We start from the raw sequence: 57,354 nt of genomic DNA, 5'->3' as shown, positions 1-57,354 counted from the left end.
GGGCCGATCTCGGCGGTGTCGCCGGAGAGTGTGGTGGCGACGGAGGCGGCTGCTCCGGTGGTGTCGGTGTCGGATCGTGGTGTGCTGGCTGCGGGGGCGACGGGTCGGGCCGGGGATGTGGTGACGTGGACGTATGTGCTGACGAACCAGGGCAATGTGACCCTGACCGGCGCCGCTCTCTCGGATGCTCTTGCCGGGGCGTCGGCTCCTGCGTATGTGTGGCAGGGTGAGGCGGGTGTGCTGGTTCCGGGGCAGTCCGTGACGGCGACCGCGACGTACGTGCTGACCCAGGCCGACGTCGATGCCGGCAGCGTCACCAGCCTCGTCACCGGAACAGGCACCCCGCCCGCGGGCGCGCCCGCGAGCCGCACAGCGCCCGCCACGGTCTCGCTCGCTCCCGCTCCCGGCCTCGTGTTCGAGAAGACCGGGTCGCTCGACGTGCCCGGCGCGTCCGCCGCCGGCGACGGCGTCACGTTCGACTTCCGCATCGAGAACACCGGAACCGTCAGTCTGACCGACGTGGCCATCGCCGACGAGCTCGTGGGGATCGGCCCCATCACGGTGGACTGGCCCGGTGCGGCCGGCGTCCTCGCACCCGGACAGATCGCCACGGGCACGGCGCCGTACGCGATCAGCCAGGAGGACGTCGATCGCGGCTCCGTGCAGAACACGGCCACCGTGCGCGCCACGACACCGAGCGGTCAGGAGCTGGCGACCAGCTCGACCATCGCTCCGCTGCCGACAGCCGATCACGCTCCCTCGATCCGGACGGTCAAGGGCGGGTCCTACGTCAGCGGCACGGGCGGTGTCGGCAGCATCATCGAGTACAGCTTCGACATCACGAACACCGGGAACGTGACGCTGCGGCTCGTCCGCCTGCAGGACGACCTGGAGGGGCTGGGCACGCCGCAGATCGAGTTCCCCGCGACCACCGGCATCCTGCCCCCGGGCGGCTCGGCGAAGGGCGTCGCCCGATACACCGTCACGCAGGCCGACGTCGACGCCGGGTCGATCACGAACGTCGCCACCTCGTTCGGCACCTCTCCCCGCGGGGTCGTCGTGTCGGACAGCTCGGATCCGTTCACGATCGACACCGACGCCCCGACGAACCCCACGCAGACCATCCGCACGACGCAGACGGCGCAGCTGGCTCCCGGAGACGCGGGAGTCGTGGGCGACGCGATCGACTACACGTTCACGATCCAGAACATCGGGAACACGACCCTCACGGGCGTCAGGCTCACCAACACCGTGGACGGCCTGACGGATCTGGTCTTCGTGTGGCCGGATGCCGCGAACCCCGGCCGTCTGCTGCCGGGCCAGACCGTCACGATCACCGGCTCGCGGCCGGTGAGCCAGGCGGATGTCGACGCCGGCACGGTGCGCAACATCGCCACCGGCACCGGGACACCGCCGACCGGAGCCGATGTGAGCCACCGCACACCGGTCACGGTCGTGCCCCTCGTCGGGGGCACCGGCGCGCTCCAGGTGTCGAAGACCGGCACCGCGCAGGGCGACGGCGGTCTCGGCACCGAGGTCTCCTACGACTTCGTCGTCACGAACACCGGCACCCTGACCCTGTCGTCCGTCGCGCTCTCCGACGCGCTCGACGGTCTGTCGGACATCGCCTACGGGCCGTGGCCCGAGAACGAGGGCGTGCTGGCGCCCGGGCAGTCGGTCGCCGCATCCGCGACCTATTCGGTGCGGCAGGCGGACATCGACGCCGGCGCCGTGCGGAACACCGCGAGCGCGGGCGCGCTGACGCCGGGCGGCGACGCGGTGACCGCCGAGTCGCCCGAGTCCGTCGTGCCCACGATCGGCGCTGCTCCGTCGATCGACGTCGAGAAGACACAGTCCCTCGCGGGCGGCGCGACCGGGCGCCCCGGCGACCGCGTGGAGTACGTCTTCACGATCAGCAACACCGGCAACGTCACCCTCCGCGGCGTCTCCCTCGCCGACGGGCAGCTCGGCCTCGCCGGCCTGCAGATCACGTGGCCGGGCGAGCCTGGTGTGCTCGCGCCGGGTCAGGTGGCCTCCGCGACCGCGTGGTACGAGCTCACGCAGGCGGATGTCGACGCGGGACGCATCGCCTCCGCGGTCGTCGCGACCGGCACCGGCTCCGGAGTCGTCGTGAGCGACGAGGACCCCGGTGAGAACCTGCTCGCCTCGGCCCCTGCGCTCGAGGTCGTGAAGACGGCGGCTCTCACCGGTGCGGCCCAGCAGGGCGGCGGAGTCCGCTACACCGTCGCGGTCACCAACACCGGGAACGTCACGCTCTCGGACGTCGCGGTCGTCGACGAGCTCGCAGGACTCGGGTCGCCGACCGTGGTGTGGCCGGGCACCCCGGGGATCCTGGCCTCGGGCGAGACGGTCACGGTCGCCGCAGACTACGTGATCACCACGGCGGACGTCGCTCGAGGACACATCGACAACGTCGCGAGCGCCACCGGGACGGCCCCGGACGGCACGGTCGTCGGCGCCGAGGACGCGGCGCGCGTCGACGTGCCGAACGAGCCGAGGATCCACCTCGGCATGAGCATCTCGCTCCAGGACGGTCAGCAGGGCTATGCGGGCGACCGCCTCGTCTTCCGGTACACGGCGACCAACATGGGGACGACGACGCTGACCGGCGTCCGGATCGACGACCCGTTCCCCGGACTCTCGGGGCTGACGTACACGTGGCCCGGCGAACCGGGAGTGCTGCTCCCCGGCCAGAGCGTGACGGCCGTCGCCACGGTCGTCATCACGGCGGCGATGGAGGGGACGGTGGTCACCTCGAGGGCCGTGGTGACGAGCGTCGAAGCGGGATCCGGCGTCCCGGTGCTCGATGCGGCCTCCGATGCGCTGACCCTGCCGGACCCGGGGCCGACCGGAATCCTGCCCTTCACGGGAGGCGGCGACGCGCTTCCGCTGGTCGGCGGTTCGACAGTCTTCCTCCTCGCAGGCCTCGTGCTGCTCCTCACCGGACGTCGCCGCCGGTCGACGCGGCCTCAAAACCTCTCCTCCTAGCACTCCGCACTGAAAGGCGACACGATGCAGATCATCCGCACCTCCCGCTCGACCACCGCAGGGCGCCGTCCGGCCGCCACGGGGGTGGTCGCGGCGGGCATCGCCGTGGCCCTCGGGCTCGCCCTCGCCGGCTGCACGGACGGCGGTCCCGAGCCTTCCCCCACTCCCACCGCCACCGAGACGGAGGCGGCCGAGGCGGGCGTCACCGACATCGTGGACACCCCGGGCTCGGGGGAGGGACTCGTCGGCGCACTCGCCGACGCCGAGGTGACCACCTGCGAGCTCAGCGACGATCACTGGGAGGTGGCGGGCACGGTCACGAACTCGAGCGATGCGGCCGCCTCGTACCGCATCTACGTCTCCCTTCTGACAGAGGGCGGCGACACACGCTCGCTGACCCAGGTGAACGTCGACCCGACGGATCCCGGTGCGAGCGCCGAGTGGGCGACGACGGTCGCCGTCCAGGACGAGGCGCTCGACTGCGTGCTCCGGGTCGAGCGCTACGCCTCGTGACTAGCCGCCCGCTCAGCGGGATCCGAGGAAGCGGTCATCACGCGTCGCGCGGTGACCGCTTCACCACGTCGTAGGCGGCGAGCGCGGCGCGCCGGGTCTCGCCGAGGTCGACGATCGGCTCTGTGTGCGCCGTGCTCGCCCACTCGGAGATGTAGAGCCCGTGCGGGTCGAACTTCTTCGCCTGCAGCTCCGGATTGAAGATCCTGAAGTACGGCGCGGCATCGGCTCCGGACCCGGCGACCCACTGCCAGTTGAACGGGTTGTTGGCGCCGTCGGCGTCGACGAGCGTGTCCCAGAACCACTCCTCGCCGCGCCGCCAGTCGATGAGCAGGTTCTTGATGAGGAACGACGCGGTGACCATCCGCACGCGGTTGTGCATGTATCCCGTGTGCCACAGCTCGCGCATCCCGGCGTCCACGAGCGGGATGCCGGTGTTCCCGTGCTGCCAGGCTTCCAGCCGGGACGGATGCAGCCGCGGCCAGGGGAAGGCGTCGAACTCGCGGCGCAGGTTGCGGGTGGCGAGGTCGGGGAAGTGGAAGAGCGTGTGCCAGGCGAATTCGCGCCAGCCGAGCTCCGAGAGGAATCCCGCCGCGCCGTCGGCCTCGACGGCTTCGTGCCACACGGTGAACGGACTCAGCTCGCCCCAGCGCAGCCGCGGCGAGAGCAGGGAGGTCGCGCCCGCCGACGGCTCGTCGCGCGCCCGGTCGTAGGTGGGCAGGTCGTCGCGGAGGAAGTCCCGAAGACGCGCTCGGGCCGCCGGCTCGCCGGGCTCCCAGGTGTCGCGGAGCCCTCCTGCCCAGTCCGGCGTCGTGGGCAGGAGATCCCAGTCGTCGAGATCGTCGGATGCCGGCGGGCGGGAGAGGCCGTCGAGGCTGCGCGGGCTCGGCAGTGGTGCGCGCGGTGCGGGGAGCGCGAGGCAGGCGCGCCAGAACGGCGTGAAGACGGAGAAATGGGTGCCGCTGCCCGTCGTGACCGTCCAGGGCTCGTGCAGGAGGGAGCCGTCGAAGGACGCGACCTCCCGCCCCTCCTCGCGCAGCGCGGTCTTGAGGGCCGCATCGATCTCGCGTTCGGGGCCGCCGTAGCGGCGGTTCCAGAAGACAGCGGCCGCGTCGATCCCGTCCGCCGTCTCGCGCACCACCCGCTCGGCGGGGCCGCGGCGTAGGACGAGGGTGGCGCCGAGCTCGTGGACCCTGTCGCGCAGCGAGGCGAGAGAGTGGTGCAGCCACCAGCGGGCCGCGCCGCCGAGGGGGCGGATGCCGGGGGACTCCTCGTCGAGGACGTAGAGGAGGACGAGCGGCTCGTCCCGGTCGATCGCCGCTCTCAGCGCCGGATTGTCAGCGAGGCGCAGATCGTCGCGGAGCCAGACGAGCGAGGGGGATGCCATGCCCCCATTGTGACCCACCGGACGTTTCCCGCCACGGGGGTTGCGAGAGGGCGGGTCTCTGCGCTCATCGGCGGGGGGAGCCGCGGAAGCGGCGGATGCTCCCGTTCGTCGCCCACAGCGCCCATGCCACGAGCACGGGCTGCAGGAACAGCCGCCCGAAGCGCCGCGCATCCGTGTCGAGTCCCGGGGTCGATCGCTGCGTGCGCCACTGATGCACGTTGCCGGGGAACACCGCGACGAAGAAGGCCGCGGTGGCCCATCCGATCCGCCGGCGCTCGGCGGGAAGGGCGACCAGCCCCGCGGCGAGGGCGATCTCCGCGGCACCGGAGGCGAGGACGATCGCATCCTTGTCGAGATGCGAGAGGCGCGTCGCCCACTCGGGCACCACGACGCGGAAGCCGCGCGTTCCGGTGAAGTGCAGCACGCCGATCGCGCCGAGGGCTGCGGCCAGGATCCACCGTGCGACTGCTCTGCTCATCCGCTCACGCTACCTCGGCGACGACCGCGCCGAGTCCGTTTGGGAGGATGGGCGCATGACCGTGCTCCGCATCAGCATCCTGTTCGTGCTCGCCGCCGTCGCCGAGATCGGCGGCGCGTGGCTGATCTGGCAGGCGGTCAAGGAGAACAGGGGATGGGTGTTCGCCGTGCTGGGGATCATGGCGCTCGGCGCCTACGGGTTCCTCGCGGCGCTGCAGCCCGACGCGAACTTCGGCCGCGTCCTCGCGTCGTACGGCGGTGTCTTCATCGCCGGGTCCCTGGCCTGGGGCATCATCGTGGACGGCTTCAGGCCGACCGTCTGGGACTGGGTCGGGTCGGCGGTCGCCCTCGTCGGGGCGGCGATCATCATCCTCGCGCCGGCGGCCGCGAGCGCCGCGGCCGAGGACGGGGCGTGACGGTCGGTGCGTGCCGCGCATACGAGTAGCCTGGATGCAGACCCAGATGGAGTGTTCCGTGCCTGAAAATGCCCAGCCGAAAGACGGCTTCGCCCTGTTCTCCGACCGAAACGTCGTCGCGATGCGCGTCAACGGCGACCTCAAGGATCTCGCCGCGACCGTCACGGACGCCGACGAGGTCGAGCCGGTCACGATCGACAGCCCCGACGGCCTGAACATCCTCCGCCACTCGGCGGCGCACGTTCTGGCGCAGGCCGTGCAGCGGATCAACCCGCAGGCGAACCTCGGCATCGGCCCGCCCATCACCGACGGCTTCTACTACGACTTCGGCGTCGACACCCCGTTCACGCCCGAGGACATCAAGGCCATCACCAAGGAGATGCAGCGCATCGTCCGCGAGGGTCAGCGCTTCGTCCGTCGCGTGGTCACGGACGACGAGGCGCGCGCCGAACTCGCCGACGAGCCGTTCAAGCTCGAGCTCATCGGCCTCAAGGGCGGCAAGGAGGCGGCCGAGGGAGCCTCGGTCGAGGTCGGTGAGGGCGAGCTCACGATCTACGACAACACCACCCGCGACGGCGAGGTGGTCTGGAAGGACCTCTGCCGCGGCCCGCACCTGCCGAACACCCGCATGATCGGCAACGGCTGGGACCTCACCCGCATCGCCGCGGCCTACTGGCGCGGCAGCGAGAAGAACCCGCAGCTGCAGCGCATCTACGGCACCGCGTGGCCGTCGAAGGACGAGCTGCGCGAGTACCAGCACCGGCTCGAGGAGGCCGCGAAGCGCGATCACCGTCGGCTCGGCAAGGAGCTCGACCTGTTCTCGTTCCCCGAGGAGATCGGCTCCGGGCTCTCGGTATGGCACCCGCGCGGCGGCGTGGTCCGCGGGGAGATGGAGCAGCACGCGCGCAGGCGCCACATCGAGGGCGGCTACACCTACGTGTACACGCCGCACATCTCGAAGGAGGACCTCTTCCTGACCTCGAACCACCTCGTCACGTACAAAGAGGGCATGTACCCGCCGATCGTCATGGACGAGGAGCGCGACGACGAGGGCAACATCACCAAGCAGGGCCAGGACTACTACCTGAAGCCGATGAACTGCCCGATGCACATCCTCATCTACAAGGAGCGCGCGCGCAGCTATCGAGACCTGCCGCTGCGCTTCGCCGAGAACGGCACGGTCTACCGCAACGAGCTCTCCGGCGCGCTGCACGGTCTGACCCGCGTGCGCGGATTCACCCAGGACGACTCGCACCTCTTCGTCACCCCCGACCAGCTCGAGGGCGAGGTCGCGAAGGTGCTGGAGTTCATCCTCTCGATGCTCCGCGATTTCGGCCTCACCGACTTCGAGCTCGAGCTCTCGATGAAGGACGACGAGAAGTCGAAGTGGATCGGCTCGGACGAGTTCTGGGAGTCCTCGACGGATGCCCTGCGGCGCGTCGCCGTGGCATCCGGTCTGAAGCTCACCGAGGTGCCCGGAGAGGCCGCGTTCTACGGCCCGAAGATCGACCTCAAGACCCGTGATGCGATCGGACGCACCTGGCAGCTCTCGACCGTGCAGGTCGATCCGAATCTGCCCGAGCGCTTCGACCTCGAGTTCATGGACAAGGACGGGCAGAAGAAGCGTCCGATCATGATCCACCGCGCGCTGTTCGGCTCGATCGAGCGGTTCTTCGCGATCCTGCTCGAGCACTACGCCGGCGACTTCCCCGTGTGGCTGTCCCCGGTGCAGGTCGTGGGCATTCCGGTCGCCGACGACTTCGCCGACTACCTCGGCGAGGTCGTCGACACGCTGCGTTCACAGGGCGTGCGGGCCGAGCTCGACACATCCGACGACCGGATGCAGAAGAAGATCCGCACGCACACGACGGGCAAGGTCCCGCTGCTGCTCATCGCGGGGGAGAAGGACCGCGATGCGGGCACCGTCTCGTTCCGGTATCGCGACGGCACCCAGGAGAACGGCGTGCCGATCGCCGACGCCGTGGCTCGCATCCGCGCGGCCATCGACTCCCACGCGCTCGTGCAGACGGCGGGGGACCTGGCGTGACCGACGAGCACTCCTCCGTCGAGGACGCCGGCCTCCTGGTCGGCGTCCCCGACGAGTTCCAGCGGCTGTGGACCCCGCATCGGATGGCGTACATCCAGGCCGGTCCCGAGCCGCTGCGGGAGGAGTGCCCGTTCTGCGAGGCGCCGAAGTACCCGGATGCCGAGCGGCTCATCGTCGCTCGCGGCGAGACGGCGTTCGTCGTGCTGAACCTCTTCCCGTACAACTCGGGCCACCTGCTCGTCTGCCCGTACCGCCACATCGCGACCTACGACCAGGCGACGCCGGAGGAGGTGGCCGAGATCGGCGCGCTCACCCAGATCGGCATGCGGGTGCTGCGCGAGGTCTCGCGGTGCGACGGCTTCAACCTCGGCATGAATCAGGGCGCCGTCGCCGGAGCCGGCGTCGATGCGCACCTGCACCAGCACATCGTTCCGCGATGGAAGTCGGACGCCAACTTCTTCCCGATCATCGCCAAGACCAAGGCGCTGCCGCAGCTCCTCGGCGAAGTCCGCGAGGCCGTCGCCGAGGCGTGGCCCCGCTCCGAGGACTGATCGCCCCGCTCAGCGCACCTGTCGCGCGGTGAACTGCATCCGAGGGTTCGCGTAGAACTCCTGCGCCTCGATGAGCTGCAGCTCGCGCTCGCCCGATTCCAGCGTCAGCGACAGCAGGTCGAAGACGCTCGACGCGGTGCGCTCGAGCGCCGTGCGGGCGTCGCCCGTCGCGACGTAGTGCGCCGTGAAGAGCGCCGCGGTGACGTCGCCCGATCCGTTGGCCTTCATCGGAAGCCGCGGGGTCTGCACGATCCACGCCCCGGACGGGTCGGCGACGAGCATCTCGATCGTGCCCTCCTCGCGGTCCGGCCGCTCGACGCTGGTGACCAGCACGGTGCGGGGACCCATCGCCATGGCGAGGTCGACGGAAGCCAGCGTCGTCTCGAGCGTGTCGGGCTCGGTGTCGGTGAGGAAGCCCAGCTCGAACTGGTTCGGCGTGATGATGTCGGCGACGGGCACCACGCGCTCGCGGAGCAGCACGGGGATCGCCGGGGCGACGAAGCATCCCGACTTGGCGTTGCCCATGACCGGGTCGCACGCGTAGACCGCATCGGGGTTGGCCGCCTTCACGCGCGCGACGGCGTCGATGATGACGTCGCCGATGCCCTCGCCGCCCTGATAGCCGCTCAGCACGGCATCGATCTCCCCGAAGACCCCGCGTTCCTCGATGCCCGTGATGACCTCGCGCACGTCGTCCGGCGCGATGAGCGGCCCGCGCCACGACCCGTATCCGGTGTGGTTCGAGAAGGTCACCGTGTAGACCGGGAGGACCTCGACGCCGATGCGCTGCAGCGGGAAGACGGCGGCGGAGTTGCCGACGTGTCCGTAGGCGACGGCGGACTGGATGGAGAGGACCTTCATTCCCCGATCCTTTCGTTCGGAGCGGGCGTGGTCCCGCTGTGGGTGGTCATCGCACGGCCGCGACGAGGTCGGCGATCAGCGTGTCCGCATCCTCGTCGGTGAGGTCGTGCACGGTGAGGCGCAGATGGTGGGAGGGGTCGGCTCGTTCGTCGAGGGCGAAGTCGTCGCCGGTCCGCGCCAGCCAGCCCCGACGCATGAGCCTCTCCGCGACGTGGCGCGCAGGACGGGGCAGTTCGAGCCAGAGGCTGAGGCCGTCGGGGGTGGGGGAGTCGAGACCGTGAGCGCGCAGTCGATCGGCGAACGCGGCGTTCCGGCGGGCGTAGTGCGCGCGGGCGTCGTCGATCTGCGACAGCACGACGGGGTCGGTCAGCTGCGTCAGCGTGAGCCGCTGGAGCAGGTGGCTGACCCACGTCGTGCCCGGGCTCAGCCGCATCGCGAGACGCTCGGCGGTCGTGGCGTCGGTGGCGGCGATCGCGAGGCACATGTCGGGGCCGAGGAACTTGGACACCGAGCGCACGAGCGCGAAACGGCGATGAGCGGGCCCGATGAGCGACTCGTACGACCTCTGCGAGAGCATCGAGAAGTGGTCGTCCTCGATGATGAGCACGTAGGGGTGATCCGCGAGGACCGCACGCAGCTCCGCGGCCCGCGTCGCGGTGAGACTGGCGCCCGTCGGGTTCTGGGCTCTCGGCGTGCAGATCACGGCGCGGACGCCGGCGTCCAGTGCGGCGCGCAGACCCGCCACCGTCATGCCCTCGGCGTCGACGGGAACCGGCACGGCACGGTAACCGCCGAGACGGACGGTGTGGATGCTGGCCAGGAAACAGGGGTCCTCGAGCGCGACGGCGTCGTCGCGCATGAGCGCCTGGGCCAGCAGGCGCTCGACGGCGTCGACCGCGCCGCTGGTCACCGTGATGCGGAAGTCGGCGTCCGCGAGGTCTGCGGCGACCCATTCGCGGGCCCAGCGATCGAGACCGCGGTCGATCACCGGCTCGCCGTAGAGCACCGGGCGACCCGCGACGGTCGCGAGCGCTGCCGACGGGTCGGGGATCAGACGGGGGTCGGGGTTGCCGGTGCCGACGTCGCGCAGCACGGTGTCGGCCGCGTACCCCTCCTGTGCCACGGACTCGAGGCCGGCGACGACGGTGCCGGCGCGGCCGCGCGAGACGACGAGTCCTGCCTGCGCGAGCTGGCGGTACGCCGCGACCGCGGTGTTGCGATTCACCCCGAGCGTCGCCGCGAGCTCCCGTACGGGCGGAAGCGCGCTGCCCGCCTGGAGGACGCCGCGGTCGCGGAGGTCGCGGACGCTGTCGGCGATGTCCGCTGCGGTGGTTCCGGTGATCTGGTCGGTCATGGTCCTCTGCACCGATTCTAGGTCGTCGCGGACAGTGCTACTGTTTGGCATAGATCAAAGAGATCGTTGTCCGATCTCGCACACGCTCACCCGACAGGAGCCCGCATGTCCGCACAGCCCATCACCGGATCCCCCCGCGTCAAGCGCGGTCTCGCGGAGATGCTCAAGGGAGGCGTCATCATGGACGTCGTCACCGCCGAGCAGGCGCGGATCGCCGAGGACGCGGGCGCCGTCGCCGTGATGGCTCTCGAGCGGGTGCCCGCCGACATCCGCGCGCAGGGAGGCGTGTCGCGGATGAGCGACCCCGACATGATCGACAGCATCATCGACGCGGTGTCGATCCCCGTGATGGCCAAGGCGCGCATCGGCCACTTCGTCGAGGCTCAGGTGCTGCAGGAGCTGGGCGTCGACTACATCGACGAGTCCGAGGTCCTCTCGCCGGCCGACTACGTCAACCACATCGACAAGTACGGGTTCACAGTCCCCTTCGTGTGCGGGGCGACCAACCTCGGCGAGGCGCTCCGACGCATCAACGAGGGGGCGGCGATGATCCGCTCCAAGGGCGAGGCCGGCACCGGCGACGTCTCGGAGGCGATGAAGCACATCCGGAAGATCCGCGGCGAGATCGCGGCGCTCACGGCGCTGCCCAAGGACGAGCTGTTCGTCGCCGCGAAGGAGCTGCAGGCGCCCTACGAGCTCGTGGCCGAGATCGCCGAGACCGGGAAGCTCCCGGTCGTGCTGTTCGTCGCGGGCGGGGTCGCGACCCCTGCGGATGCCGCGATGATGATGCAGCTCGGCGCCGACGGCGTCTTCGTCGGGTCGGGCATCTTCAAGTCCGGCAACCCGGCCGAGCGGGCGAAGGCGATCGTCAAGGCGACCACGTTCTTCGACGACGCCGCCGTCATCGCCGAGGTCTCGCGCGGGCTCGGCGAGGCGATGGTCGGGATCAACGTCTCCGACCTGCCCGCTCCGCACCGCCTCGCCGAGCGTGGCTGGTAGCCCCCGGGTCGGCGTCCTCGCGCTGCAGGGCGACGTGCGCGAGCATGTCGCCCTGCTCTCGGGACTCGGCGCCGAGGTCGCGCTGGTCCGACGGCCCGAGGAGCTCGCCGCGGTGCACGGCCTCGTGCTGCCCGGGGGAGAGTCGAGCGTGATCGACAAGCTCTCGCGCTCCTTCGGCATGCAGACGCCGGTCCGCGAGGCGATCGCCGGCGGCCTCCCCGTCTACGGCACGTGCGCGGGGCTCATCCTCCTCGCGGACGAGGTGCTCGACGGCATCCGCGGCCAGGAGTCGTTCGGCGGCCTCGACGTCGCCGTGCGACGGAACGCGTTCGGACGTCAGACCGAGTCCTTCGAGACCGAGCTCGCGATCGCCGCCCTCGGGGAGCCGCCCGTGCGGGCGACCTTCATCCGCGCACCGATCGTCGAACGCGCGGGGGAGCGCGTCGAGGTGCTCGCAACCCTGGCGGACGGCGGCATCGTCGCGGTCGAGCAGGGCCGCCTGCTCGGGACGAGCTTCCATCCCGAGGTCGACGGCGAGACCCGCTTCCACCAGCGGTTCCTCGCCCACGTCCGTGCCTTCGCCGCCGAGGCGGCCTAACCCGCGGATGACACCAGCGAGCGGATCGCGGCGACGGTGCGCTCGACGTCATCCGGGGTCGTCGCCCAGGACGACATCGAGCATCGCAGGGTCGCGCGGCCTCGCCATTCGGCGCCCGTGACGGCGGCCGTCCCCTCGGTCAGGATCGCCTCGCCGAGCGCTCGGGTCGCGTCGTCGGAGGCCAGCCGGAACATGACCTGGGTGTAGTCGACGTCGTTCACGACCTCGACCCCCGGCACGGACGACAATCCGGATGCCATGGCGACGGCGTTCGCGTGCAGTCGGTCCAGGAGTGCGGCGACGCCCGAGCGGCCCAGACCGCGCAGGGCCGCCCACGCCGGCACCCCCCGGGCGCGTCGGGACAGCTCGGGGGTGACGTCCCAGGGATCGAGGCCCGTGTACATGAGGTAGTCGCCGCCGGTGCGGAACGCGGCGATCGAGTCGGCCGGGTCGCGCACGATCGCCATGCCGCAGTCGTAGGGCACGTTGAGGGTCTTGTGCGCATCGGTCGCCCACGAGTCGGCGTCGGCCATCCCGGCGCAGAGCCGGGCGAGGCGCGGAGACGCCGCGGCCCAGAGCCCGAACGCGCCGTCCACGTGCACCCAGGCGCCGTGCTCCCTGGCTATCGGAAGGAGAGCGGCGAAGTCGTCGAACGCTCCGGTGTGCACCTCGCCGGCCTGCAGGCACACGATGAGCGGTCCCGATCCCGCGTCGAGTTCCGCGCTCAGGGTGTCCGGCCGCATCCGACCGTGATCGTCGGACTCTACGACGGTCATCTCCGCGCGTCCGATCCCGAGGAATCGGGCGGCGCGGTCGATCGAGCCGTGGCGGTCAGCGCCGACGACGAACCGCACGGCGGGGGAGCCGCGCAGCCCGCGGTCCGTCAGGTCCCATCCGGCCCGCGCGAGCACGGCGTTGCGGCCGGCCGCGAGGCACGTGAAGTTCGCCATCTGACCGCCGGTGACGAACCCGACGCTCGCGGTCGCCGGCAGACCGAGCAGCTCCAGCATCCATCGTCCTGCGATCCTCTCCAGCGCGACGGTGGCGGGTGTGAGCCGCGACGAGCCGGAGTTCTGATCCCACGCCGACACCAGCCAGTCGGCGGCGAGGGCGGCGGGATGGGTCGCGCCGATGACGAAGCCGAAGAAGCGTCCGCCGGGGATCGCGACGAGTCCCGGGTCGGCTCTCGTCCCCATCTCGTCGATCACGGACGCCGCGTCGGTCCCGTCGTCCGGGAGGGCGTCGCCGAAGGCGTCCAGCATGTCGTCGAGGCTCGCGCGCGGCCACACGGGCCGGTCGTCGATCGAGGCCAGGAATCCGGTCGCCGCCCGGTGAGCGGCCGCGAGCCCGCGGGCTCTGTCGTCCAGCGCACTGTCATCCATGCGTCCAGGCCTACACCCGCGTCGACGACGGCACCAGAGGCGGTGCCGGCGCTCGGCACCGGGCGCGAGCGCGGGGATTCGATAGAATGGACGACGCGCTGGGCGCGAGCCCCGAGCAGATCGACGAGCGGAGACTTATGTCCGGGCATTCCAAGTGGGCCACGACCAAGCACAAGAAGGCCGTCATCGACGCGCGCCGTGCCAAGTCCTGGGCCAAGCTCATCAAGAACATCGAGGTCGCGGCGAAGCTCGGCGGCGCCGACCTGGCGGGCAACCCGACGCTGTTCGACGCCGTGCAGAAGGCGAAGAAGACCTCCGTCCCGAAGGACAACATCGACCGCGCGGTGAAGCGCGGGGCGGGCATCGGCGGCGAGGCCGTCGAGTACACCTCGATCATGTACGAGGGGTACGGCCCGAACGGCGTGGCCCTCATGATCGAGTGTCTGACCGACAACAAGAACCGTGCCGCCGCCGAGGTGCGCACGGCGCTCAGCCGCAACGGCGGCACCCTCGCCGACCCCGGCAGCGTGGCCTACAACTTCAGCCGCAAGGGCGTCATCGTCGTCGGATCCGAGGGCACGACCGAGGACGACGTGATGATGGCCGCGCTCGAGGCGGGGGCCGAGGAGATCGAGCCGCACGCCGAGGGCTTCGAGATCGTGACCGAGGCGTCGGATCTCGTCGCCGTCCGCAGCGCGCTGCAGGATGCCGGGATCGACTACGAGTCGGCGGACGTCGAGTTCGTCCCGAACCTCAAGGTCGAGATCGACGCCGACACGGCTCGCAAGATCTTCCGCCTGATCGACGCCCTCGAGGACAGCGAGGACGTGCAGAACGTCTTCACGAACTTCGACCTCACTGCCGAGGTGCAGGCGGAGCTCGAGAACGACGACGCGTAGGCGCGCCGGACGACCGACGGTCGACGACGCCCATAGCCTGGAGGAGTGACCTCCTCCTCGCTCCGCGTGCTCGGAATCGACCCCGGCCTCACGCGCTGCGGCGTCGGCATCGTCGACGTCGACAGGTCCCGTCGCGGCACGCTCGTGCACGTCGGCGTGATCCGGTCGGCGCCCGACCTGCCCATCGGAGAGCGCCTCGCGATCGTGGCCGCGGGGATCCGCGAGGTGATCGGGACGCATCGGCCGGACGCGGTCGCGGTCGAGCGCGTGTTCGCCCAGCAGAACAGCCACACCGTCATGGGCACGGCGCAGGCCAGCGGCGTCGCCCTCCTCCTGGCCGCGGAGTCCGGACTGCCCGCCGCCACGCACACCCCGAGCGAGGTCAAGGCGGCGGTCACCGGGTACGGATCGGCGGACAAGAAGCAGGTGCAGTCGATGATCGCCCGGATCCTGCGCCTCGAGGCGCCGCCGCAGCCGGCGGACGCCGCCGACGCGCTCGCGATCGCGCTCTGCCACGCCTGGCGGCGCGGTGCGGCGAGCCCGACCGGTCAGGATGCGCTGACTCCCGCGCAACGGGCGTGGGCCGATGCGGAGCGTGTCGCTCGAACATACCTACGACCCGGCGCGTAGGCTCGGAGGATGATCTCCTCGCTGCACGGCACGGTCCTGCACTCGTCGTCCGATCAGGTCGTCGTCGATGTGGGCGGGGTCGGGTTCGCCGTCGCCGTGCCCGGCGACGTCGCGCACACCGCCACGGTCGGCGAGCGGCTGATGCTCCACACGAGCCTCATCGTGCGGGAGGACGCCCTCTCGCTCTACGGCTTCGCGGACCGCAGCGAGCTCGAGATCTTCGGCCTGCTGATCAGTGTGACCGGCGTCGGCCCGAAGTCGGCCCTCGGAGTGCTGTCGCACCTCACGGTCGATCAGATCGCCGAGGCGGTCACGGCGGAGGACGACGCACCCTTCCGTCGGGTCTCCGGCATCGGACCGAAGACCGCGAAGCTCATCGTCGTGCAGCTCGCGGGCAAGGTGCATCCCGTCGCGGTCGCCGCGAAGCCCTCGGCGGGCGCGGCGTCCAGCGTCGTCGATCAGGTGACGGCCGCGCTGGTGGGCCTCGGCTGGTCCGAGAAGGTCGCCGCGGAGGCGGCCGCTCAGACGGCGGCCGACGCCTCCGAGGCGGAGCGCTCCGCCGTGGCGCCTCTGCTGCGTCGCACACTGGCGATGCTGGGGCCGGCGCGTGTCTGACGCCCGCGACGCGACGGAGCCGGCGGACGAGACCGAGCTCGCGATCGAGGGCGCCCTGCGTCCCACGAGCCTCGGCGAGTTCGTGGGCCAGCAGAAGGTCCGCGGCCAGCTGCAGCTGCTGCTCGACGCGGCACGCATCCAGAACCGCTCTCCCGACCACATCCTCCTCGCGGGCCCTCCGGGACTCGGCAAGACCACGCTCGCGATGATCGTCGCGCACGAGAGCGAGCGTCCGCTGCGGATGTCGAGCGGACCCGCGATCCAGCACGCGGGCGACCTCGCCGCGCTGCTGTCGAGTCTGCTGCCCGGCGAGGTGCTGTTCATCGACGAGATCCACCGCATGGCGCGGTCGGCGGAGGAGATGCTCTATCTCGCGATGGAGGATTTCCGCATCGACATCATGGTGGGCAAGGGCGCAGGAGCCACCAGCATCCCGCTGGAGCTGGCGCCGTTCACCCTCGTCGGCGCCACGACCCGCTCCGGTCTGCTCCCGAACCCGCTCCGCGACCGCTTCGGATTCACCGGGCACCTCGAGTTCTACGAGGAGTCCGAGCTCGAGCGCGTCATCGCGCGGTCTGCTCTGGTGCTCGGCGTGGGCCTGCCGGACGACTCGCTGTCGGAGATCGCCCGGCGCTCCCGCGGCACGCCTCGCATCGCGAACCGTCTGCTGCGTCGAGTGCGGGATTACGCGCTCGTGCACGGCGGCGGCTCCGCATCGCTGCACGACGTGAACGCCGCCCTCGACCTCTACGACGTCGACCCCATCGGTCTCGACCGTCTCGACCGAGCGGTGCTGGAGGCCCTCGTGCGCCGCTTCCGCGGGGGACCCGTCGGTCTCAGCACGCTCGCCGTCGCCGTCGGCGAGGAGGCGGAGACCGTCGAGAGCGTCGTGGAGCCGTATCTCGTGCGCATCGGGTTCCTCGGACGCACGCCGCGAGGGCGGATCGCGATGCCGGAGGCGTACGCCCATCTGGGCATGGCGCACCCGGACGGGGTGCTTCGCCTCGATGACCTATAATCGCTGAAGACTTCCCCCGATAGAACTGTGCGCCCGGTCCCTGGTGCGCGCACCTGAGAAAGGCCCACTGCCACCATGCCCATGGAAATCCTGCTCTTCGGCCTTCTCGCCGTCCTCGTCGTCTTCATGTTCGTCAACGGACGCAAGCGCCAGAAGCAGATGAAGGCGGAGCAGGAGGAGAAGGCGACGAAGACCGTCCCCGGAGTGAAGGTCCTCCTGCAGGGCGGCATCTACGGAACCATCGTGGCCTACGACCACGACGACCTCGACTCGCCCGCGCTCGTCGAGATCGCGCCCGGCACCGTCATCGAGGTGCACAGCCAGGCGATCCTGCGCATCGTGGAGCCGAAGGACGTCGTGGACGACGAGGTCGTCGCGGCCGACGTCGTCGCAGAGGACGCGCCCGTCGTCGACGAGGCGCCCGCCGCGCTCGAGACCCCCGAGGAGACGCGTCGCCGCCTCGAGCGCGACGCCGACGACAAGTAAACCCGTCCGGCAGCACGGCGCTGCCCTCGGACATCCGGCATCTCAGAAAGCTGATCTCACGTGGCTTCATCCTCTCCGGTCCGTCACGCCTGGCGGGTCCTCCTCGGCCTCCTCCTGGTGACGGGCGTCCTGTTCGGAATCAACGCCGCGGGCGTCTACGTCTTCACGCAGAGCTCGTGGACGCCTGAGCTCGCCCTCGACCTCCAGGGCGGCACGCAGATCGTGCTCAGCGCGGAGACCGAGGACGGCGCGGCGCCGACCCAGGAGCAGATGGATCAGGCCGCGGCGATCATCCGTCAGCGTGTCGACGCGTCGGGTGTCGCGGAAGCCGACATCACGACCGAGGGCGGCTCGAACATCGTCGTGCAGATCCCCGGCAAGGCGGACGAGCAGACGCGTGAGCGCATCCAGTCGAGCGCGCAGCTGGAGTTCCGACCGGTGCTGGCGACCACGGCGGCGGCGACGTCCTTCGTCGGCGAGGACGGCAACGAGACGCCGTTCCCGACGCCGGACGACTCCCTGAGCGACACGCCGACGGCCGAGCCCACCGATGCGAGCGACCTCGCGTGGGTGACCGACCGGCTCGCGGCGGAGTTCCAGGCGTACGACTGCGCGAATCCCGACAACGATCCGGCCCGCGCGCCCGAGGACCAGCCCCTCATCGCGTGCGACCCGCTCAACCAGGCCAAGTACCTGCTCGGTCCGACCGAGCTCACGGGTGAGGCCATCACGGATGCCACCAGCGGTCGCGACCCCCGGTCGGGCGCCTGGCTCGTGCAGCTGACGATGAACGCCGACGGCACGGACGCGTTCGGCAAGGTCAGCACGCGCCTGAACCAGAACCGTCTGGACAATCTCTCGCCGCGCGACCAGTTCGCGTTCGTCCTCGACGGCTCCGTGATCAGCGCTCCGCGCATGAACGGTCAGATCCTCGACGGGCGCCCGAGCATCTCGGGAGACTTCACGCAGGAGAGCGCGACGACCCTGGCCGACCAGCTCAAGTTCGGTGCTCTGCCGCTCAGCTTCACCGTGCAGAGCGACGACACGGTCTCTGCGACGCTCGGAACCCAGCAGCTGCAGATCGGCCTCATCGCCGGTCTCATCGGACTCGTGCTCGTCGCCGTCTACTCGCTGATCGTGTACCGGGCTCTCGGGTCGGTGATCATCGCGTCGATCGCGGTGATGGCGGTCCTGACCTACATCGTCATCTGCATCCTGGCCTGGCGCCTGGGCTTCCGCCTCTCACTCGCGGGTGTCGCCGGACTCATCGTGTCCATCGGCTTCACGGCCGACTCGTTCATCGTGTACTTCGAGCGCATCAGGGACGAGCTGAGAGACGGCAAGTCGATCACGTCCGCGGTCGAGGACGGCTGGGGGCGCGCGAAGCGCACGATCTACATCTCCAAGTCGATCAACATCCTGGCCGCCGTGGTGCTCTACATCCTCGCCGACTCGACCGTGAAGGGCTTCGCGTTCACGCTGGGCCTCACCACCGTCATCGACGTCTTCATCTTCGTGATCTTCACCCACCCCGTGATGCAGCTGCTCGCCAGGACGAAGTTCTTCGGCGGCGGACACAAACTGTCGGGGCTCGATCCCGAGTCCCTCGGAGCCGTCTACCGCAGCCGCTCGCAGTTCCGCGAGGTCGTCACGGCGTCCGCGGGCCGGGGCGCGAAGAACGCCCGTTCGCGCGGCGAAGCGGATCGCCGCCAGACCATCGCAGAGCGCAAGCGCGCCGAAGCACTCGCCGGTGACAGATCCACCAGCACCGGAAGTGAGGGGGACGCGTGATGGCTTCCATGAACGAGTTCGGAAACAACCTCTACTCGGGCAAGACGTCCTTCCCGTTCGTCGGCAAGCGTCGCCTGTGGTTCATCATCGCGATCGCCCTCGTGGTGGCATCGGCCCTGGTGCCGCTCATCCGGCCGATCCAGTTCTCCATCGAGTTCACGGGCGGATCGCAGTTCACGGTGCAGGCGCCGGACAGCCTCGACCAGGAGACGGCGTCGAACGCCGTGCAGTCGGTCGTCGACGGCGCCGCCACGAAGGTCGTCGTCGTGAACGGCACGGACATCCGCGTCCAGACCGATCAGATGAGCTCCGAGGAGACACAGCAGGTCGCGAACGCCCTCGCCGACGCATACGGCGTGGAGCCGGACAGCGTCGCATCGTCCTTCATCGGTCCGCAGTGGGGCGAGAGCGTCACCCGGCAGTCCCTGTGGGGACTCGCGATCTTCCTCGCGCTCACCTTCCTGATCCTCGCGATCTACTTCCGCACCTGGAAGATGTCGGCCGCGGCGATCCTCGGTCTGCTCGACGTGCTCGTCATCACGGTGGGCGTGTACGCCCTCGCCGGCTTCGAGATCTCGCCGGCCGCGGTGATCGGCTTCCTCACGATCCTCGCGTACTCGCTGTACGACACCACGGTCGTGTTCGACAAGATCAGGGAGAACACCACGGAGGACGGGGAGCAATCCGCCCGGACCTTCGGCGAATCCGTCAACCTCGCGGTCAACCAGACCCTCGTGCGGTCGATCAACACGTCGGTCGTCGCCGCCCTGCCGGTCGGTGCCGTGCTCTTCATCGGCGCGTTCTGGCTCGGCGCCGAGTCGCTCACCGACATCTCGCTCTCGATCTTCGTCGGCATCCTCGTCGCGACGTACTCGACGCTGTTCGTGGCCGCGCCGCTGTATTCGCTGTTCCGCGAGAACGAGCCGCAGATCGCGGCCCGCGACGCGCGGATCCGCGAGGCGCGCAGCCGCGCCTCCGTCGAGGCCTGATCGTCCCGCTCAGCGGGGCCGCCCCCCGCTGAGCACGCGTAAGCTGTTGTGATTCGGGAGGTGAGCGGATGGCGGAACCGCAGACGACGTCGCAGGGATCGAGCCTGAGGCGCCTGGTTCCCCGCATCTTCTCCCGTGCGCCCAGGGTCAACGACCTCGACAACCTGACTCGCACCGTGCGCGCCAATCACCCGCGCGGTGACCTCGCCGTGATCGAGCGTGCGTACGCGGTCGCCAAGGTCAAGCACGAAGGGCAGAAGCGTCAGAGCGGCGAGCCGTACATCACCCACCCGCTCGCGGTCGCCCAGATCCTCGCCGAGATGGGCCTGGGTCCGCGCGCCATCGCGGCCGCGCTGCTGCACGACACCGTCGAGGACACCGGCTACGCGCTGGCGGACCTGACCGCGGAGTTCGGCGACGAGGTCGCGATGCTCGTCGACGGCGTGACCAAGCTCGACAAGGTCAAGTACGGCGAGAGCGCCCAGGCCGAGACCGTCCGCAAGATGATCGTCGCGATGTCGAAGGACATCCGCGTCCTGCTCATCAAGCTCGCCGACCGCCTGCACAACGCCCGCACCTGGGGATTCGTCCCGCCCGAGAAGGCCGCGAAGAAGGCCAAGGAGACGCTCGAGATCTACGCGCCGCTGGCCAACCGCCTCGGCATCCAGGCGATCAAGTCGGAGCTCGAGGATCTGTCGTTCGCGGTCCTGCATCCCAAGATCTACAACGAGATCCACAACCTCATCGCGCAGCGCACGCCGCAACGCGAGAAGTACCTGACGCAGGTCGTCGAGGAGATCGACGAGGATCTCCGCGATCTCCGCATCCGCGGCAAGGTCGTCGGTCGCCCGAAGCAGCTCTATTCCGTGTACCAGAAGATGGTGGTCCGGGGCCGCGAGTTCGACGACATCTACGATCTCATCGGCATCCGCGTGCTCGTCGCCTCCGTGCGCGACTGCTACGCCGTGCTGGGCGCGATCCACGCACGCTGGACACCGCTTCCCGGTCGCTTCAAGGACTACATCGCGACCCCGAAGTTCAATCTCTACCAGTCGCTCCACACGACCGTGATCGGTCCGTCCGGCCGCACCGTCGAGATCCAGATCCGCACGCACGAAATGCATCAGCAGGCCGAGTACGGTGTCGCGGCGCACTGGATGTACAAGGAGCGGATGAACGGCGGCAAGGCCGAGGTCCGCGCAGCCGACGCGGACATGGCCTGGCTCGCGCACATCTCCGACTGGCAGGCCGAGACCGCGGATCCCGGCGAGTTCCTCGACTCCCTCCGGTTCGAGATCGGCGCGAAGGAGGTCTACGTCTTCACGCCGAAGGGCAGGGTCATCGGCCTCCCCGCCGGTGCCACCCCGGTCGACTTCGCGTACGCCGTGCACACCGAGATCGGTCACCGCACGATGGGCTCCAAGGTGAACGGGCGGCTCGTGCCGCTCGAGTCTGAGCTCAAGAGCGGCGATGTGGTGGAGGTCTTCACCTCGAAGAACCCCGACGCCGGACCGAGTCAGGACTGGCTCGGCTTCGTGAAGAGCACTCGCGCGCGGAACAAGATCCGTGGCTGGTTCACGAAGGAGCGCCGCGAGGAGGCCATCGAGCAGGGCAAGGAGTCCATCGCCCGGGCGATGCGCCGGCAGAACCTGCCCCTGCAGCGGCTGATGAGCCAGGACTCGTTCGCCGAGGTCGCGCACCAGCTGCGCTATGAGGACGTCTCGGCCCTCTACGCCGCCGTGGGAGAGGGGCACGTCTCCACCCAGTCGGTGCTCGAGAAGGTCACCGCGCTCGTCTCGGCCGACGATCCGGCCACGGGGCCGATCGACGTGCAGGGCAGCATCCCCACCCGTGAGCCTCGCGCCGGCGACTCGGGCGTGCTGGTCCGCGGTGCCGCCGACATCCTCGTGAAGCTGGCGAAGTGCTGCACCCCCGTGCCCGGCGACGACATCGTGGGCTTCGTGACACGGGGCAGCGGCGTCTCCGTCCACCGGTCGGACTGCGTCAACGTCAAGGCGCTGGCGAGCGAGGAGGACCGTTTCGTCGACGTCTCCTGGGCTCCGACCACGAAGAGCGTCTTCCGGGTGCAGATCCAGGTGGAGGCGCTCGACCGTTCCGGCCTGCTGTCGGACGTCACGCGCGTTCTCAGCGAGCATCACGTCAACATCCTGTCGGCGACGGTGACGACGACGGACGAGCGTCTCGCTCTCAGTCGCTTCGTGTTCGAGATGGGCGACGCCGTGCACCTCGACCGCGTGCTGAACGCCGTGCGGCGCATCGACGCGGTCTACGACGTCTACCGGGTCACCTCGTCCTGACGCTGATCCGGGTGAGCGCGGCCCGGCCCGCGCGCTTGCCCGGCACGCGACCGAGGGAGGCGAGCACGTCGATCGCGTCGCTCGGGAGAGCGGGGTCGACATGCGCGAGCCCGATCATCCAGCGCATCAGCGACTCGTCGCGGTGCAGGCCGAGCGCGAGGTCGACCATGGTGCGCAGAGGCGTCAGGACGGCGACCCCGCCGAGGCGGACGAGCTCCGGGTCCGGAACGTGCACGTCGTGCATCGTGACGCGACGATCGAGCGCGGGGCGGATCCGACGACGGGCGACGCGACGGACGTGATGGAGCGCCGGGGGAGCATCTCGCGCGCCGTGGATCCACGCGGCTGTCGGCCCCGAGGCCACCGTGCCGGCCGGGATGAGGCGGGCGAGGGAGGTCGCCCTGGTGCTCGGACCCTCGACGAGGTCGGCCGGGATGAAGCCCTCGCCCACCGCCACGACGTGGCCGTCGAGCGCCGCCGCGCTCAGCTCGGGCAGCGCGAGGCGGTCACCGGGCAGATACAGGAACGCGGGATGCATCCCGCCAGTGTGGCGTGGAGCATCCCGCGTCCGTGGTCGTGAGACCGATCTGTGGAGACCTCAGCCGCCCAGGGCGTTGAGCCAGGCGCGGCGCGCCTCGAGTGCGTCGGCGGCATCCTTCGCCGCCTTCTTGTCTCCGGCCTTCTCCGCAGCGGCGACCTCGGCCTCGAGCTTCTCGATCGCCTCGACGAGCTGGGAGCTCATGTCGTTCGCGCGCGCCTTGGTCTCGGGGTTGTTCTTCTTCCAGTCGACGTCCTCGCGCGCCTTCAGCGCCTGCTCGATCACGCGCAGGCGGTCGTCGAGAGCGCGCTCCTTGTCGCGCGGGAAGATCCGCCCGATCTCATCCCACTGCCGCTGGATGCGGGTGAGCAGCGCGCGGGCGCGCTTGATGTTCGACTCGTCGGCGACGGCCTTGGCCTCTTCGAGAAGCGCCTGACGCGCCTCGATCTTGGGAGCCGAGTCGGCCTCCTCGGCGGCGGACTGCTCGGCGCGAGCCGAGTACAGCGCGTCGCCGGCCGCCTTGAACCGCGCCCAGAGGGCGTCGTCCGCCTTGCGACCCGCTCGTCCCGCCGCCTTCCACTCGTCGAGCAGGGTGCGGTACGAGGGGATGCCGTCGACGCCGCGCGGGGCCAGGGCCTCGGCGCGCTCGACGAGCCGGGTCTTGGCGTCGCGAGCGACCTTGTGCGCGTCGTCGAGCTCGGAGTAGAACGCGCGACGGGCCTTGTCGACCGTGCCCCGGGCGTCGCGGAACCGCTTCCACAGCTGCTGCGAGACGCCCTTCGAGAGGCGGGGCCCGTTCTGCTGGTGCGCCTGCCAGGCGTCGAACAGCTCGCCGAGCTCGGCGGTGACCTGCTTCCACTGGACCTTCGACAGGTCGCGGGACGCGATCGCCTCGGCGCGCTCGACGAGGGCGGTGCGCTCGGCGACGGCCTGGTCGACGAGCTCCTTCGCCTGCTGCGCCTCGTGCGCCGTGGCCTCGGACAGCGACGAGGTCAGGGCGTCGAGGCGGCCGCGGAGTCCGACCAGGTCGCCGACCGCCGCGGCATCCGTCGTCTCGGAGACGAGGTGCGCCGCCTGCTTCGCGAGATCGGTCGCCGAGGCGCCGCCCGCCTGGTGGCGCTGCTCGAGCGCGGTCACCTTGAAGGCGATGTCGTCGTACTTGCGCACGAAGTAGGCGAGCGCCTCCTCGGGCGTGCCGTCGGGGTACTGGCCGACGACGCGCCAGGCGTCGCCCTCGCGGACCTCGACGGTGCCGTCGTCGGCGACGCGACCCCACTCGGCGGCGTCGCTCGTCGACGTCGTCGATGCGGGCGCGGCCGGCGCGACGGTCGCGGGCGTGGGCGCCTTGCGGGGCATCGGCACGGCCGGGGGCGTGGGAACGGGGGGAGTCGGCTTCGACGGCTCGGTGGCAGACACGGTGATTCTCCTTGCGCGGTAGGGCCCGCGGGAGGCGGAAAGGACGATGTTCAGCCTAGTACGAGCAGCCCGGTCTCAGTGTGGCCCCGGCATCTCACAACAGCCGTTACCGTTCTGTGAGCAGATCGTTCGACGCAGGAAACACCGCGCGTCACATGCGGGAAACACCGCGCTCCTATCGTCGCCAGCACGGCATCCGTCGATTGGAGCAGCATGAGCGAGATCGCACTCACCCCCGCAGAGATCGTCGTGGTCGGCGCCGGCATGGTGGCCCACCGGTTCGTCGAGAGCCTGCTCGCCCGCGCCGAGACCCCGCTTCACGTGACCGTGATCGGCGACGAGGGCCGCCACCCGTACGACCGCGTCGGCCTCACCGGGTTCTTCTCGGGATCCACGCCGGAGGACCTCGAGCTCGACCGCTCGATCTTCGACGACTTCCGGGTGCGGATGCTGCCGGACGACCGGGTGCTCCGGATCGATCGGGTCGCGAGGACGGTGACCACCCGATCCCGTCGGGTCGTGCCGTACGACACCCTCGTGCTCGCGACCGGGTCGTATGCCGCGAAGGTCGCCGTCGACGGCGCCGACCTCCCCGGATGCTTCGTCTACCGCACGCTCGACGACGTGCAGAGCCTGAAGGCCTTCGTCGAGAACAGGGCGCGCCGCCTCGGCCGCCCTCTGCGCGGCGCGGTGATCGGCGGCGGACTGCTCGGACTCGAGGCTGCAGGGGCGCTGCAGGGCATGGACGTCGAGGCGACGGTGGTGCAGTATTCGGACCGCCTGATGTCGTCTCAGCTCGACGCGGCCGGCGGAGCGATGCTGCGGAGACTGCTCGAGGCCCGAGGCATGACCGTGCGCACGGAATCGCGGACGACGCGGCTCGACCCGGACGCCTCGGGGATGGTCACGGCGCTCGAGTTCCAGGACGGGTCGATCGAGCGCGCCGACGTGGTCGTGTTCACGGTCGGGGTGCGGCCTCGCGATGAGCTCGCCCGCAATGCGGAGCTGGACGTGGAGCCCCGCGGGGGCGTCGTCATCGACGAGCGCTGCGGAACGTCGGACCCGCACATCCTCGCGATCGGCGAGGTCGCCAGCTTCGGCGGCCGGTGCGTGGGACTCGTCGCCCCCGGCTACGCGATGGCCGAGGTCGCGGCCACCCGGATCCTCGGCGGCGAGGCGGCGTTCCCCGGGTACGACGACTCCTCGAAGCTCAAGCTGTCGGGGGTCGACGTGGCGAGCTTCGGCGACGCTCTGGCCGCGACGCCGAACGCGCTCGACGTCGTCTACGCCGATCCGATCGCCGGCGTCTACAAGAAGCTCGTGCTCTCGGATGACGCGCAGACGCTGCTCGGCGGCATCCTCGTGGGCGACGCCGCCGCGTACGGTGCGCTGCGTCCGCTCGTGGGGGCGGCGCTCGGTGCGGATCCCGCGGCGTTCCTGCTGCCGGAGGGCGGCGTGGAGGCGCCCGGCGGCGAACTGCCCGACGCGGCCGTGGTGTGCTCGTGCTCGAGCGTGACGGCGGGGCGCATCCGCCAGGCCGTGCACGAGGAGGGCTGCACCGACGCCGCGGCGGTCAAGGGCTGCACCAGGGCCGGTGCCACGTGCGGTTCGTGCGTGCTCATGGTGAAGAAGGTCGTCGGCCAGGAGCTCACGAAGCTCGGTCAGACGGTGTCGCATGCTCTGTGCGAGCACTTCGACCTGTCGCGGCGGCAGCTGTTCGACGCCGTGCGCGTCGCCGAGCTCACGACCTTCAGCGCGATCGTCGAGCGGTTCGGCCGTGGCAGAGGCTGCGACATCTGCAAGCCGGCGATCGCGAGCATCCTCTCGGTCCTCGTGGGCGCCCACGTCCTCGACGGCGAGAACGCGACGCTGCAGGACACCAACGACCATGTCATGGCCAACATGCAGAAGGACGGCACGTACTCGGTGGTCCCGCGGATGCCCGGCGGCGAGGTGACGCCCGAGGGCCTGCTCGCGATCGGCCAGGTGGCGAAGGACTTCGCGCTGTACACGAAGATCACGGGCGGGCAGCGGATCGACATGTTCGGGGCGCGACTCGAGCAGCTCCCGCTCATCTGGCAGCGGCTCGTGGATGCCGGCTTCGAGTCGGGGCAGGCCTACGGCAAGTCGCTGCGCACGGTGAAGTCGTGCGTCGGATCCACCTGGTGCCGGTACGGGGTGCAGGACGCCGTCGGCATGGCCGTGCGGCTGGAGCTGAGATATCGAGGACTGAGAGCGCCGCACAAGCTCAAGCTCGGGGTGTCCGGCTGCGCCCGCGAGTGCGCCGAGGCGCGCGGCAAGGACGTCGGCGTGATCGCGACCGAGACCGGGTGGAACATGTACGTCGGCGGCAACGGCGGCTTCTCGCCGCGGCACGCCCAGCTGCTCGCCTCCGACCTCGACGACGAGGGTCTGATCCGGGCGATCGACCGGTTCTTCATGTACTACATACGGACGGCGGACCGTCTGCAGCGCACCGCGCCGTGGTGCGAGGAGCTCGACGGCGGGATCGACGGCCTTCGGAGCGTCATCCTCGACGACAGCCTCGGCATCTGCGCCGACCTCGACGCGGCGATGGCGCTGCACGTCGACCGCTACGAGGACGAGTGGGCGGCGACGCTCCGCGACCCGGTCAAGCTCGAGCGCTTCCGCTCGTTCGTCAATGCCGCGGACACCCCCGACCCGTCGCTCGCCTATGTGGCCGAGCGCGGGCAGATCCGCCCCGCGACGACCGAGGAGCGGCGCGGCGGAGTGCTCATCGCGGGCACCGCGCTGGAGGTGCGGCGATGAGCGTCGTGAGCGCCGCTCCGGGCGTCCGGGTCTGCACGATCGACGACCTCGAGGTCGAGCGGGGCCGCGCCGCCCTGATCGACGGCGAGCAGGTGGCCCTGTTCCTGCTGGCCGACGGCTCCGTGCACGCGGTCGACAATCTCGATCCGTACAGCGGGGCGCAGGTGATGTCGCGCGGCATCGTCGGCTCGCGGGGCGACGCTCCGACCGTCGCGTCGCCGCTGCACAAGCAGGTGTTCGATCTCCGCACCGGCATCTGCCTCGAGACGCAGGGCCGACCGGATGCCGCGCTGCGCGTGTGGCCGGTGAGCGTCGTCGACCGCGCGGTCCATGTGCGCCGCGTCCGAGGGGAGGACGCATGAGCCCGGCACTCGTCGGACGCGTCGACCTCGTCGGCGGCGGGCCGGGACCGGTCGATCTGCTGACCCTCCGGGCGCATCGGCTGCTGATGGCCGCCGACGTGGTGGTCGCGGACCGGCTGGGCCCCTTCGAGGAGCTGCGTTGCGCGCTGGCTCCGCACGTCGAGGTGATCGACGTGGGCAAGAGCCCTGGAGACCACCCCGTTCCCCAGCACGAGATCAACCGGCTGCTCGTCGACCGGGCTCGCGCCGGCAAGAGGGTCGTCCGCCTCAAGGGCGGCGACCCGTTCGTCCTGGGACGCGGGGGAGAGGAGGTGCTCGCCTGCGAGGCCGCGGGCATCCCGGTGTCGGTGACTCCCGGCATCAGCAGCGCGATCTCGGTTCCCCAGGCCGCGGGCATCCCCGTGACCCACCGTGGCGTCGCGTCCGCCGTGCACATCGTGAACGGCCACGGAGACCTCTCCATCGGCGCCCTCGCGTCGCTCGCGGACCCGACCGCGACGACCGTGATCCTGATGGGGGTGGCCGCTCTGCCGCGCATCGCCCGCGCCGCCCGCGCGCACGGCGCGGACGGCGGCCTGCCCGTCGCGATCGTCGAGAACGGCCACACCGAGCGCCAGCGCACGATCCGCTCCACGCTGGCGACCGTCGAGGCGGATGCCGCCGCGGCCGCCGTCGTGAACCCCTCCGTCATCGTCTTCGGCGAGGTGGCGCGTGCGGGGCTGCTGCTGCCGACTGCCGGAATGATCGCCGAGAGCATCGTCTGATGCCCGTGCGGACGCTCGATTCGGCTCTGGCCGGATGCACGATCATCGTCGCCGCCGATCGTCGCTCCGTCGATCTGGCGACCGCGCTGGAGCGGCGGGGCGCGGTCGTGCATCGAGCGCCTGCGTTGAGCATCGTGACCGGAGCGGACGACGTCGAGATGCTCGCCCGTACGGAGCGGGTCATCGCGGACCCGCCGGACATCGTGGTCGTGACGACCGGAGTCGGCTTCCGCGGATGGATGGACGCGGCGCACGAGCACGGTCTCGACGAGGCGCTCGACGCCGCCCTCCGCGATGCGCACTTCGTCGCCAGGGGACCCAAGGCGCACGGCGCCATCCAACAGGCGGGCTTCACCGCCGACTGGGTGGCCGAGAGCGAGACGTCGGCAGAGGTCGCCGAGTATCTGCGCGCCTCGGGTGTCGCCGGCAAGCGCATCCTCGTGCAGCACCACGGTGCCGGATCCGACGGCCTCGACGAGGTGCTGACGGATGCCGGCGCCGACGTCCTCAGCATCACGGTCTACCGCTGGGGCCCGCCTCCCGACCCCGAGGTCGTCCGCCGCTCCGCGATGCAGGCGGCCGGCGGCGAGGCCGACGCCGTGCTGTTCACGTCGGCACCCGGCGCCGCCTCGTGGATCGCCGTCGCGCAGGAGGCGGGCGTGCTCGACGGCATCCGCCGCCGCTCGCATTCCGGGCGCCTGCTGCTGGCGTCGGTCGGGCCCATCACCGCGGCGCCGCTCCATGCCGCGGACCTCCACACCGTGATCGCCGACCGCGGGCGCCTCGGCTCTCTCGCGCGCACCGTGATCTCGCACTTCGGCGGGGGCCGTGCGCCCTCGCTGCCGACCGAGCCGGGGCGCGTCGAGGTGCGCAGCGGAGGGGTCGTGGTCGGCGGCGAGTTCATCCCGCTGTCGCGGTCGGCGGCCGCGCTGCTCGAAGCCCTCGCATCCGCCGGCGGCCGGGTGCTCTCGCGTGCGGACCTGGGCGGAGTGCTTCCGGGCGCGGAGCGCAACGCGCACGCGGTGGAGGTGGCCGTCGCCCGGCTCCGCGAGGCGCTCGGCGGTCGGGAGCTCGTGCACACCGTGGTCAAGCGCGGCTACCGACTGGCGGTGACCGAGGACTGATCCGCATCCTCCCTCATCTGCGCCATGACGTCGACGGGCCCGGTGAGCGGTGCGCTCACCGGGCCCGTCGACGTCCGCGGCGTCAGACCACGCCCGCGGGCTCGGGAGTGCGCTCCGCCGCGACGGCGCGAGGGGCGCGGCTGACGCGGACGCGCGGGGTCCTGACACGACGCGTCGCCGGTCGGCCGTACGTCAGGTACAGCGGCAGCCCGGCGAGCAGCAGGCCGCCGACGAGGTTGCCGATCACCGTGGGGATCTCGTTCCAGATCAGGTAGTCCATGATCGTGAAGTCGGCACCGAGCAGCAGGCCCGAGGGGAACAGGAACATGTTCACGATCGAGTGCTCGAATCCCATGTAGAAGAAGAGCGAGATGGGCAGCCACATCGCGACGATCTTGCCCAGGACGTTGTCGGACACCATCGCGAGGATCACGGCGGTCGACACCATCCAGTTGCACAGCACGCCGCGGATGAAGAGCGTCAGCATTCCCGCCGCGCCGTGATCGGCGTATCCGACGGTGCGGCCGTGGCCGATCTCGCCGATCGCGAGCCCGACGGCGCTGGGCTCGGTGGAGAAGCCGTACGTGAAGTAGATCGCCATCAGGACGGCGACCAGGAACGCTCCGCCGAAGTTGCCCAGGAACACGAGGCCCCAGTTGCGGAGGACGGCTCCCGTCGTGGCGCCGGGGCGCTTGTCGAGCACGGCGAGCGGCGCCAGGGTGAACACCCCCGTGAGGAGGTCGTAGCCCAGCAGGTACAGCAGTACGAAGCCGATCGGGAAGAGCAGCGCGCCGAGCAGCGGCTGCCCGGTCTGCGTCGAGACGGTCACCGCGAAGGCGGCGCCGAGCGTCAGGATGGCGGCGCCCATGAAGGCGCGGATCAGGGTGTCTCGCGTGGACAGCTGGATCTTGTAGGCGCCGGCGTCCACCATGCGGGTGACGAGCTCGGCGGGCTTGATGTACGACATGGGCGACCTCCAGGGGACGAGGGGAGCGGCGTGCTCACTGCGTCCATGGTCGCGGCGACCGGTTTCGGGCGATCGCGCGGTGCGTTACAGGTCTGGTGCGAAGCGCTCACACGCCGCAGGCGCGGTGTGTGAGATCGGGGACGGGCCCGCGTCAGCCGGCCGGCGTCTCCTCGACAGGGGACTCCTCGGCGGGCGTCTCGGTCGGAGCAGGCTCCGGCGCCGTGGTGTCCGTCGGGGCAGGGGCGTCCGTCGGCTCGACGGTGGGCGTCGGCTCGGGCGCGGGAGGCGCGACCTGCGCGTGCACCACCTGACTGCCGACGGCGGCGAGCACGATGACCGCGCCCGCGATGCTCGCGATCGTGTTGTCCCTGACCCGGCGTCGGATGCGGCTGTCGTGCCACTCCGTGCGGGCCGCGTGACGTCGAGCGCGCTCCGCCTCGGTGCGCTGCTGCGCGCTCTTCGATCCGCGTGCGGCCATGCCGTGCTCCCTTGCTGAGGTGGAGGTGCGGCGCTCGGGGGCCGTGCGCCGGGGGAAACGTCGCCTGAGAGCCTACCCGTCACGATCCGGGGCTCCCGCCACGCCCGGTGTCGGCGACCGGCGATAGCCTGGAGGGATGACCTCCGCATCCGCACTGCTCTCCGGCCAGACGCCGCTCGCCGTGCGTATGCGTCCGGTGTCGCTCGACGAGGTCGCAGGGCAGAAGCACCTCCTCCGCGCGGGATCCCCGATCGTCGCACTCGCCGACCCGGCGGCCGCATCGCCGGGCGCCGTGTCGATCATCCTCTGGGGTCCGCCGGGGACGGGCAAGACGACCCTCGCGCAGGCGATCGCACGCTCGTCCGGCCGCCGGTTCGTCGAGCTCTCGGCCATCACCGCCGGCGTCAAGGACGTCCGCGAGGTGATGCAGGAGGCCATCACGCAGCGCGATCTGTACGGGCAGACGACGATCCTGTTCCTCGACGAGATCCACCGCTTCACCAAGGCGCAGCAGGACGCGCTGCTGCCGGGCGTCGAGAACGGATGGGTGATCCTGATCGCCGCGACGACCGAGAACCCGTCGTTCTCCGTCATCTCGCCGCTGCTCTCGCGCTCCCTGCTCCTCACGCTCCAGCCGCTGACCGACGAGGACATCGCCGTGCTGGTCGACCGCGCCGTGCAGGACGCGCGCGGTCTCAACGGCGCCGTGACGCTGGCCGACGACGCGCGCTCCGCACTGATCCGGCTCGCGTCGGGCGACGCGCGCCGCGCGCTCACGGGACTCGAGGCGGCCGCCGCCGTCGCGCTGTCGAACGCGGGGGAGGGCGCGACCCCGGAGGCGACCGCCGACGACGTGGCGCAGGCCGTCGACAAGGCGCTGCTGCGCTACGACCGGCAGGGCGACGAGCACTACGACGTGATCAGCGCCTTCATCAAGTCGATCCGGGGCTCCGACCCGGATGCCGCGCTGCACTATCTCGCCCGGATGATCGAGGCGGGCGAGGATCCGCGCTTCATCGCCCGCCGGCTGGTGATCTCGGCCTCCGAGGACGTCGGCCTGGCCGATCCGCAGGCGCTGTCGATCGCCGTGGCCGCCGCCGACGCTGTGGCGTTTATCGGCATGCCGGAGGGGCGCATCCCGCTCGCGGAGGCGACGGTCTACCTCGCGACCACCGCGAAGTCGAACGCGGCGTACACGGGCATCGACGCGGCGATCGCGGACATCAGGGCCGGCGGCTTCGGCCGTGTGCCCCTGCACCTGCGCGACGCCCATTATCCGGGCGCCAAGCGACTGGGCCACGGACGCGGTTACGCCTACCCGCACGACAGCGAGTTCGGCATCCTTCCGCAGCAGTACCTCCCCGACGAGCTGCAGGGCCGGCGTTACTACGCGCCGAAGAACCTCGGCGCTGAACGCGACATCTCGGCCCGGCTGGAGCGCATCCGCCGCATCCTCGACGGCGGCTGAGCCGCATCTGTTAGACTTGAGCGGCTCGAAACCGAGTTTTCGGGCATCTCCTCGTTCACACCACACCTTGCTGGCGCCCCGGCGTGCGCTCCAAGGCAGAACGCGGTGATACGTCCGCGAGTCGCGAAAGTCGCGACCGCGTCATCGGAAGGATAGCTTCGTGACCACGAAGTCTCAGGACCGCCGCAAGGTGCGCCTCAGCCGCGCACTCGGCATCCCGCTCACCCCGAAGGCCGCCCGCTACCTCGAGAAGCGTCCCTACGCTCCGGGTGAGCACGGCCGCACCAAGCGCAAGGCTGACAGCGACTACGCCGTCCGTCTGCGTGAGAAGCAGCGTCTGCGCGAGCAGTACGGCATCCGCGAGAAGCAGATGCGCAACACCTTCAACGAGGCTCGTCGCACCGAGGGCCTGACCGGTGAGAACCTCGTCGAGCTCCTCGAGATGCGTCTCGACGCCCTCGTGCTGCGTTCGGGCTTCGCCCGTACGACCGCACAGGCGCGCCAGCTCGTCGTGCACCGTCACATCCTCGTCGACGGTCAGCTCGTCGACCGCCCGTCCTTCCGCGTGAAGCCGGGTCAGCTCATCCACGTCAAGGCCAAGAGCGAGGGCACCGAGCCCTTCCAGGTGGCAGCGGCCGGCGGTCACGCCGAGGTGCTTCCCCCGGTTCCCGGCTACCTCGAGGTCGAGCTCGACAAGCTCCAGGCTCGCCTGGTCCGTCGTCCGAAGCGCGCCGAGGTCCCCGTGACCTGTGAAGTGCAGCTCGTCGTCGAGTACTACGCAGCTCGCTGAGTCCAGCTGTTCCGCAGAAGGCGTCGGGGTCATCCCGACGCCTTCTGTCGTTTCCGCATACGATGGAGACACCGCGCCCTCGCGGGTCCAAGGCAAGGATGACGACATGAAGAACGTGCTGTGGTTCCTGATCGGCGTGATCGGCGGCTTCGTCGCGGCGCATTTCATGAACAAGGACCCGCGCGGTCACGACATCCTCGCCGAGGTCGACGCCCGGTTCAACGAGTTCACGGCGATCATCGGCGACGCGTACCGCGAGCAGCAGGCGCGCCTCACCGATCCCGCCGACGACTGACCTCGCCCGACGCGCGACCCTCTTCCACACCCTGCACGCAAGGACACCCGGCACCCCATGAACACTGCGGACATCGCGCAGCGCTATCTCGACTACTTCGAGAAGAACGACCACCTCATCGTCCCGTCCGCGTCGCTGGTCAGCGACGACCCGTCGCTGCTCTTCACCGTCGCCGGCATGGTGCCGATGATCCCGTATCTCACGGGTGTCGTCCCCGCTCCGCATCCTCGCATCGCGGACCTGCAGAAGTGCATCCGCACCAACGACATCGAAGAGGTCGGCCGCACGGCCCGCCATGGCACCTTCTTCCAGATGCTGGGCAACTGGTCGTTCGGCGACTACTTCAAAGAGGGCGCGATCCGCTACGCCTGGGAGCTGCTCACCAGTGCTGAGTCCGACGGCGGCCTGGGCTTCGACGAGAAGGACCTCTGGGTCACCGTGTACGAGACGGACGACGAGGCCGAGGCCATCTGGCGCGACATCATCGGCCTGAAGCCCGAGCGCATCCAGCGCCTGGGTCGCGCCGACAACTACTGGAACACCGGTCAGCCCGGCCCCGGCGGCCCCGACTCGGAGATCTTCTTCGACCGCGGTCCCGCATACGGTCAGGACGGAGGCCCCGCGGCCGATGACTCGCGGTTCCTGGAGATCTGGAACCTCGTGTTCATGCAGGACTTCATCGAGAACATCCGCGGCAAGACGGAGTTCGACATCGTGGGCGAGCTCCCGATGAAGAACATCGACACCGGCATGGGACTCGAGCGCGTCGCGTTCCTCAAGCAGGGCGTCGAGAACATGTACGAGACCGACCAGGTGCGTCCGGTCCTCGACCGCGCGGTCGAGCTCTCCGGCCGCCGCTACGGCGCCGTCCACGAGGACGACGTCCGCTTCCGCGTCATCGCCGACCACGTGCGCTCCTCGCTGATGCTGCTCTCCGACGGCGTGCGTCCGTCGAACGAGGGGCGCGGCTACATCCTGCGCCGTCTGATGCGCAGGACCGTCCGGGCGATGCGGCTCCTCGGCGTCGACGAGCCGGTCTTCCCCGAGCTCTTCGCGACCTCGAGGGACGCCATGAAGTCGGCCTACCCGGAGCTCGAGACCGAGTGGTCGACCCTCTCCGCATCCGCCTTCGCCGAGGAGGAGACCTTCCGGCGCACCCTCGCGCAGGGCTCGACGATCCTCGACCTCGCGCTCGACGAGACGAAGAAGAAGGGCGACTCGGCGCTGAGCGGTCGAGAGGCGTTCCTCCTCCACGACACTTACGGCTTCCCGATCGACCTCACGCTCGAGGTCGCGGAGGAGGCCGGGCTGAACGTCGACCGCGCCGCCTTCGACTCCCTGATGCAGGAGCAGCGCACCCGCGCCAAGGAGGACGCCCGCAACCGCAAGCGCCAGCTGGCCGACGTCTCGGTGTACCGCGACCTGCGTGCGCTGGGAGAGACCGGATTCGACGGCTACTCCGAGCACGAGGTCGACTCGCGCATCCTCGGGATCCTCGTCGACGGTCAGGTCGTGCGCAGCGCGTCGGAGGGCCAGATCGCCGAGGTCGTGCTCGCCGAGACGACCCTCTACGCCGAATCCGGCGGGCAGGTGGCCGACAAGGGCGTCATCGTGGGCCCGGGCTACGAGCTCGACGTCCTCGACGTGCAGAAGCCCGTGCCGGGGCTCATCAGCCACACGGTCGAGGTGACCCGAGGGTCCGTCGCCGTCGACGACGCCGCCACCACGATCGTCGACGCGGCGAACCGCCGCGCGGCGCGTCAGGCGCACTCGGCGACGCACCTCGTGCACGCCGCGCTGCGCGACACCCTCGGTCCGACCGCGACGCAGTCGGGCTCCCTCAACCGCGCCGGCTACATGCGCTTCGACTTCGCCTGGTCGCAGGCGCTGTCCGGCGAGACGCGCACCGAGATCGAGGACATCGCGAACCGGGCGGTGCAGGACGCGCTCGAGGTCACGACCCGCATCGTCTCGCTCGACGAGGCGAAGGAAGCCGGCGCCATGGCGCTGTTCGGCGAGAAGTACGGCGACGTCGTGCGCATGGTGGACATCGGCGGCCCGTGGTCTCGTGAGCTCTGCGCCGGTACGCACGTCGGCACCAGCGCCGAGATCGGTCTCGTCAGCGTGGTGGGGGAGTCGTCGGTCGGCGCCTCGAACCGACGCATCGAGGCGCTCGTCGGACGGGATGCCTTCCGTGAGCTCGCCGCCGAGCGCGCTCTCGTCTCGCAGCTGACCTCGTCGCTCAAGACGCCGCGCGACCAGCTCGTCGAGCGGATCTCCGACCTCTCCGCGAACCTCAAGGCCGCGGAGAAGCGCATCGCCCAGTTCGAGGCCAGGGAGCGCGCGGGCCAGGTGCCCGCCATCGCCGACGCCGCGGAGCGGGTCGGCGCCTTCCGCGTGGCCGCGCAGTCCCTCGGCGACCTCGCCTCCGCCGACGACGTGCGCGAGCTCGTGCTCGGCGTCCGCGACCGCCTGGGTGCGGACGCGGCCGTCGTGGCGCTCGGAGCAGTCGTCAACGGACGCCCGGTCGTGGTCGTCGCGACGAACGACGCCGCCCGTGCCGCGGGTGCCAAGGCGGGTGCGCTGGCGAAGCGCGCGGCGTCGGTGCTCGGCGGCGGCGGCGGCGGTCGGGATGACGTCGCCCAGGGAGGCGGAACGGACGCGGGGGCGCTGCCCGCGGCGCTCGAGGCCGTCGCGCAGGAGCTGCGGACAGCGTGACGGGCTTCCGTCGCGGAGTGCGTCTCGGCATCGACGTCGGACGGGCGCGAGTCGGTGTCGCCCGGTGCGATCCGGACGGCATGCTCGCGGTGCCGGTCGAGACGGTGCCTCGTGACGCGCGATCCGTCGACCGTCTCGCCGAGATCGCCTCCGAGTACGAGCCGCTCGAGTTCGTGGTGGGTCTGCCTGTCAATCTCCGCGGCTCCGACACCGCCTCGACGACCGATGCCCGCGATTTCGCGGTGTCCCTCGCAACACGCACGGGCATCCCGGTGCGGCTCGTGGACGAGCGTCTGAGCACGGTCACCGCACACGCCGCACTGCGATCCTCGGGCAGAACACAGAAGAACTCTCGTAGCATTGTGGATCAGGTCGCCGCGGTGGTTCTGCTGCAGCAGGCGATAGACACGGAGAAGAGCACCGGAAACCCGCCCGGAGCCACTGTTCCGCTCGACGAGGAGTCACCCTGACCATGCCCGAACGAGAGAGTGCGTCGCCGCAGCACGACCCGCACGCCCGCCTGGGTGATCTGTTCGAGAATCTGCCGGACCCGACGCAGCAGATCCCGACCGTGGACGAGACGCCCCCGGCACCGGGATCCCGGCGCGCCGCGCGCGAGGCGGCCGCGACGAGGTCCAACGGCGGATCGACTCCGCGGACGCCCGCCGCTCCGTCGCGAGGGACCTCCGCGGAAGACGGAGCCGCAGACGCGCCCGTGACCCGCGCGTTCCCCGTCACCGTCGCCGAGCCCGCGCCCGAGCGTGCGGCCGAGGCCGAGGCCGCGCCTGCGGCTCGGCAGTCCGCCGTCTCGCAGAGCGGGGAGCCCGAGGCCATGCCTCCCGCACCCGCGACGACGCCTCGGACGGCATCCGAGGAGCCTGCGCCCGTGAGGGACGCCCCGGCGTCGGGCGGGCGCCTCGAAGACCTCTTCCACGAGCACGCCGACGACGGGTCGGGTGCGAAGCCGCCCGCGCGCAAGCGCCGGACCGGTTGCCTGGTCGCGCTGATCATCGTGCTCGCCGTCGTCGGCGGCATCGCCGGTGCGGGAATCTGGGCGTGGAACACCTACGGCGACCGGATCAGCGAGACGCTCGGCTGGGGCGACCCGAAGGACTGGGAGCCGGGTCAGGCGACCGGCGAGGTGCTCGTGACGATCAAGGAGGGCGACACCGGCGGTCCGGTGTCGACCGCGCTGTTCGAGGCCGGTGTCACCCGCACCGAGGACGTCTTCTACGACTACCTCGTCGACGAGGGCATCGCCGTCACCTTCTACCCGGGCAACTATCGCCTGCAGGAGAAGATGACCGCGGAGGCGGCCCTCGCCGCACTCAAGGATCCCGCGAACAAGCTCGAGAACTCCGCGAGCGTCGGAGAAGGGGCGACCATCGCGTCGTCGCTCCCCGGCATCGCCGACTCGCTCGCGATCCCGATCGAGGACCTCGAGGCGGCCGTGGCGGACCCGGCAGCCTACGGCGTCACCGCCCAGTCCCTCGAGGGATGGCTCTTCCCGGCGGTCTACACGTTCGACCCGGGAGTCACCGCGCAGCAGGTGATCCAGCGCATGGTCGACCGCACGCGCGAATCGCTCGACGGCGCCGGCGTGCCGGCCGAGGACGCGCAGCGAGTGCTGACGATCGCCTCGATCATCCAGCGCGAGGGTCTCACCGCCGACTTCCCGAAGGTCTCGCGGGTGATCCAGAACCGTCTGGACATCGACATGATGCTGCAGATGGACTCCACGGCGCAGTACGGATACGGTTCGCTGCACGAGGGCGTCGTCTCGAGCTCGGCGGAGGCCCTCGAGGATCCCAACCCCTGGAACACCTACGTCCACACGGGGCTGCCCGTCACCCCGATCGCGAGCCCGAGCGACGCCGCGATCAAGGCGGCCATGAGCCCTGCGGACGGTCCCTGGCTCTACTTCGTCACGGTCAACCTCGCCACCGGCGAGACGCAGTTCTCCGAGACGTACGAGGAGCACCTGAAGGGCGTCGAGAAGTGGGATCAGTGGTGCAAGGAGAATCCCGACGGCGGCTGCTCGGCGGGATGACGCGTCGCCGGCTCGCGGTCTGGGGCGACCCGATCGCGCACTCCCGATCGCCGCAGCTGCATGCTGCGGCGTACGGCGTGCTCGGCCTCGACTGGGAGTACACACGGGTCCGCGTCGACGAACCGGCCTTCGCCGCCGAGCTCGCCGCGCTCGACGACACCTGGCGCGGGCTCTCGCTGACGATGCCGCTGAAAGAGCGGGCGCACCGGGCGGCGGCGACCCTCGACGGGCATGCCAGATCCACCGGGGCCGTCAACACGCTGCTGCTCGGCGAGCGACCTGCGGGCTTCAACACCGACGTCGGCGGCATCGTCGACGCACTCGCGGAACAGGGGATCGCCGAGGCGCGGCGCGTGCGCATCCTCGGTGCGGGGGCGACCGCGGCGTCGGCGCTCGTCGCCGTGGCGGAGATGGGAGCGCGGAGCGTCGATGTGCGTGCGCGGCGGCCGGAGCGGGCGGCCGCGCTCTCCGCGCTGGGGGAGCGACTCGGCGTCGTCACCTCCATCGACGATCTCACCGCCGATCCGAGCCCTGTGGACCTCACGGTGGCCACGCTCCCGAGCGGTGCCGCCCTCGATGCCGACACCTCGGCGCGGCTCGCCGCGGTCGGGGGCGAGCTCTTCGACGTGGCGTACGCGCCCTGGCCGTCCGCGCTCGCGACGGTCTGGGGAAGCGATCGTGCGATCTCGGGTCTGGGCATGCTGCTCCACCAGGCCAAGCGCCAGATCCGCATCTTCCTGCACGGCGACCCGCTGCTGCCCCTTCCCGACGAGCAGGCGATCGTCCTGGCCATGCGCAGCGCCCTCACGACGTAGGACGACACGCGGCGGAGAGTCGTCGGAACCCGTGGGAGACTGGAGCAATGCTCCGCGTGCTCACGGCCGGCGAATCGCACGGCCCAGAACTCATTGCCGTCATGGAGGGTCTGCCCTCGGGCGTCCCGGTGTCGTCCGAGGCGATCCAGGCCGATCTCGAGCGCCGCAAGCTCGGCTACGGCCGCGGCTCGCGCATGAAGTTCGAGCAGGACGAGCTCACCATCTCCGGCGGGGTGCGCCACGGGCGCACCCTCGGCAGCCCCATCGCGCTGCGCATCGGCAACACCGAGTGGCCGAAGTGGATCGAGGTCATGAACCCCGAGCCCGTCGAGCTCACCGACAGGTCTCGGGGCCGCGGGGCGCCGCTGACCCGCCCGCGCCCTGGGCACGCCGACCTCGTCGGCATGCAGAAGTACGACTTCGACGAGGCGCGTCCCATCCTCGAGCGCGCGAGCGCCAGGGAGACCGCCGCGCGCGTGGCGCTGGGCGCGGTCGCGCGGTCGTTCCTCGGCGAGCTGGGCATCCGTCTCGTCAGCCACACCCTCTCGATCGGACCGGTGCGGGTCCCGGACGGAGCGGCGCTGCCCACCCCGGACGACGTCGATGCGCTGGACGCCGACCCGCTGCGGTGCTTCGACGCCGACACGTCGGCCCGGATGGTGGCGGAGGTCGACGACGCGAAGAAGGACGGCGACACCCTCGGCGGCATCGTGGAGGTGCTCGCGTACGGGCTCCCGCCCGGACTGGGCTCGCACGTGCACTGGGACCGACGGCTGGACGCGCGCCTCGCCCAGGCGCTGATGAGCATCCAGGCGATCAAGGGCGTGGAGGTCGGAGACGGCTTCGAGACCACGCGCCGCCGCGGCTCGGCCGCGCACGACGAGCTGTTCGCCACCGCCGACGGGATCTCCCGCGCCTCGGATCGGGCGGGCGGCACCGAGGGCGGCATGTCCACCGGGACCGTTCTGCGCGTCCGCGCCGGGATGAAGCCCATCGCGACGGTCCCGCACGCGCTGCGGACCATCGACGTCGCGACGGGGGAGGACGCCACGGCCCATCACCAGCGCTCCGACGTCTGCGCCGTGCCCGCGGCCGGGGTCGTCGCCGAGGCCATGGTCGCGATCGAGCTGGCCCGCGCGGTCCTCGAGAAGTTCGGCGGCGACAGCGTCCGGGAGACGCGCCGCAACCTCGCGGGCTACCTCGACGGCATCCCCGAGGAGCTGCGGACGACCCCTGCGTCCGAGGCGGCGCTCATCGCGCATGACGAGCGAGGCTGAGCGGCTGACGCTGGTCCTCGTCGGCCCGATGGCGGCGGGCAAGACCAGCATCGGACGTCGGGTGGCGCGTCGGCTCGGCGTGCCCTTCGTCGACACGGACAAGCGGGTGGTCGCCGAGCACGGACCGATCCCGGAGATCTTCGCCGCGCACGGCGAGGCGCGCTTCCGGGAGCTGGAGCGGGCAGCCGTCGCGGCGGCTCTCGCGGAGGACGGCGTGATCTCCCTGGGCGGCGGCGCGGTGACGGACGCCGGCACGCGGGCGCTGCTCCAGCGGCATCCGGTGGTCTTCCTCACGGTGACTCCGGAAGCCGTCGCCGACCGCATCGCCGGGGCCGGACGTCCACTGCTGGCGGGCGAGGATCCGCTGAGCCGGTGGACGGCCATCTTCGAGGAGCGTCGTGCCTGGTACGACGAGGTGGCCACGGCGACGTTCGACACGTCCCGGAGGCCCATGCAGCGCATCGCCGAGGACATCGCGTCATGGAGGAGAGAACTGAGATGAGCACCACCACCATCAGCGTCACGGGCGACACCCCGTACGACATCCGCATCGGCCGCGGGATCCTCGACGAGGTGTCCGCCGCGCTGGATCCGGGAGTGCGCAAGGTGCTCGTGGTCCACCCGCCGACACTGGCGGCACGGGCCGCGGAGCTTCGCGACCGGCTCCTCGCCGACACCGCGAACGGTCCCCGCGAGGTCCTGCTCGCCGAGGTCCCGGATGCCGAGCAGGGCAAGCGCATCGAGGTCGCCGCGTTCTGCTGGCAGGTCATGGGGCAGGCGGACTTCACGCGCACGGACGCCGTGGTGGGCTACGGCGGCGGAGCGGTCACCGACCTCGCCGGATTCGTCGCGGCCACCTGGCTGCGCGGAGTCCAGGTCGTGCAGGTCCCCACCACCGTGCTCGGCCTCGTCGACGCGGCGGTCGGCGGCAAGACCGGGATCAACACCGCCGAGGGCAAGAACCTCGTCGGCGCCTTCTGGGCTCCGCGCGCCGTCATCGGCGATCTCGACGAGCTCGCCAGCCTCAGCCCCAACGAGGCGACCGCCGGCTTCGCGGAGGTCGTCAAGGCCGGGTTCATCTGGGCGCCCGAGATCCTCGACATCGTCGAGGCGGACCCGGCGCGCGCCGTCGACACGACGACGGACGAGTTCCGTCGCACGGTGGAGCTCGCCATCGACATGAAGGCGACGGTCGTCTCGGAGGACTTCCGCGAGGCCGGTCAGCGGAAGATCCTCAACTACGGCCACACGCTCGGCCACGCCATCGAGCACGCCGAGCGCTACCGCTGGCGCCACGGCGCCGCCGTCTCGATCGGGATGCTGTACGCCGCCGAGCTGTCGCGCCTCGCCGGTCGGCTGTCCGACGCCGCCGCGGAGCGCCACCGCACCGTCCTCGAGTCCCTCGGGCTCCCGACGTCGTACCGAGCGGGCGCCTGGCCGCAGCTGCTCGCGACGATGCAGCGCGACAAGAAGAGCCGCGGCGGGATGCTGCGCTTCATCCTGCTCGACGACATCGCCAAGCCGACGGTGCTCCAGGCGCCCGACGAATCCCTCCTGTTCGCCGCGTACCAGGAGGTGGGGGAGTGACCCGCCGGCGGATCCTCCTCGTGAACGGGCCGAACCTGAATCTGCTGGGCAGCCGTGAGCCGGACGTCTACGGCACGGCGACTCTCGCCGACGTCGAGCGGCTGACCGCGGACGCCGCCGCAGCAGAGGGGTTCGACGTGCGCGCCATCCAGAGCAATCACGAGGGCGTCCTCATCGACGCGATCCACGCCGCGCGCGAGGACTGCGCCGCCGTCGTCATCAATCCCGGGGGGCTGACCCACACCTCGGTCGCCCTGCGCGACGCGCTGACGGGCGTCGCCCTGCCGTTCGCCGAGGTGCACATCTCGGATGTGTACGCACGCGAGGAGTTCCGTCACCACTCCTACCTCCACGACGTCGCCGCGGTGCGGGTGATCGGCGAAGGCGTCGAGGGGTATGCGAGCGCCGTGCGGCAGCTCGCGGCGCTCATCCCGTAGAATCGACTCTCGGCCCACCCAGTCCACCTGGTTCGAGCGGCCCCGCAGACTCACGAAACGGAACCTTCAGCGCATGGCATCTACCGCAGACATCAAGAACGGCGTCGTCCTCAGCATCGACGGGCAGCTCTGGAGCGTCATCGAGTTCCAGCACGTCAAGCCCGGCAAGGGCGGCGCGTTCGTGCGCACCAAGCTGAAGAACGTCGTCTCGGGCAAGGTCGTCGACCGCACCTACAACGCCGGCGCGAAGATCGACATCGAGAACGTCGACCGCCGCGACTTCACGTACCTGTACACCGACGGCGACGGCTACGTCTTCATGGACCAGACGGACTTCGACCAGATCACGGTCGGCGCTCCCACGGTCGGCGACGCGAAGAACTTCCTGCTCGAGAACCAGCAGGTCACCATCGCGCTGAACAACGGCAACCCGCTCTACATCGACCTCCCCGCCTCGGTGATCCTCGAGATCACGTACACGGAGCCGGGTCTGCAGGGCGACCGCTCGTCTGCCGGCACCAAGCCCGCGACCCTCGAGACCGGCTACGAGATCCAGGTGCCGCTGTTCGTCGAGGCCGGCACCAAGGTCAAGGTCGACACCCGCACCGGTGACTACCTCGGCCGCGAGAAGTAAGGCGTGAGCGCCCGCACGAAGGCGCGCAAGCGCGCACTCGACATCCTGTTCTCCGCCGACGTCCGCGGCGACGAGGTCGCCGTCGCACTGGCGGCCGAGGCCAAGCGCGCGGCGTCCGAGCCCGCCCGCGAGGCCTCGTGGCTCTACGCCCGAGAGGTCGTCGACGGCATCATCGACAACCGCGACGAGATCGACGAGCAGATCACCACGCACAGCCGCGACTGGAAGCTCGAGCGGATGCCCGCGGTCGATCGTGCGCTCCTGCGCATCGGCGTCTGGGAGATCCTGTTCAACGACGAGGTGCCCACCGCGGTCGCGATCGACGAGGCCGTGGAGCTCGCGAAGGAGTTCTCGACCGACGACTCCGGCGCGTTCGTGCACGGCGTGCTCGCCCGCGTGGCTCGCGCCGCCTGACGACGACCCGAGGCGCGGCATCCCGGATGTCGGATGCCGCGGGAAGGATGGGGCCATGCCCGCGCCGCACGTCGATCTCCGCGAACTCATGCAGATCACGGACGCCGGCGGCTACAAGCGCGGCCTGGCGTACTTCCGCGAGGGGAACGTCCTCGACGTCGTCTGGCACGAGGACCTACTCGAGCTCGAGGGCCATGTGCGCGGCAGCAATGACGCGCAGTACCTGACCGAGGTCGTCTTCGTCGACTCCAACGGCCGACGCCGACTCCGCACGACCGGGTGCTCGTGCCCCGTGCGGTCGGGGTGCAAGCATGTCGTCGCGACGCTCCTGGCGTCGAACGTGCACGAGTACTCCCAGCAGGCGGCTGCGCTCGAGGCGCCGTCGGCGCCGTCGGCGCAGCCGGCTGCCGCGCCCTCCGCTCCGATCCCGGCCGCGTCCTGGCGGACCCTGATGGACCCGGCGGCCGGTCGGCACACGCTGCCGCTCGCGCTGGGCGTCGAGCTGCGCCACCGGGCGAGCCGGGCCGACACGAACTGGGGGCCGCGCCCGGTGCGCCCCGCGACGCCCCGCGATCTCGCGAAGGCCGACGGGGAGCTGCTGCTCGCCATCCGTCCGCTGATGCGCAGCGCGCAGACCGGTGCCTGGATCCAGGGGCACGCCGGGTGGGACGCGGTGCGCCGGGACGCCGCGCAGTTCGGACGCGTGCAGAACCGGTGGTTCGGCGATCTCCTGAGCATCTCCCGCGATTCGCTGCTCTCCGGCAACGCCGGGGAGTGGCTCGTGGTGGACCAGATCGAATCCGCGCTCCTCTGGGCGCACCTGCGGACGGGACCGGATCTCGGCATCCCGATCGTGTCCAGTCAGAAGAGCGCCGCCGTGTCTCTGGCATCGACCGCGGAGGTCACGGCGCGCATCGCCCGAGCGGACGACGGCTCGCTCTCCGTCGCCGCGGAGGTGCGGGTGGACGGTCGCGAGGTGCCGGAGGGGCTGGCGCACCCGATCGGGCGCACCGGTCTGTACGTCGCCGAACTCGTCGGCCGTCGCATGGAGCTCACGCTGGCCGAGGCACCGCTCAGCGAGCAGACCAGAGCCCTGCTCGCCAGCCCCGCCCCGCTGGTCGTCCCGGCGGCCGAGGAGCAGGCCTTCATCGACTCGGCGTATCCACTGCTCGCCCGGCGCTCGGCCGTGCGCACGGTCGGCCCGGTCGCACTGCCCCACGTCCCGTCGCCGACGCCGGTGCTCACCATCGCGTTCGAGCGCGGCGACGTGGTGAGCTACACGTTCGAGTGGTCGTACGGGACATTCGGCACGGTGCCGTTCGCATGGAGCGAGTCGGCCGTCCGCGATGTCGCTGCCGAGGCGGCGATCCGCGCCGAGATCGAGTCCGTGTGGCAGGAGCATCGGCCGACCAGCTTCCGGCCCGCCGGGTCTCTGCACGACATCGACGCGGCGGCCTTCGTGGCCGAGGTGGCTCCCGCCCTCGAACGCATCGGCGTCACGGTCACGACGACGGGCGAGCGCAAGGAGTACCGCGAGCTCACCGGCTCTCCCGATGTCACCGTCACCACCGTCGAGACCACCGACTCCGACTGGTTCGACCTCGGCATCCTCGTGACGATCGACGGTCGCCGCATCCCCTTCGGGCCCCTGTTCACGGCGCTGAGCAAGGGCAGGAAGAAGCTGCTGCTCGCCGACGGCGGCTACTTCTCGCTGAGCCATCCGGCCCTGGATCGCCTGCGGGACCTCATCGAGGAGGCCGGGGAGCTCGACGAGTGGGAGACCGGCCCTCGCATCAGCCGCTATCAGACCGACCTCTGGGAGGAGTTCGAGGACCTCGCCGACGAGGCGCAGCCCGCGGTCAGCTGGCGCGCCACGGCCCAGGGCCTTCGCGAGGCGACCGGAGTGCCGGCGACCGCGCTCCCGGAGGGCGTGCGGGCCGAGCTGCGCCCGTACCAGAAGACGGGGTTCGACTGGCTCGCGTTCCTGTGGCGCCACCGTCTCGGCGGCATCCTCGCGGACGACATGGGCCTGGGCAAGACCCTCCAGCTGCTCTCGTTCGTGCAGCACACCAGGGAGACGGGGGAGACGCGTCCCTTCCTGGTGCTGGCGCCCACCTCGGTGCTCAGCACGTGGCGGTCCGAGGCCGCGCGGTTCACCCCGGGGCTGCGCGTCACGATCGTCGACAGCACGAGCGGAAAGCGGGCGGGAGCACTGACCGCGGCCGCGGCATCCGCAGATCTGGTCGTGAGCTCCTACACGGTCGCCCGGCTCGACGAGGACGCGTTCCGACAGGTGGAATGGGCGGGTCTCATCCTCGATGAGGCGCAGTTCGTCAAGAATCCGCAGACGAAGCTGCATCGCGCGATCGCGACCTTCCGCGCCGACGTGACCTTCGCGGTCACGGGCACGCCGATGGAGAACAGCCTCTCCGAGCTGTGGGCGCTCCTGAAGCTGGCGGCCCCCGGGCTCTTCCCCTCCGCGCGCAAGTTCCGGGACCGCTACATCCAGCCGATCGAGAAGGGCAAGGTGCCCGAGAACGAGGAGGGCGGCGAATACCGGGCCCGGCGGCTCGCGCAGCTGCGCCGGCGCATCAGACCGCTCGTCCTCCGGCGCACGAAGGAGCTCGTCGCGTCGGATCTCCCGGAGAAGCAGGAGCAGCTCCTCGAGGTCGAGCTGGGAGCCGAGCATCGCGCTCTCTACGACGTCGTGCTGCAGCGCGAACGCCAGAAGGTCCTCGGACTGCTCGACGATCTCGACCGGCATCGCTTCATCGTCTTCCGGTCGCTCACGCTGCTGCGGATGCTGAGCCTCGCCCCCGGCCTCGTGGACGAGAACGACGCCGAGATCGGCTCCGCGAAGCTCGACACGCTGCTCGATCGCGTCGTCGAGCTGCAGGCGGAGGGCCACCGCGCTCTCGTGTTCAGCCAGTTCACATCCTTCCTCGACATGGCCGCCGATCGACTGCGGGCCGCCGGCATCCCGTACGCGCACCTCGACGGGTCGACGCGGCGTCGACAGGATGTGATCGACGGGTTCAAGACGGGGGAGCAGCCGGTGTTCCTCATCAGCCTCAAGGCCGGCGGCTTCGGTCTCACCCTGACCGAGGCCGACTACGTGTTCCTGCTCGATCCCTGGTGGAACCCCGCGGCGGAGGCGCAGGCCATCGACCGCACGCACCGCATCGGTCAGACGAGTCAGGTGTTCGTCTACCGGATGATCTCCACCGGCACGATCGAGGAGAAGGTCCTGCAGCTGCAGCAGCGCAAGGCGCGGCTCTTCACGGCCGTCATGGACGACGAGGAGCTCTTCGCGCAGTCGCTCACGGCCGACGACATCAAGGGCCTCTTCGACGAGGGATGATTTCTCCCGGCCGGTCCCCGCGGCCCTTCAGGAGGCCGCCGTTAGACTCGTACGGTTCACTTCAGGAGGAATGCATGCGGATCACGGGACTCGGCCACGCCGGGATGTTCATCGAGACGGTCGGCGGGAACATCATCTGCGACCCGGTTCTCGGGCCGTCGTTCTTCGGCTCCTGGTTCCCGTTCCCCGACAACCGCGCCCTCGACTGGGAGCGCTTCGGTCGGGAGGCGGACTTCCTCTACATCTCGCACCGGCACCGCGACCACTTCGATCCCGCGCTGCTCGAGCGCTACATCCGCAAGGACATCGAGGTGCTCCTGCCCGAGTACCCGATCGACGATCTCGAGCAGGACATCCGCGCGCTCGGCTACACCAACATCACGTACGCGCCCGCCGGCGAGATCATCGAACGCGGCGACCTCAAGATCATGATCACGCCTCTGCGCGCGCCGAGCGACGGACCGATCGGCGACTCGTCGCTGAGCGTCGACGACGGCACCGGATCGGTGCTGAACCAGAACGACTCGCACCCCCTCGACCTCGAGAAGCTGCTGCACTTCGGCAAGCCCGACGCGTACTTCACGCAGGTCTCCGGCGCCATCTGGTGGCCCATGGTCTACGACCTTCCGCTCGACGCCAAGCAGAACTTCGCGGGGCTCAAGCGCGATGCGCAGAACAAGCGGGCCATGTACTACATCGACAAGGTCGACGCCCCGCACGTCTTCCCGATGGCGGGGCCGCCGATGTTCCTGCGCGACGATCTGTTCGACTTCAACGGCATGGGCCGCAACGGCGAGTCGATCTTCACGGATCAGAAGCAGTTCCTCGCGCACATGAAGGAGCTCTCGCCGCAGTACGACGGGCACCTCTTCGTGCCGGGCACGGTCGTGACCGTCGACGGCGGTGCGGTGACCACCGAGCAGTCGCTCTACACCGAGGACGAGCTCGCCCACATCTTCGACGACAAGTGGGCGTATCTCGAGGAGCAGCGCGCCTCCCGTCAGCAGGAGATCCTTGACGAAGAGGCATCGCGGGCGGAGGTCCTCCCCGCGGCGGAGATCCTCGACGCGCTGAAGACCTGGTGGGAGCCGCTGCTGAAGAAGTCGCGCACGATCCGCCTCGGCGTCGGAGGATGCGTCCGCTTCCGGATCGGCGACCTCGACATGGTGGTCGACTTCCCGCGCGCCAAGGTGCGCGAGTACGCGGGGGAGGAGTGCATCTACTGGTACACCATCCCCGCCGACCTCGTCTCGACGAACATCCGCGACCACGAGATCGACTGGTCGAACTCGATCTTCCTGTCGATGCAGTTCAGCGTCGGCCGCAGCGGCAAGTTCAACGAGTTCCTGACGACCTTCCTCAAGTGCCTCTCCGTCGACCGGATCGAGTACGTCGAGAACTGGTATCAGGAGCAGACGGATCAGACCGAGGATGCCGAGATCGGCGACTGGGTCGTGCAGCGTCGCTGCCCGCATCTCCGAGCCGACCTGACCCGTACGGGGACGGTCGACGGCGAGGGCATCCTCACCTGCAGCATGCACGACTGGAAGTGGGATCTCGCGACAGGGCGCTGCCTCTCGACCACCGGCCACCCCATCCGCTCCACGCGACGCTCCGAGCCGCTCGTGCACCCCGACGGCGTGGACGAGGAGCTGCAGGCCGCTTCCTGACCGTCGTCCGCTACGCTGGCTGTCGATAGAACCAGGGGGGGGGACCATGGACATCATCCTGTCGAACATGTCGCTGGCGACGCAGGTGCTCGAGCACCAGGAGGGGCACGCGCAGGCGGTGCGGGAGCATCTCGCCCAGTACGCCCGGCTCACGAACGGCGACCTCGGCCTCATCCTGCAGCTGCTGCAGCCGTTGAACGAGGCCGTGGTGGACGCCGGCGACAAGGTCGCGGAGTTCTCGGGCAAGGCCTTCGGCGCGGGCGCCGAGAAGATGACGCAGACCAGAGAGATCTATCTCGAGGCCGATCGTGCGGCGTACGAGGCCGCGAGTGCGGTGGCCGGCACGCTGGGCGCGACCATGCCGGGCTACATCGCTCCGTCTGCTCCGACGCTCGGCGGCGCGCAGCAGTCCGCTCCGTCGCGCTATGACGACGCCGACGGCAACGTCTTCAACCAGGCCTTCTGGGACGGCTACTCGATGGCGGAGTGGGCCGACGGCACCGGCGACCAGGCCGGGCGCCGCGTCGCCGACGGCCTGTCGTCCTCGCGATCCGTCTCGGAGATCGTCGACGTGCGCTCCTACCTGCCGGCGCCGCACGCCGAGGACCCCGAGATCGAGAGCATCCGCTGGAAGGCCGGCGTGATCTTCGGCTCGGTGGACTGGCTGTTCGAGCAGCTCGCCGGGTTCTCCCTGCTGGAGGAGGCGACGAAGCCGTTCGCGGGCAACTGGGTGCGCATGCGCGAGGCATCCTTCGCCTGGACCCACACCGGCGACGCGCTCCGCGGCCTCGGACAGAACGCGATGGGTCTGCTGCCCCCGATGGCGTCGTGGACCGGCAAGGGCTCTGAGGCGTTCCTCGCCGCCGCCGGCGTCGTCTCGCAGGCGCACACCGTCGCCGCCGGCCCCGCGGGGACGGTGAGCAGCGCGCTCAAGGCGATCGTGATGCTGAGCAAGGAGATCGCCGGTCTGATCCTCAAAGTCCTCAAGAACCTCGAACGCAAGCTCATGCGAATGGCGGCGGAGGCCGCCGTCCCGCTCGTCGGCTGGGCCGCCGCGGCCGTCGAGGCCGGCTTCGCGGTCTACGACCTCATCAACTACGCGATGAAGATCTACAAATGGCTGAACCGCATCTACGACCTCGTCTCGGGCATGGCCTCGAGCGTGGCGGACATGGCGGACAACTACTTCCGCATGGCCGACCTCTACGAGGGTCTCGTGCGCGGCGCGACGGCGAGGGTCTGACATGGCGCACGGATACATCCCCGACGAGGCGCCCCTGCCGACCGACTTCGCCGAATACGCCATGGAGCTGATGCGACGTGTGCAGGCCGAGCACGCGCTCCTCGACGCGCAGGAGCTCGAGGACCGGGCGGAGGAGGAGCGGGCCGACGAAGAGCGGGCCGAGCGCGCTCGGAGCGGCGAGCTCGGACCGGAGTGGCGCACGGTGCAGCAGCGCATCGATCTGCACCAGACGACACTGGAGGACGTGTTCTCCGGAGCCGACGAGACCACCGCCGCCCAGACCCTGCGGGGCCGCGCACGGGACAACCTCTCGCAGCTCCGCGAGCTGTGGGAGGAGCAGGAGGACGAGGCCGAGGAGCCGACGCCACTCGACATCCTGAACGGCGCGCGCGGAGAATCGGCCGCTCATCTGCGCGCCGCGGCGGAACGAATCCAGACGGTGATCGCCGACGTGCAGCGTCGACGGGACGAAGGGAACCTCGCATGACCGACTACTCCGTGGAGCCCCCGCAGGTCGAGGCGCTCGGCGCGGCGCTCGAAGCGGCCGCCAGCGGGATCGAGGACCGGCTGTCGGGGCTCTCGCGCGCCGCGGGCACGCTCGCCGGGCAGTGGCAGGGTGACGCGTCCACCGCATACCAGGGGCGTCAGTCCGGCTGGCTGCAGGAGATGGGAGCGCATGCCGCCGCCCTGCACGGAGCCGCGGACGCGGCGCGCACGGCCGCCGAGGCGTATCGGAACGCGGACGACCGAGTCGGCGCGCTCTGGAGCATCTGATGGCGGTGTCGCGTCGCGACGGAATGGGTGCGGACGCACGCTTCTCTCGGCTGGCGTACAGCGGACCCCTCCGCGGCGCACGGCTGACCGTCCGCTACTCTCCGGACGACGCCCTGCGACTCGCCGTCGACCAGCTGGTGGCCCAGGGATTCGTCGTGCGGCAGGACGGCTTCGACGAGCGCCTGCGCGCGGAGGGGAGCGCCTGGCAGGCGGTGTCCCTCGAGATCGGCGACGCCAAGCGATCGAAGCGGACGTTCTGGACGGGCCTCATCGCCGACGAGTTCCCCTTCCCGCTGCCGAAGGCTCTGCAGCACAGCATCCCGCCGACCCTCGTCGTGGCCACGGCCCGTCAGGCGGCGGACGGCACCACCGAGCTCGTCGTGTTCCCGCACGCGTCTCGTGACGGCGATCCGGAGTACTCCTGGGCGGCCGCCCCGCGGATCTCGGCAGCCGTCGAAGCCATGACCGCCACGGCGACCTCGTCGGCCGCGCTCGTCGACCACGAGACCATGCGCGGCATCGCCAACGACGGATGCCCCGCCTCCCAGCAGGTGGTCCGCGACCTGCTCGGCTGGCGCTGACGGCCGCACGGCCGGAGAGCAGCGCCCGGCACCGCTAGACTGGAGCAATCAAGCAACCTTTAACACCGTCCTGTGAGGCGGAGAAGGGAGCGGCTGATGAGTGCACGCACGGTCCTGCACGAAGCCGATATCTCGCGGGCTCTGACCCGCATCGCGCACGAGATCCTCGAGTCCAACCGGGGAGCGGAGAATCTCGTCCTGCTGGGGATCCCGACCCGCGGCGTCACTCTCGCCCGGCGCCTCGCCGCGGTCATCGGCGACATCGCCCGGACGACCATCGCCGTCGGCGCGCTCGACGTCACGATGTTCCGCGACGATCTCGCGAAGCATCCGACCCGGACGCCCCGACCGACCGACATCCCCGCCGGCGGGATCGACGGCAAGACGGTCGTCCTCGTCGACGACGTCCTCTTCTCCGGTCGCAGCATCCGCGCCGCGCTCGATGCGCTGCAGTCCATCGGCCGCCCCGCGGTCGTGCGTCTCGCCATCCTCGTCGACCGCGGGCACCGCGAGCTCCCCATCCGACCCGACTTCGTGGGCAAGAACATCCCGTCCTCCCGGCAGGAGCGCGTCAACGTGCGCCTGACCGAGGACGACGGCGCCGAGGAGGTGACGATCGAGGCATGAGGCACCTGCTCGACACTCGCACGCTCGGCCGTGAGACCGCCCTGCGGATCCTCGACGTCGCCGAGGACATGTCCGACACGCAGTCCCGTGAGGTCAAGAAGCTCCCGACGCTCCGGGGCAAGACGGTCGTCAATCTGTTCTTCGAGGACTCGACCCGCACCCGGATCTCGTTCGAGGCGGCTGCGAAGCGCCTCTCCGCCGACGTCATCAACTTCGCCGCCAAGGGGTCGAGCGTCTCGAAGGGTGAGAGCCTCAAGGACACGGCCCAGACCCTCCAGGCGATGGGAGCGGATGCGGTCGTGATCCGCCACCCCGCCTCGGGCGCGCCGCAGACGCTCGCCACGAGCGGGTGGATCTCGGCCGGTGTGGTGAATGCCGGAGACGGCACGCACGAGCATCCGACACAGGCGCTCCTCGACGCGTTCACGATCCGCAAGCGCCGTTTCGGCGCGGACAGCCGGGGTCGCGACCTCCGGGGCATCCGTGTCGTCGTGGTCGGCGACGTGCTGCACTCCCGGGTCGCGCGCTCGAACGTCTGGCTGCTGACGACGTTGGGCGCGGACGTCACTCTCGTCGCGCCGCCCACTCTCGTGCCTCAGAACGTCTCGCTGTGGCCGGTGCGGGTCGTCTACGACCTCGACAGCGCGCTCGCGGAAGGCCCGGACGCCGTCATGATGCTGCGCATCCAGCTCGAGCGCATGAGCGCCGCGTATTTCCCCACTGAGCGGGAGTATTCCAGGCGGTGGGGTCTCGACGCACGGCGAGTGGCCGGTCTTCCGGACGGTAGCATTGTGATGCACCCCGGACCCATGAACCGCGGGCTGGAGATCTCCTCCGAAGCCGCCGACTCCCCACGCTCGACCGTGCTGGAACAGGTGACGAACGGGGTGTCCGTCCGCATGGCGGTGCTGTACCTGCTGCTGGCAGGAGAACGAGACGACGAACGAGGGGGAGACCAGTGAGCGAGACCCTCGTCATCACCGGCGCACGGCTTCTCGGTGCCGAGAGCGCCGACATCATCGTGCAGGACGGCCTGATCGCGGAGATCGGGGCGGGTCTCAGCCGTTCCGGCGCGCGTGTGATCGACGCCGCAGGGCTCATCGCCCTCCCCGGACTCGTCGACCTGCACACCCACCTCCGCGAACCCGGATACGAGGCCTCGGAGACCATCCTGACGGGGACGCGCGCTGCGGCGGCCGGCGGCTTCACGGCGGTGTTCGCCATGCCGAACACGTCTCCCGTCGCCGACACGGCCGGTGTCGTCGAGCAGGAGCTCGCCCTCGGGGAGGCGGCGGGGTACGCCACCGTCCAGCCGATCGGCGCGGTGACCGTCGGGCAGAAGGGCGAACGACTCGCCGAGCTCGGCGCCATGGCGACCTCCCGGGCGCAGGTGCGCGTGTTCAGCGACGACGGCTTCTGCGTGTTCGACCCGCTCATCATGCGCCGCGCACTCGAGTACGTGAAGTCGTTCGATGGCGTCATCGCGCAGCACGCCCAGGATCCGCGGCTCACCGAGGGGGCGCAGATGAACGAGGGAACCGTGTCTGCCGAGCTGGGTCTCGCCGGGTGGCCCGCCGTCGCGGAGGAGTCGATCATCGCCCGCGACGTCCTGCTCGCCGAGCACGTCGGGTCGCGTCTGCACGTCTGCCATCTCTCCACCGCCGGATCGGTCGACATCATCCGCTGGGCGAAGAAGCGGGGGATCGGGGTGACCGCCGAGGTCACCCCGCATCACCTGCTTCTCACGGACGAGCTCGTCCGCGGCTACGACGCCCGGTACAAGGTCAACCCGCCGCTGCGCCGCGAGGAGGATGTTCTCGCGGTGCGCGAGGGCCTCGCCGACGGCACGATCGACATCGTCGCGACCGACCACGCCCCGCACCCGAGCGAGCACAAGGCGTGCGAGTGGCAGGCGGCGGCGAACGGCATGGTCGGCCTCGAGAGCGCGCTGCGCGTGGTGCACCAGTCGATGGTGCAGACCGGGCTCATCGGCTGGGAGGACGTCGCTCGCGTGATGAGCTCGGCGCCCGCCCGGATCGGACGGCTCTCCGGGCACGGCACCCCGCTCGCCGTGGGCGCGCCGGCGCAGATCACGCTGTACGACGCGTCCGTCGCCGGTGTCTTCACCGAAGCCGACCTGCACGGCCGCAGCGTCAACTCGCCGTACCTCGGCCGCGACCTGCCCGGACGCGTCGAGTACACGGTGCACGGCGGCACGCTCACCGTCATCGGCGGCTCGGTGGTGGAGGAGCTGGACGCATGATCCCCCGTGACCTGGCCATCGCCCTCATGATCGCCCTGGCGGCGTTCGTGCTGCTCAGCATGCTCTTCGCGTGGCGACGACGACTCCGGCGCGACGCGGGTCTCGCGGCGCCGCTCGGCGTCCCCGAGCACGCGGAGGTCCGGGACCGCCACGAGGTCCTCTACGTGTCGACCACGAAGCACGATCAGCCCCTCGAGCGCCTCACGATGTCGCCGCTGGCCTACCGAGCCAGGGGCGAGGCGGCCGTCACCGACCGCGGCCTCGCCCTGTGCCTCGACGGCGCGCCCACGGTCTTCCTCGCGTCCTCGCGACTCGTCGACGTCGGACGCGCGACCGTCACGATCGACCGGGTCGTGGAGCCCGGCGGACTCGTCCGGATCGCCTGGAACGCGGACGACGCGACCGTCGTCGACTCCTACCTCCGTCTGACCGACGGCGACCCGAAGAACTTCATCTCAGAACTGCAGCGTCTCGTCCCCGCCTCCGGGCCCTCGGACGACAGCGCCGCCCCCGACACAGGAGCACAGTCATGACCCCTTCGACCAGCTCGGGGACTCGACTCCCCGAACCCGCCGTCCTCGTCCTCGAGGACGGGACGCGCCACGTCGGCCGCGCCTACGGCGCGCTCGGGACCACGCTCGGCGAGGTCGTCTTCGCGACCGGGATGTCCGGCTACCAGGAGACCCTCACCGATCCGTCGTACGCCGGCCAGATCGTGCTGCAGACCGCGCCGCACATCGGCAACACCGGCATGAACGACGAGGACACCGAATCGCGACGCATCTGGGTCGCCGGCTACATCGTGCGCGACCCCTCGCGCGTCGTGTCCAACTGGCGGGCGAACGCCTCGCTCGACGAGATCCTCGTGCAGGACGGCATCGTCGGCATCAGCGGGATCGACACCCGTGCGATCACCCGCCACATCCGCTCCGCCGGCTCGATGCGCGGCGGCGTCTTCTCGGGCGAGGCCGCGCGCCTCGACGACGAGGAGCAGCTGCGCATCGTGCGCGAGGCTCCCCAGATGGCGGGGCAGAACCTGTCCGCCCAGGTGTCGGTCGCGTCGCCCGAGGTGACTCCCGCGGTGGGCGACCGGATCGGCAACCTCGCGGTGCTCGACCTCGGGGTCAAGCAGGCCACGGTCGACAACCTCGCCGCCCGTGGGTTCGAGGTGCACGTGCTGCCGCAGGACGTCTCGATCGACGGCATCCGCGCGATCGACCCGGTCGCGGTGTTCTACTCCAACGGTCCGGGCGACCCCGCGGCCTCCGGCGACCACGTCGATCTGCTTCGATCCGTTCTCGACGACGGCCTGCCGTTCTTCGGCATCTGCTTCGGCAACCAGCTGCTCGGGCGTGCGCTCGGCCTCGGCACCTACAAGCTGCCCTTCGGCCACCGCGGCATCAACCAGCCCGTGCTCGACAAGTCGACCGGGCGTGTGGAGATCACCGCCCACAACCACGGCTTCGCCGTCGACGCTCCGCTGGACGGCTCCTTCGACAGCCCGAACGGCTACGGCAAGGTCGAGGTCAGCCACGTCGGATTGAACGACAACGTCGTCGAGGGACTCCGCGCCCTCGACATCCCCGCGTTCTCGGTGCAGTACCACCCGGAGGCCGCGGCCGGCCCGCACGACGCCAACTACCTCTTCGACCGGTTCCGCGACGTCGTCGTCGCCCACCTCGCACAGAAGGACGCCAAGTAATGCCCAAGCGCGACGACATCAACTCCGTTCTCGTCATCGGCTCCGGCCCGATCGTCATCGGTCAGGCCTGCGAGTTCGACTACTCCGGCACCCAGGCCTGCCGTGTCCTCCGCGAGGAGGGCGTACGGGTGATCCTCGTGAACTCGAACCCGGCCACGATCATGACCGACCCGGACTTCGCCGACGCGACGTACATCGAGCCGATCACCCCCGAGGTCATCGAGACGATCATCGCCAAGGAGAAGCCCGACGCGATCCTGCCGACGCTCGGCGGCCAGACCGCCCTCAATGCCGCCATGGCCCTGCACGACCGCGGCATCCTCGAGAAGTACGACGTCGAGCTCATCGGCGCCAAGGTCGACGCCATCCGCAAGGGCGAGGACCGCCAGATCTTCAAGGAGCTCGTGCTCGAGGCGGGCGCCGACGTCGCGAAGAGCGTCATCGCGCACACCATGGACGACCTCCTCGCCGGGGCGGACAGGCTCGGCTACCCGCTCGTGGTGCGCCCGTCGTTCACGATGGGCGGGCTCGGCTCCGGCTTCGCGTACGACGAGGAGGACCTGCGCCGCATCGGCGGTGCGGGTCTGCGCGACTCGCCGACCACCGAGGTACTCCTGGAGGAGTCGATCCTCGGCTGGAAGGAGTACGAGCTCGAGCTCATGCGCGACACCGCCGACAACACGGTCGTGGTCTGCTCGATCGAGAACGTCGACCCGGTCGGCGTGCACACCGGCGACTCCATCACGGTCGCCCCCGCCCTCACGCTGACCGACCGCGAGTACCAGAAGCTGCGCGACATCGGCATCGACATCATCCGCGCGGTGGGCGTCGACACAGGCGGCTGCAACATCCAGTTCGCCGTCGACCCGGCCACCGGCCGCATCATCGTCATCGAGATGAACCCGCGCGTCTCGCGCTCGAGCGCCCTCGCGTCGAAGGCCACCGGCTTCCCGATCGCCAAGCTCGCGGCGAAGCTCGCGCTCGGCTACCGCCTCGACGAGATCCCGAACGACATCACGGGTGTGACCCCGGCGAGCTTCGAGCCCACGCTCGACTACGTCGTGGTCAAGGTGCCGCGCTTCGCATTCGAGAAGTTCCCCGCCGCCGACGCCACCCTCACGACCACCATGAAGTCGGTCGGCGAGGCCATGGCGATCGGCCGCAACTACGCCACCGCGCTGCAGAAGGCGCTCCGCTCGCTCGAGAAGCGCGGCTCCAGCTTCCACTGGGGTGCGGAGGACCGCACGGTCGAGGAGCTGCTCGAGGTCGCGAAGACCCCGACCGACGGTCGCATCGTCACGCTGCAGCAGGCACTGCGCAAGGGCGCCACGGTCGAGCAGGCGTTCGACGCGACCGCCATGGACCCCTGGTTCCTCGACCAGATCGTGCTCATCAACGAGGTCGCCGAGATCGTGCGCACTGCCGCCGAGCTCGACGCCGCGACGCTGCGCTACGCCAAGGAGCACGGCTTCTCCGACGCCCAGATCGCCGAGCTGCGCGGTGAGGAGGAGGCGGAGATCCGCGGCGTGCGCCACGGGCTCGGCATCCGTCCGGTCTACAAGACGGTCGACACCTGCGCCGGCGAGTTCCCCGCGCTCACGCCGTACCACTACTCGAGCTACGACTTCGAGACCGAGGTCGCTCCCTCCGACCGCACCAAGGTCGTCATCATCGGCTCCGGACCCAACCGCATCGGCCAGGGCGTGGAGTTCGACTACTCGTGCGTGCACGCGTCGTTCGCGCTGTCGGATGCCGGCTTCGAGACCGTCATGGTCAACTGCAACCCCGAGACCGTGTCGACCGACTACGACACCTCCGACCGCCTGTACTTCGAGCCGCTGACGCTCGAGGACGTGCTCGAGGTGCTCGACG

53 protein-coding genes (2 of these 53 running past the window's edge) are annotated in these 57,354 nt (G+C 70.4%); 44 read left to right on the top strand and 9 right to left on the bottom strand.

What is annotated here, in order from left to right:
* Together A4X16_RS07080 and A4X16_RS07075 are read left to right on the top strand one after the other, a co-directional pair.
* Positions 1-3,009, top strand: part of the annotated coding region (locus A4X16_RS07080) for a beta strand repeat-containing protein (protein WP_442922904.1) (this coding region is incomplete at its 5' end). 248 nt of the annotated region lie to the left of the window's left edge; 3,009 of its 3,257 annotated nt are in view.
* Positions 3,010-3,033: 24 nt separating this feature from the next.
* Positions 3,034-3,522 carry a hypothetical protein gene (locus A4X16_RS07075; RefSeq protein ID WP_197491792.1) on the top strand — a complete coding sequence of 163 codons (489 nt, stop codon included), beginning with the start codon at positions 3,034-3,036 and terminating at the stop codon, positions 3,520-3,522.
* A gap of 37 nt (positions 3,523-3,559) precedes the next feature.
* On the opposite strand, the gene A4X16_RS07070 is transcribed toward A4X16_RS07075, so the two are convergent.
* Both A4X16_RS07070 and A4X16_RS07065 read right to left on the bottom strand, forming a co-directional pair.
* Positions 3,560-4,906, bottom strand: a complete 1,347-nt coding sequence (locus tag A4X16_RS07070) for a cryptochrome/photolyase family protein (RefSeq protein ID WP_067118427.1) — start codon at positions 4,904-4,906, stop codon at positions 3,560-3,562.
* A gap of 64 nt (positions 4,907-4,970) precedes the next feature.
* A complete protein-coding gene (locus A4X16_RS07065; RefSeq protein ID WP_067118425.1) occupies positions 4,971-5,384 on the bottom strand; it encodes a DoxX family protein in 414 nt (137 codons plus the stop codon).
* Positions 5,385-5,439: 55 nt separating this feature from the next.
* Between A4X16_RS07065 and A4X16_RS07060 the strand changes: the two genes are divergently transcribed.
* The 3 genes from A4X16_RS07060 to A4X16_RS07050 all read left to right on the top strand — a co-directional run bounded on the left by A4X16_RS07060 (position 5,440) and on the right by A4X16_RS07050 (position 8,397).
* The gene (locus A4X16_RS07060) at positions 5,440-5,799 is read left to right on the top strand and encodes a YnfA family protein (RefSeq protein ID WP_067118422.1); all 360 of its coding nucleotides are present in this window, start codon (positions 5,440-5,442) and stop codon (positions 5,797-5,799) included.
* 121 nt (positions 5,800-5,920) lie between these two features.
* The gene (thrS, locus tag A4X16_RS07055; protein ID WP_231880295.1) at positions 5,921-7,846 is read left to right on the top strand and encodes a threonine--tRNA ligase; all 1,926 of its coding nucleotides are present in this window, start codon (positions 5,921-5,923) and stop codon (positions 7,844-7,846) included.
* Positions 7,843-8,397 (top strand): HIT family protein, encoded by a 555-nt coding sequence (locus A4X16_RS07050; RefSeq protein WP_067118417.1) that lies wholly within the window; start codon positions 7,843-7,845, stop codon positions 8,395-8,397. The genes thrS and A4X16_RS07050 overlap by 4 nt, the downstream gene beginning before the upstream one ends.
* Positions 8,398-8,406: 9 nt before the next feature.
* Here A4X16_RS07050 and pdxY read toward each other — a convergent pair whose 3' ends face one another.
* Entirely contained in the window at positions 8,407-9,258 is an 852-nt protein-coding gene (pdxY, locus tag A4X16_RS07045) for a pyridoxal kinase PdxY (RefSeq protein ID WP_067118414.1), read from the bottom strand.
* A 46-nt stretch (positions 9,259-9,304) separates the two neighbouring features.
* Entirely contained in the window at positions 9,305-10,612 is a 1,308-nt protein-coding gene (locus tag A4X16_RS07040) for an aminotransferase class I/II-fold pyridoxal phosphate-dependent enzyme (protein WP_067118411.1), read from the bottom strand.
* 105 nt (positions 10,613-10,717) lie between these two features.
* On the opposite strand from A4X16_RS07040, the gene pdxS reads away from it, so the two are divergent.
* Both pdxS and pdxT read left to right on the top strand, forming a co-directional pair.
* Positions 10,718-11,611: a pyridoxal 5'-phosphate synthase lyase subunit PdxS gene (gene pdxS, locus A4X16_RS07035; RefSeq protein ID WP_067118408.1), complete on the top strand. Its 894-nt coding sequence runs from the start codon at positions 10,718-10,720 to the stop codon at positions 11,609-11,611.
* Complete coding sequence (gene pdxT / locus A4X16_RS07030; protein ID WP_067118405.1) at positions 11,601-12,209, top strand: pyridoxal 5'-phosphate synthase glutaminase subunit PdxT; 609 nt, start codon at positions 11,601-11,603, stop codon at positions 12,207-12,209. The genes pdxS and pdxT overlap by 11 nt, the downstream gene beginning before the upstream one ends.
* Here the strand turns inward: pdxT and A4X16_RS07025 are convergent.
* Positions 12,206-13,591, bottom strand: coding sequence for a pyridoxal phosphate-dependent decarboxylase family protein (locus A4X16_RS07025; protein ID WP_067118402.1), 1,386 nt, complete (start codon positions 13,589-13,591; stop codon positions 12,206-12,208). The genes pdxT and A4X16_RS07025 overlap by 4 nt on opposite strands.
* Positions 13,592-13,728: 137 nt before the next feature.
* Between A4X16_RS07025 and A4X16_RS07020 the strand changes: the two genes are divergently transcribed.
* The 8 genes from A4X16_RS07020 (at position 13,729) to A4X16_RS06985 (ending at position 22,337) form a co-directional block, all read left to right on the top strand.
* A complete protein-coding gene (locus A4X16_RS07020) occupies positions 13,729-14,490 on the top strand; it encodes a YebC/PmpR family DNA-binding transcriptional regulator (RefSeq protein WP_067118494.1) in 762 nt (253 codons plus the stop codon).
* Between the two features lie 45 nt (positions 14,491-14,535).
* Positions 14,536-15,120, top strand: a complete 585-nt coding sequence (gene ruvC / locus A4X16_RS07015) for a crossover junction endodeoxyribonuclease RuvC (protein ID WP_067118399.1) — start codon at positions 14,536-14,538, stop codon at positions 15,118-15,120.
* Between the two features lie 9 nt (positions 15,121-15,129).
* Entirely contained in the window at positions 15,130-15,735 is a 606-nt protein-coding gene (gene ruvA / locus A4X16_RS07010; protein ID WP_067118396.1) for a Holliday junction branch migration protein RuvA, read from the top strand.
* Complete coding sequence (ruvB, locus tag A4X16_RS07005) at positions 15,728-16,753, top strand: Holliday junction branch migration DNA helicase RuvB (RefSeq protein ID WP_067118393.1); 1,026 nt, start codon at positions 15,728-15,730, stop codon at positions 16,751-16,753. Before ruvA ends, ruvB begins: the two co-directional genes overlap by 8 nt.
* Positions 16,754-16,828: 75 nt before the next feature.
* Positions 16,829-17,239, top strand: a complete 411-nt coding sequence (locus tag A4X16_RS07000; protein ID WP_331709744.1) for a preprotein translocase subunit YajC — start codon at positions 16,829-16,831, stop codon at positions 17,237-17,239.
* A 60-nt stretch (positions 17,240-17,299) separates the two neighbouring features.
* Complete coding sequence (secD, locus tag A4X16_RS06995) at positions 17,300-19,030, top strand: protein translocase subunit SecD (RefSeq protein ID WP_067118387.1); 1,731 nt, start codon at positions 17,300-17,302, stop codon at positions 19,028-19,030.
* Complete coding sequence (gene secF / locus A4X16_RS06990; RefSeq protein ID WP_067118384.1) at positions 19,030-20,019, top strand: protein translocase subunit SecF; 990 nt, start codon at positions 19,030-19,032, stop codon at positions 20,017-20,019. Before secD ends, secF begins: the two co-directional genes overlap by 1 nt.
* A 68-nt stretch (positions 20,020-20,087) precedes the next feature.
* Positions 20,088-22,337 carry a RelA/SpoT family protein gene (locus A4X16_RS06985; protein ID WP_067118381.1) on the top strand — a complete coding sequence of 750 codons (2,250 nt, stop codon included), beginning with the start codon at positions 20,088-20,090 and terminating at the stop codon, positions 22,335-22,337.
* On the opposite strand, the gene A4X16_RS06980 is transcribed toward A4X16_RS06985, so the two are convergent.
* Positions 22,324-22,875, bottom strand: coding sequence for a type IV toxin-antitoxin system AbiEi family antitoxin (locus A4X16_RS06980; protein WP_067118379.1), 552 nt, complete (start codon positions 22,873-22,875; stop codon positions 22,324-22,326). The two genes, A4X16_RS06985 and A4X16_RS06980, sit on opposite strands and share 14 nt — an antisense overlap.
* A gap of 60 nt (positions 22,876-22,935) precedes the next feature.
* Positions 22,936-24,291: a DUF349 domain-containing protein gene (locus tag A4X16_RS06975; RefSeq protein ID WP_197491791.1), complete on the bottom strand. Its 1,356-nt coding sequence runs from the start codon at positions 24,289-24,291 to the stop codon at positions 22,936-22,938.
* A gap of 213 nt (positions 24,292-24,504) precedes the next feature.
* Here A4X16_RS06975 and nirB point away from each other — a divergent pair, with 213 nt between their 5' ends.
* The 4 genes from nirB to A4X16_RS06955 are packed head-to-tail and all read left to right on the top strand — an operon-like array spanning position 24,505 to position 29,331.
* Positions 24,505-27,081, top strand: coding sequence for a nitrite reductase large subunit NirB (nirB, locus tag A4X16_RS06970; protein WP_197491790.1), 2,577 nt, complete (start codon positions 24,505-24,507; stop codon positions 27,079-27,081).
* Entirely contained in the window at positions 27,078-27,443 is a 366-nt protein-coding gene (nirD, locus tag A4X16_RS06965) for a nitrite reductase small subunit NirD (protein WP_067118376.1), read from the top strand. The genes nirB and nirD overlap by 4 nt, the downstream gene beginning before the upstream one ends.
* Positions 27,440-28,207 carry a uroporphyrinogen-III C-methyltransferase gene (gene cobA / locus A4X16_RS06960; protein WP_067118373.1) on the top strand — a complete coding sequence of 256 codons (768 nt, stop codon included), beginning with the start codon at positions 27,440-27,442 and terminating at the stop codon, positions 28,205-28,207. The genes nirD and cobA overlap by 4 nt, the downstream gene beginning before the upstream one ends.
* A complete protein-coding gene (locus tag A4X16_RS06955; protein WP_067118370.1) occupies positions 28,207-29,331 on the top strand; it encodes a uroporphyrinogen-III synthase in 1,125 nt (374 codons plus the stop codon). The genes cobA and A4X16_RS06955 overlap by 1 nt, the downstream gene beginning before the upstream one ends.
* 82 nt (positions 29,332-29,413) lie before the next feature.
* On the opposite strand, the gene A4X16_RS06950 is transcribed toward A4X16_RS06955, so the two are convergent.
* Together A4X16_RS06950 and A4X16_RS06945 are read right to left on the bottom strand one after the other, a co-directional pair.
* On the bottom strand, positions 29,414-30,298 hold the full coding sequence (locus A4X16_RS06950) for a formate/nitrite transporter family protein (RefSeq protein ID WP_067118365.1): 885 nt from the start codon (positions 30,296-30,298) through the stop codon (positions 29,414-29,416).
* 151 nt (positions 30,299-30,449) lie between these two features.
* The gene (locus A4X16_RS06945) at positions 30,450-30,776 is read right to left on the bottom strand and encodes a hypothetical protein (protein WP_067118362.1); all 327 of its coding nucleotides are present in this window, start codon (positions 30,774-30,776) and stop codon (positions 30,450-30,452) included.
* A gap of 136 nt (positions 30,777-30,912) precedes the next feature.
* Between A4X16_RS06945 and A4X16_RS06940 the strand changes: the two genes are divergently transcribed.
* From A4X16_RS06940 to carB, 25 genes are all read left to right on the top strand, one after another.
* Entirely contained in the window at positions 30,913-32,244 is a 1,332-nt protein-coding gene (locus tag A4X16_RS06940; RefSeq protein WP_082914338.1) for a replication-associated recombination protein A, read from the top strand.
* 160 nt (positions 32,245-32,404) lie between these two features.
* On the top strand, positions 32,405-33,034 hold the full coding sequence (rpsD, locus tag A4X16_RS06935) for a 30S ribosomal protein S4 (protein WP_067118359.1): 630 nt from the start codon (positions 32,405-32,407) through the stop codon (positions 33,032-33,034).
* Between the two features lie 106 nt (positions 33,035-33,140).
* Positions 33,141-33,329 (top strand): hypothetical protein, encoded by a 189-nt coding sequence (locus tag A4X16_RS06930; RefSeq protein ID WP_067118356.1) that lies wholly within the window; start codon positions 33,141-33,143, stop codon positions 33,327-33,329.
* A 57-nt stretch (positions 33,330-33,386) separates the two neighbouring features.
* Positions 33,387-36,047, top strand: coding sequence for an alanine--tRNA ligase (gene alaS, locus A4X16_RS06925; protein ID WP_067118353.1), 2,661 nt, complete (start codon positions 33,387-33,389; stop codon positions 36,045-36,047).
* On the top strand, positions 36,044-36,517 hold the full coding sequence (ruvX, locus tag A4X16_RS06920) for a Holliday junction resolvase RuvX (RefSeq protein ID WP_067118350.1): 474 nt from the start codon (positions 36,044-36,046) through the stop codon (positions 36,515-36,517). The genes alaS and ruvX overlap by 4 nt, the downstream gene beginning before the upstream one ends.
* A 2-nt stretch (positions 36,518-36,519) precedes the next feature.
* Positions 36,520-38,097 carry an endolytic transglycosylase MltG gene (mltG, locus tag A4X16_RS06915; protein ID WP_082914337.1) on the top strand — a complete coding sequence of 526 codons (1,578 nt, stop codon included), beginning with the start codon at positions 36,520-36,522 and terminating at the stop codon, positions 38,095-38,097.
* The gene (locus A4X16_RS06910; protein ID WP_067118347.1) at positions 38,094-38,912 is read left to right on the top strand and encodes a shikimate dehydrogenase family protein; all 819 of its coding nucleotides are present in this window, start codon (positions 38,094-38,096) and stop codon (positions 38,910-38,912) included. The genes mltG and A4X16_RS06910 overlap by 4 nt, the downstream gene beginning before the upstream one ends.
* Positions 38,913-38,959: 47 nt before the next feature.
* Positions 38,960-40,189: a chorismate synthase gene (gene aroC / locus A4X16_RS06905; protein WP_067118344.1), complete on the top strand. Its 1,230-nt coding sequence runs from the start codon at positions 38,960-38,962 to the stop codon at positions 40,187-40,189.
* Positions 40,173-40,691: a shikimate kinase gene (locus tag A4X16_RS06900; protein WP_067118341.1), complete on the top strand. Its 519-nt coding sequence runs from the start codon at positions 40,173-40,175 to the stop codon at positions 40,689-40,691. Before aroC ends, A4X16_RS06900 begins: the two co-directional genes overlap by 17 nt.
* The gene (gene aroB, locus A4X16_RS06895) at positions 40,688-41,776 is read left to right on the top strand and encodes a 3-dehydroquinate synthase (protein WP_067118337.1); all 1,089 of its coding nucleotides are present in this window, start codon (positions 40,688-40,690) and stop codon (positions 41,774-41,776) included. The genes A4X16_RS06900 and aroB overlap by 4 nt, the downstream gene beginning before the upstream one ends.
* Complete coding sequence (aroQ, locus tag A4X16_RS06890; RefSeq protein ID WP_067118334.1) at positions 41,773-42,213, top strand: type II 3-dehydroquinate dehydratase; 441 nt, start codon at positions 41,773-41,775, stop codon at positions 42,211-42,213. Before aroB ends, aroQ begins: the two co-directional genes overlap by 4 nt.
* 73 nt (positions 42,214-42,286) lie before the next feature.
* Entirely contained in the window at positions 42,287-42,847 is a 561-nt protein-coding gene (gene efp, locus A4X16_RS06885; RefSeq protein WP_067118332.1) for an elongation factor P, read from the top strand.
* 3 nt (positions 42,848-42,850) lie between these two features.
* Positions 42,851-43,261, top strand: coding sequence for a transcription antitermination factor NusB (gene nusB / locus A4X16_RS06880; protein WP_067118329.1), 411 nt, complete (start codon positions 42,851-42,853; stop codon positions 43,259-43,261).
* 55 nt (positions 43,262-43,316) lie between these two features.
* Entirely contained in the window at positions 43,317-46,622 is a 3,306-nt protein-coding gene (locus A4X16_RS06875; RefSeq protein WP_231880292.1) for a DEAD/DEAH box helicase, read from the top strand.
* Positions 46,623-46,696: 74 nt separating this feature from the next.
* The gene (locus tag A4X16_RS06870) at positions 46,697-48,292 is read left to right on the top strand and encodes a Rieske 2Fe-2S domain-containing protein (RefSeq protein WP_067118326.1); all 1,596 of its coding nucleotides are present in this window, start codon (positions 46,697-46,699) and stop codon (positions 48,290-48,292) included.
* 46 nt (positions 48,293-48,338) lie between these two features.
* Positions 48,339-49,535, top strand: a complete 1,197-nt coding sequence (locus tag A4X16_RS06865) for a hypothetical protein (protein WP_067118324.1) — start codon at positions 48,339-48,341, stop codon at positions 49,533-49,535.
* A gap of 1 nt (position 49,536) precedes the next feature.
* A complete protein-coding gene (locus A4X16_RS06860) occupies positions 49,537-50,022 on the top strand; it encodes a hypothetical protein (RefSeq protein ID WP_067118321.1) in 486 nt (161 codons plus the stop codon).
* Positions 50,019-50,309, top strand: a complete 291-nt coding sequence (locus A4X16_RS06855) for a WXG100 family type VII secretion target (RefSeq protein WP_067118318.1) — start codon at positions 50,019-50,021, stop codon at positions 50,307-50,309. Before A4X16_RS06860 ends, A4X16_RS06855 begins: the two co-directional genes overlap by 4 nt.
* The gene (locus A4X16_RS06850) at positions 50,309-50,890 is read left to right on the top strand and encodes a hypothetical protein (RefSeq protein WP_067118315.1); all 582 of its coding nucleotides are present in this window, start codon (positions 50,309-50,311) and stop codon (positions 50,888-50,890) included. Before A4X16_RS06855 ends, A4X16_RS06850 begins: the two co-directional genes overlap by 1 nt.
* A gap of 96 nt (positions 50,891-50,986) precedes the next feature.
* A complete protein-coding gene (pyrR, locus tag A4X16_RS06845) occupies positions 50,987-51,517 on the top strand; it encodes a bifunctional pyr operon transcriptional regulator/uracil phosphoribosyltransferase PyrR (protein ID WP_067118312.1) in 531 nt (176 codons plus the stop codon).
* Positions 51,514-52,479, top strand: coding sequence for an aspartate carbamoyltransferase catalytic subunit (locus A4X16_RS06840; RefSeq protein ID WP_067118309.1), 966 nt, complete (start codon positions 51,514-51,516; stop codon positions 52,477-52,479). The genes pyrR and A4X16_RS06840 overlap by 4 nt, the downstream gene beginning before the upstream one ends.
* A complete protein-coding gene (locus A4X16_RS06835) occupies positions 52,476-53,780 on the top strand; it encodes a dihydroorotase (protein ID WP_067118306.1) in 1,305 nt (434 codons plus the stop codon). The genes A4X16_RS06840 and A4X16_RS06835 overlap by 4 nt, the downstream gene beginning before the upstream one ends.
* A complete protein-coding gene (locus A4X16_RS06830) occupies positions 53,777-54,313 on the top strand; it encodes a PH-like domain-containing protein (RefSeq protein WP_067118303.1) in 537 nt (178 codons plus the stop codon). Before A4X16_RS06835 ends, A4X16_RS06830 begins: the two co-directional genes overlap by 4 nt.
* Entirely contained in the window at positions 54,310-55,482 is a 1,173-nt protein-coding gene (carA, locus tag A4X16_RS06825) for a glutamine-hydrolyzing carbamoyl-phosphate synthase small subunit (protein ID WP_067118300.1), read from the top strand. Before A4X16_RS06830 ends, carA begins: the two co-directional genes overlap by 4 nt.
* Positions 55,482-57,354, top strand: partial view of a carbamoyl-phosphate synthase large subunit gene (carB, locus tag A4X16_RS06820; protein WP_067118298.1) — the 5' portion only. Its footprint extends 1,415 nt past the window's final position; 1,873 of the gene's 3,288 nt are visible here — the first part of the coding sequence; its start codon is at positions 55,482-55,484; its stop codon lies beyond the right edge, outside the window. The genes carA and carB overlap by 1 nt, the downstream gene beginning before the upstream one ends.

It is taken from the genome of Microbacterium sp. H83, from assembly GCF_001650405.1.
In the GTDB taxonomy this organism is placed as follows: Bacteria; Actinomycetota; Actinomycetes; order Actinomycetales; family Microbacteriaceae; genus Microbacterium.
The sequence above is the reverse complement of the archived record's forward strand: the minus strand, read 5'-3'. Positions and strand labels throughout refer to the sequence as shown.

Coding starts and splice junctions, on each gene's coding strand:
- A4X16_RS07075 (WP_197491792.1), top strand. CDS start 3,034: ATGCAGATCATCCGCACCTCCCGCTCGACCACCGCAGGGCGCCGTCCG.
- A4X16_RS07070 (WP_067118427.1), bottom strand. CDS start 4,906: ATGGCATCCCCCTCGCTCGTCTGGCTCCGCGACGATCTGCGCCTCGCT.
- A4X16_RS07065 (WP_067118425.1), bottom strand. CDS start 5,384: ATGAGCAGAGCAGTCGCACGGTGGATCCTGGCCGCAGCCCTCGGCGCG.
- A4X16_RS07060 (WP_067118422.1), top strand. CDS start 5,440: ATGACCGTGCTCCGCATCAGCATCCTGTTCGTGCTCGCCGCCGTCGCC.
- thrS (WP_231880295.1), top strand. CDS start 5,921: ATGCGCGTCAACGGCGACCTCAAGGATCTCGCCGCGACCGTCACGGAC.
- pdxY (WP_067118414.1), bottom strand. CDS start 9,258: ATGAAGGTCCTCTCCATCCAGTCCGCCGTCGCCTACGGACACGTCGGC.
- A4X16_RS07040 (WP_067118411.1), bottom strand. CDS start 10,612: ATGACCGACCAGATCACCGGAACCACCGCAGCGGACATCGCCGACAGC.
- pdxS (WP_067118408.1), top strand. CDS start 10,718: ATGTCCGCACAGCCCATCACCGGATCCCCCCGCGTCAAGCGCGGTCTC.
- A4X16_RS07025 (WP_067118402.1), bottom strand. CDS start 13,591: ATGGATGACAGTGCGCTGGACGACAGAGCCCGCGGGCTCGCGGCCGCT.
- A4X16_RS07020 (WP_067118494.1), top strand. CDS start 13,729: ATGTCCGGGCATTCCAAGTGGGCCACGACCAAGCACAAGAAGGCCGTC.
- ruvA (WP_067118396.1), top strand. CDS start 15,130: ATGATCTCCTCGCTGCACGGCACGGTCCTGCACTCGTCGTCCGATCAG.
- A4X16_RS07000 (WP_331709744.1), top strand. CDS start 16,829: ATGCCCATGGAAATCCTGCTCTTCGGCCTTCTCGCCGTCCTCGTCGTC.
- secF (WP_067118384.1), top strand. CDS start 19,030: ATGGCTTCCATGAACGAGTTCGGAAACAACCTCTACTCGGGCAAGACG.
- A4X16_RS06985 (WP_067118381.1), top strand. CDS start 20,088: ATGGCGGAACCGCAGACGACGTCGCAGGGATCGAGCCTGAGGCGCCTG.
- A4X16_RS06980 (WP_067118379.1), bottom strand. CDS start 22,875: ATGCATCCCGCGTTCCTGTATCTGCCCGGTGACCGCCTCGCGCTGCCC.
- nirB (WP_197491790.1), top strand. CDS start 24,505: ATGAGCGAGATCGCACTCACCCCCGCAGAGATCGTCGTGGTCGGCGCC.
- nirD (WP_067118376.1), top strand. CDS start 27,078: ATGAGCGTCGTGAGCGCCGCTCCGGGCGTCCGGGTCTGCACGATCGAC.
- cobA (WP_067118373.1), top strand. CDS start 27,440: ATGAGCCCGGCACTCGTCGGACGCGTCGACCTCGTCGGCGGCGGGCCG.
- A4X16_RS06955 (WP_067118370.1), top strand. CDS start 28,207: ATGCCCGTGCGGACGCTCGATTCGGCTCTGGCCGGATGCACGATCATC.
- A4X16_RS06950 (WP_067118365.1), bottom strand. CDS start 30,298: ATGTCGTACATCAAGCCCGCCGAGCTCGTCACCCGCATGGTGGACGCC.
- A4X16_RS06945 (WP_067118362.1), bottom strand. CDS start 30,776: ATGGCCGCACGCGGATCGAAGAGCGCGCAGCAGCGCACCGAGGCGGAG.
- A4X16_RS06940 (WP_082914338.1), top strand. CDS start 30,913: ATGACCTCCGCATCCGCACTGCTCTCCGGCCAGACGCCGCTCGCCGTG.
- A4X16_RS06930 (WP_067118356.1), top strand. CDS start 33,141: ATGAAGAACGTGCTGTGGTTCCTGATCGGCGTGATCGGCGGCTTCGTC.
- alaS (WP_067118353.1), top strand. CDS start 33,387: ATGAACACTGCGGACATCGCGCAGCGCTATCTCGACTACTTCGAGAAG.
- mltG (WP_082914337.1), top strand. CDS start 36,520: ATGCCCGAACGAGAGAGTGCGTCGCCGCAGCACGACCCGCACGCCCGC.
- A4X16_RS06910 (WP_067118347.1), top strand. CDS start 38,094: ATGACGCGTCGCCGGCTCGCGGTCTGGGGCGACCCGATCGCGCACTCC.
- aroC (WP_067118344.1), top strand. CDS start 38,960: ATGCTCCGCGTGCTCACGGCCGGCGAATCGCACGGCCCAGAACTCATT.
- A4X16_RS06900 (WP_067118341.1), top strand. CDS start 40,173: ATGACGAGCGAGGCTGAGCGGCTGACGCTGGTCCTCGTCGGCCCGATG.
- aroB (WP_067118337.1), top strand. CDS start 40,688: ATGAGCACCACCACCATCAGCGTCACGGGCGACACCCCGTACGACATC.
- efp (WP_067118332.1), top strand. CDS start 42,287: ATGGCATCTACCGCAGACATCAAGAACGGCGTCGTCCTCAGCATCGAC.
- A4X16_RS06875 (WP_231880292.1), top strand. CDS start 43,317: ATGCCCGCGCCGCACGTCGATCTCCGCGAACTCATGCAGATCACGGAC.
- A4X16_RS06870 (WP_067118326.1), top strand. CDS start 46,697: ATGCGGATCACGGGACTCGGCCACGCCGGGATGTTCATCGAGACGGTC.
- A4X16_RS06865 (WP_067118324.1), top strand. CDS start 48,339: ATGGACATCATCCTGTCGAACATGTCGCTGGCGACGCAGGTGCTCGAG.
- A4X16_RS06860 (WP_067118321.1), top strand. CDS start 49,537: ATGGCGCACGGATACATCCCCGACGAGGCGCCCCTGCCGACCGACTTC.
- A4X16_RS06855 (WP_067118318.1), top strand. CDS start 50,019: ATGACCGACTACTCCGTGGAGCCCCCGCAGGTCGAGGCGCTCGGCGCG.
- A4X16_RS06850 (WP_067118315.1), top strand. CDS start 50,309: ATGGCGGTGTCGCGTCGCGACGGAATGGGTGCGGACGCACGCTTCTCT.
- pyrR (WP_067118312.1), top strand. CDS start 50,987: ATGAGTGCACGCACGGTCCTGCACGAAGCCGATATCTCGCGGGCTCTG.
- A4X16_RS06840 (WP_067118309.1), top strand. CDS start 51,514: ATGAGGCACCTGCTCGACACTCGCACGCTCGGCCGTGAGACCGCCCTG.
- A4X16_RS06830 (WP_067118303.1), top strand. CDS start 53,777: ATGATCCCCCGTGACCTGGCCATCGCCCTCATGATCGCCCTGGCGGCG.
- carA (WP_067118300.1), top strand. CDS start 54,310: ATGACCCCTTCGACCAGCTCGGGGACTCGACTCCCCGAACCCGCCGTC.